At 62.3% G+C, this 57288-nt stretch carries 53 protein-coding genes (1 of these 53 only partly in view); 27 read left to right on the top strand and 26 right to left on the bottom strand.

Annotated elements, in window-relative coordinates:
• The 6 genes from ACZIRK_RS00265 to ACZIRK_RS00240 form a co-directional block, all read right to left on the bottom strand.
• A protein-coding gene (locus tag ACZIRK_RS00265) for a xanthine dehydrogenase family protein molybdopterin-binding subunit (protein WP_463326705.1) crosses the window boundary here: on the bottom strand, positions 1–1502 show its 5' portion. The gene continues 859 nt to the left of window position 1, outside the view; the window shows 1502 of its 2361 coding nt (coding positions 1–1502); its start codon is at positions 1500–1502; the stop codon falls past the left edge of the window.
• A 41-nt stretch (positions 1503–1543) separates the two neighbouring features.
• Positions 1544–2923: an amidase gene (locus ACZIRK_RS00260; RefSeq protein ID WP_463326704.1), complete on the bottom strand. Its 1380-nt coding sequence runs from the start codon at positions 2921–2923 to the stop codon at positions 1544–1546.
• A 95-nt stretch (positions 2924–3018) separates the two neighbouring features.
• Positions 3019–4434: a TRAP transporter large permease gene (locus tag ACZIRK_RS00255; RefSeq protein ID WP_463326703.1), complete on the bottom strand. Its 1416-nt coding sequence runs from the start codon at positions 4432–4434 to the stop codon at positions 3019–3021.
• A 43-nt stretch (positions 4435–4477) separates the two neighbouring features.
• On the bottom strand, positions 4478–5026 hold the full coding sequence (locus tag ACZIRK_RS00250; protein ID WP_463326702.1) for a TRAP transporter small permease subunit: 549 nt from the start codon (positions 5024–5026) through the stop codon (positions 4478–4480).
• A gap of 95 nt (positions 5027–5121) precedes the next feature.
• The gene (locus ACZIRK_RS00245; RefSeq protein WP_463326701.1) at positions 5122–6219 is read right to left on the bottom strand and encodes a TRAP transporter substrate-binding protein; all 1098 of its coding nucleotides are present in this window, start codon (positions 6217–6219) and stop codon (positions 5122–5124) included.
• A gap of 153 nt (positions 6220–6372) precedes the next feature.
• On the bottom strand, positions 6373–6570 hold the full coding sequence (locus tag ACZIRK_RS00240; protein WP_130222498.1) for a hypothetical protein: 198 nt from the start codon (positions 6568–6570) through the stop codon (positions 6373–6375).
• Positions 6571–6839: 269 nt separating this feature from the next.
• Between ACZIRK_RS00240 and ACZIRK_RS00235 the strand changes: the two genes are divergently transcribed.
• On the top strand, positions 6840–7289 hold the full coding sequence (locus tag ACZIRK_RS00235) for a MarR family winged helix-turn-helix transcriptional regulator (protein ID WP_035689809.1): 450 nt from the start codon (positions 6840–6842) through the stop codon (positions 7287–7289).
• Positions 7290–7346: 57 nt separating this feature from the next.
• Here ACZIRK_RS00235 and ACZIRK_RS00230 read toward each other — a convergent pair whose 3' ends face one another.
• Both ACZIRK_RS00230 and ACZIRK_RS00225 read right to left on the bottom strand, forming a co-directional pair.
• On the bottom strand, positions 7347–7880 hold the full coding sequence (locus tag ACZIRK_RS00230) for an aromatic-ring-hydroxylating dioxygenase subunit beta (RefSeq protein ID WP_130222500.1): 534 nt from the start codon (positions 7878–7880) through the stop codon (positions 7347–7349).
• Positions 7881–7883: 3 nt separating this feature from the next.
• Positions 7884–10751 (bottom strand): FAD-dependent oxidoreductase, encoded by a 2868-nt coding sequence (locus ACZIRK_RS00225; protein ID WP_130222502.1) that lies wholly within the window; start codon positions 10749–10751, stop codon positions 7884–7886.
• Positions 10752–10941: 190 nt separating this feature from the next.
• Here ACZIRK_RS00225 and ACZIRK_RS00220 point away from each other — a divergent pair, with 190 nt between their 5' ends.
• The 5 genes from ACZIRK_RS00220 (at position 10942) to ACZIRK_RS00200 (ending at position 14693) form a co-directional block, all read left to right on the top strand.
• Positions 10942–11313 (top strand): antibiotic biosynthesis monooxygenase family protein, encoded by a 372-nt coding sequence (locus ACZIRK_RS00220; protein WP_130222504.1) that lies wholly within the window; start codon positions 10942–10944, stop codon positions 11311–11313.
• A gap of 6 nt (positions 11314–11319) precedes the next feature.
• The gene (maiA, locus tag ACZIRK_RS00215; RefSeq protein WP_456643429.1) at positions 11320–11964 is read left to right on the top strand and encodes a maleylacetoacetate isomerase; all 645 of its coding nucleotides are present in this window, start codon (positions 11320–11322) and stop codon (positions 11962–11964) included.
• 150 nt (positions 11965–12114) lie between these two features.
• On the top strand, positions 12115–13134 hold the full coding sequence (locus ACZIRK_RS00210) for an ABC transporter substrate-binding protein (RefSeq protein ID WP_463326699.1): 1020 nt from the start codon (positions 12115–12117) through the stop codon (positions 13132–13134).
• A 22-nt stretch (positions 13135–13156) separates the two neighbouring features.
• Positions 13157–13918: an ABC transporter ATP-binding protein gene (locus ACZIRK_RS00205; RefSeq protein ID WP_463326698.1), complete on the top strand. Its 762-nt coding sequence runs from the start codon at positions 13157–13159 to the stop codon at positions 13916–13918.
• A 7-nt stretch (positions 13919–13925) separates the two neighbouring features.
• Positions 13926–14693 (top strand): ABC transporter permease, encoded by a 768-nt coding sequence (locus ACZIRK_RS00200; protein ID WP_207230902.1) that lies wholly within the window; start codon positions 13926–13928, stop codon positions 14691–14693.
• Positions 14694–14977: 284 nt separating this feature from the next.
• Here ACZIRK_RS00200 and ACZIRK_RS00195 read toward each other — a convergent pair whose 3' ends face one another.
• Entirely contained in the window at positions 14978–15355 is a 378-nt protein-coding gene (locus ACZIRK_RS00195) for an FCD domain-containing protein (protein WP_130222512.1), read from the bottom strand.
• A gap of 450 nt (positions 15356–15805) precedes the next feature.
• On the opposite strand from ACZIRK_RS00195, the gene ACZIRK_RS00190 reads away from it, so the two are divergent.
• The 12 genes from ACZIRK_RS00190 (at position 15806) to dhaK (ending at position 25919) form a co-directional block, all read left to right on the top strand.
• Complete coding sequence (locus tag ACZIRK_RS00190; protein WP_130222514.1) at positions 15806–17164, top strand: ABC transporter substrate-binding protein; 1359 nt, start codon at positions 15806–15808, stop codon at positions 17162–17164.
• A gap of 71 nt (positions 17165–17235) precedes the next feature.
• The gene (locus ACZIRK_RS00185) at positions 17236–18210 is read left to right on the top strand and encodes a carbohydrate ABC transporter permease (protein WP_130222546.1); all 975 of its coding nucleotides are present in this window, start codon (positions 17236–17238) and stop codon (positions 18208–18210) included.
• Positions 18207–19169 carry a carbohydrate ABC transporter permease gene (locus tag ACZIRK_RS00180; protein WP_130222516.1) on the top strand — a complete coding sequence of 321 codons (963 nt, stop codon included), beginning with the start codon at positions 18207–18209 and terminating at the stop codon, positions 19167–19169. Before ACZIRK_RS00185 ends, ACZIRK_RS00180 begins: the two co-directional genes overlap by 4 nt.
• Entirely contained in the window at positions 19166–19375 is a 210-nt protein-coding gene (locus ACZIRK_RS00175) for a hypothetical protein (protein ID WP_028163192.1), read from the top strand. Before ACZIRK_RS00180 ends, ACZIRK_RS00175 begins: the two co-directional genes overlap by 4 nt.
• 4 nt (positions 19376–19379) lie before the next feature.
• Positions 19380–20477, top strand: a complete 1098-nt coding sequence (locus ACZIRK_RS00170) for an ABC transporter ATP-binding protein (protein ID WP_130222518.1) — start codon at positions 19380–19382, stop codon at positions 20475–20477.
• The gene (locus ACZIRK_RS00165) at positions 20470–21495 is read left to right on the top strand and encodes an ABC transporter ATP-binding protein (protein ID WP_130222520.1); all 1026 of its coding nucleotides are present in this window, start codon (positions 20470–20472) and stop codon (positions 21493–21495) included. Before ACZIRK_RS00170 ends, ACZIRK_RS00165 begins: the two co-directional genes overlap by 8 nt.
• A gap of 21 nt (positions 21496–21516) precedes the next feature.
• Positions 21517–22140: a dihydroxyacetone kinase subunit DhaL gene (gene dhaL / locus ACZIRK_RS00160; protein ID WP_028163195.1), complete on the top strand. Its 624-nt coding sequence runs from the start codon at positions 21517–21519 to the stop codon at positions 22138–22140.
• The gene (gene dhaM, locus ACZIRK_RS00155; RefSeq protein ID WP_028163196.1) at positions 22137–22529 is read left to right on the top strand and encodes a dihydroxyacetone kinase phosphoryl donor subunit DhaM; all 393 of its coding nucleotides are present in this window, start codon (positions 22137–22139) and stop codon (positions 22527–22529) included. The genes dhaL and dhaM overlap by 4 nt, the downstream gene beginning before the upstream one ends.
• A 31-nt stretch (positions 22530–22560) precedes the next feature.
• Positions 22561–22863, top strand: coding sequence for an HPr family phosphocarrier protein (locus ACZIRK_RS00150; RefSeq protein ID WP_063623372.1), 303 nt, complete (start codon positions 22561–22563; stop codon positions 22861–22863).
• Entirely contained in the window at positions 22850–24484 is a 1635-nt protein-coding gene (gene ptsP, locus ACZIRK_RS00145) for a phosphoenolpyruvate--protein phosphotransferase (protein ID WP_245474478.1), read from the top strand. Before ACZIRK_RS00150 ends, ptsP begins: the two co-directional genes overlap by 14 nt.
• Positions 24477–24899 carry a hypothetical protein gene (locus ACZIRK_RS00140; RefSeq protein ID WP_130222522.1) on the top strand — a complete coding sequence of 141 codons (423 nt, stop codon included), beginning with the start codon at positions 24477–24479 and terminating at the stop codon, positions 24897–24899. The genes ptsP and ACZIRK_RS00140 overlap by 8 nt, the downstream gene beginning before the upstream one ends.
• 36 nt (positions 24900–24935) lie before the next feature.
• Positions 24936–25919 carry a dihydroxyacetone kinase subunit DhaK gene (gene dhaK / locus ACZIRK_RS00135; protein WP_130222524.1) on the top strand — a complete coding sequence of 328 codons (984 nt, stop codon included), beginning with the start codon at positions 24936–24938 and terminating at the stop codon, positions 25917–25919.
• A gap of 168 nt (positions 25920–26087) precedes the next feature.
• Here dhaK and ACZIRK_RS00130 read toward each other — a convergent pair whose 3' ends face one another.
• A complete protein-coding gene (locus ACZIRK_RS00130; protein WP_456643421.1) occupies positions 26088–27536 on the bottom strand; it encodes a helix-turn-helix domain-containing protein in 1449 nt (482 codons plus the stop codon).
• 267 nt (positions 27537–27803) lie between these two features.
• On the opposite strand from ACZIRK_RS00130, the gene ACZIRK_RS00125 reads away from it, so the two are divergent.
• From ACZIRK_RS00125 to dusA, 3 genes are all read left to right on the top strand, one after another.
• Positions 27804–29333, top strand: a complete 1530-nt coding sequence (locus tag ACZIRK_RS00125) for an acyl-CoA carboxylase subunit beta (protein ID WP_463326697.1) — start codon at positions 27804–27806, stop codon at positions 29331–29333.
• Between the two features lie 2 nt (positions 29334–29335).
• Positions 29336–31351, top strand: a complete 2016-nt coding sequence (locus ACZIRK_RS00120) for an acetyl-CoA carboxylase biotin carboxylase subunit (protein ID WP_463326696.1) — start codon at positions 29336–29338, stop codon at positions 31349–31351.
• Between the two features lie 548 nt (positions 31352–31899).
• Positions 31900–32859, top strand: a complete 960-nt coding sequence (gene dusA, locus ACZIRK_RS00115; RefSeq protein WP_245475094.1) for a tRNA dihydrouridine(20/20a) synthase DusA — start codon at positions 31900–31902, stop codon at positions 32857–32859.
• Here dusA and ACZIRK_RS00110 read toward each other — a convergent pair.
• The 7 genes from ACZIRK_RS00110 to ACZIRK_RS00080 form a co-directional block, all read right to left on the bottom strand.
• On the bottom strand, positions 32821–33375 hold the full coding sequence (locus tag ACZIRK_RS00110) for a TIGR02281 family clan AA aspartic protease (protein WP_130230241.1): 555 nt from the start codon (positions 33373–33375) through the stop codon (positions 32821–32823). The two genes, dusA and ACZIRK_RS00110, sit on opposite strands and share 39 nt — an antisense overlap.
• Positions 33376–33526: 151 nt before the next feature.
• The gene (locus ACZIRK_RS00105) at positions 33527–33730 is read right to left on the bottom strand and encodes a DUF1289 domain-containing protein (RefSeq protein ID WP_130230239.1); all 204 of its coding nucleotides are present in this window, start codon (positions 33728–33730) and stop codon (positions 33527–33529) included.
• A gap of 65 nt (positions 33731–33795) precedes the next feature.
• Positions 33796–35397, bottom strand: coding sequence for a sensor histidine kinase (locus ACZIRK_RS00100; RefSeq protein WP_130230237.1), 1602 nt, complete (start codon positions 35395–35397; stop codon positions 33796–33798).
• Between the two features lie 212 nt (positions 35398–35609).
• Entirely contained in the window at positions 35610–36344 is a 735-nt protein-coding gene (locus tag ACZIRK_RS00095) for a hypothetical protein (protein ID WP_130230235.1), read from the bottom strand.
• Positions 36345–36360: 16 nt separating this feature from the next.
• Positions 36361–36510: a hypothetical protein gene (locus ACZIRK_RS00090; RefSeq protein WP_165435587.1), complete on the bottom strand. Its 150-nt coding sequence runs from the start codon at positions 36508–36510 to the stop codon at positions 36361–36363.
• 17 nt (positions 36511–36527) lie between these two features.
• On the bottom strand, positions 36528–37190 hold the full coding sequence (locus ACZIRK_RS00085) for a hypothetical protein (protein WP_130230233.1): 663 nt from the start codon (positions 37188–37190) through the stop codon (positions 36528–36530).
• A 481-nt stretch (positions 37191–37671) separates the two neighbouring features.
• Positions 37672–38541 (bottom strand): NAD(P)-dependent oxidoreductase, encoded by an 870-nt coding sequence (locus ACZIRK_RS00080; protein ID WP_130230231.1) that lies wholly within the window; start codon positions 38539–38541, stop codon positions 37672–37674.
• A 292-nt stretch (positions 38542–38833) separates the two neighbouring features.
• Here ACZIRK_RS00080 and ACZIRK_RS00075 point away from each other — a divergent pair, with 292 nt between their 5' ends.
• The 3 genes from ACZIRK_RS00075 (at position 38834) to ACZIRK_RS00065 (ending at position 41823) form a co-directional block, all read left to right on the top strand.
• A complete protein-coding gene (locus tag ACZIRK_RS00075; protein WP_130230229.1) occupies positions 38834–39286 on the top strand; it encodes a VOC family protein in 453 nt (150 codons plus the stop codon).
• A gap of 118 nt (positions 39287–39404) precedes the next feature.
• Positions 39405–40538 carry an Mrp/NBP35 family ATP-binding protein gene (locus tag ACZIRK_RS00070; protein WP_463326695.1) on the top strand — a complete coding sequence of 378 codons (1134 nt, stop codon included), beginning with the start codon at positions 39405–39407 and terminating at the stop codon, positions 40536–40538.
• Between the two features lie 196 nt (positions 40539–40734).
• Positions 40735–41823 (top strand): TRAP transporter substrate-binding protein, encoded by a 1089-nt coding sequence (locus tag ACZIRK_RS00065; protein WP_028167047.1) that lies wholly within the window; start codon positions 40735–40737, stop codon positions 41821–41823.
• 81 nt (positions 41824–41904) lie between these two features.
• Here ACZIRK_RS00065 and ACZIRK_RS00060 read toward each other — a convergent pair whose 3' ends face one another.
• Positions 41905–43143 (bottom strand): glycosyltransferase, encoded by a 1239-nt coding sequence (locus ACZIRK_RS00060; protein WP_130228080.1) that lies wholly within the window; start codon positions 43141–43143, stop codon positions 41905–41907.
• Between the two features lie 272 nt (positions 43144–43415).
• Here ACZIRK_RS00060 and ACZIRK_RS00055 point away from each other — a divergent pair, with 272 nt between their 5' ends.
• Positions 43416–44504: a TRAP transporter substrate-binding protein gene (locus ACZIRK_RS00055; protein WP_130228079.1), complete on the top strand. Its 1089-nt coding sequence runs from the start codon at positions 43416–43418 to the stop codon at positions 44502–44504.
• Between the two features lie 96 nt (positions 44505–44600).
• Here ACZIRK_RS00055 and ACZIRK_RS00050 read toward each other — a convergent pair whose 3' ends face one another.
• Both ACZIRK_RS00050 and ACZIRK_RS00045 read right to left on the bottom strand, forming a co-directional pair.
• On the bottom strand, positions 44601–45854 hold the full coding sequence (locus ACZIRK_RS00050; RefSeq protein WP_463326912.1) for an MFS transporter: 1254 nt from the start codon (positions 45852–45854) through the stop codon (positions 44601–44603).
• 256 nt (positions 45855–46110) lie between these two features.
• The gene (locus tag ACZIRK_RS00045; RefSeq protein ID WP_245474900.1) at positions 46111–47073 is read right to left on the bottom strand and encodes a phosphotransferase family protein; all 963 of its coding nucleotides are present in this window, start codon (positions 47071–47073) and stop codon (positions 46111–46113) included.
• Between the two features lie 553 nt (positions 47074–47626).
• On the opposite strand from ACZIRK_RS00045, the gene ACZIRK_RS00040 reads away from it, so the two are divergent.
• Complete coding sequence (locus ACZIRK_RS00040; RefSeq protein ID WP_463326694.1) at positions 47627–48808, top strand: radical SAM protein; 1182 nt, start codon at positions 47627–47629, stop codon at positions 48806–48808.
• A 105-nt stretch (positions 48809–48913) separates the two neighbouring features.
• On the opposite strand, the gene ACZIRK_RS00035 is transcribed toward ACZIRK_RS00040, so the two are convergent.
• Complete coding sequence (locus ACZIRK_RS00035; RefSeq protein ID WP_130228076.1) at positions 48914–50089, bottom strand: YXWGXW repeat-containing protein; 1176 nt, start codon at positions 50087–50089, stop codon at positions 48914–48916.
• Between the two features lie 606 nt (positions 50090–50695).
• Between ACZIRK_RS00035 and ACZIRK_RS00030 the strand changes: the two genes are divergently transcribed.
• On the top strand, positions 50696–51556 hold the full coding sequence (locus tag ACZIRK_RS00030) for a L,D-transpeptidase (RefSeq protein WP_165435393.1): 861 nt from the start codon (positions 50696–50698) through the stop codon (positions 51554–51556).
• 265 nt (positions 51557–51821) lie between these two features.
• Here ACZIRK_RS00030 and nhaD read toward each other — a convergent pair whose 3' ends face one another.
• The 5 genes from nhaD to ACZIRK_RS00005 form a co-directional block, all read right to left on the bottom strand.
• Positions 51822–53102 carry a sodium:proton antiporter NhaD gene (gene nhaD, locus ACZIRK_RS00025; RefSeq protein ID WP_463326693.1) on the bottom strand — a complete coding sequence of 427 codons (1281 nt, stop codon included), beginning with the start codon at positions 53100–53102 and terminating at the stop codon, positions 51822–51824.
• 120 nt (positions 53103–53222) lie between these two features.
• Positions 53223–54824, bottom strand: a complete 1602-nt coding sequence (locus ACZIRK_RS00020; protein ID WP_130228072.1) for a TRAP transporter large permease — start codon at positions 54822–54824, stop codon at positions 53223–53225.
• Positions 54821–55360, bottom strand: coding sequence for a TRAP transporter small permease subunit (locus tag ACZIRK_RS00015; protein ID WP_028166533.1), 540 nt, complete (start codon positions 55358–55360; stop codon positions 54821–54823). Before ACZIRK_RS00015 ends, ACZIRK_RS00020 begins: the two co-directional genes overlap by 4 nt.
• Before the next feature lie 338 nt (positions 55361–55698).
• Complete coding sequence (gene moaA / locus ACZIRK_RS00010; RefSeq protein WP_028166532.1) at positions 55699–56733, bottom strand: GTP 3',8-cyclase MoaA; 1035 nt, start codon at positions 56731–56733, stop codon at positions 55699–55701.
• A 287-nt stretch (positions 56734–57020) separates the two neighbouring features.
• Positions 57021–57288 (bottom strand): transposase (locus ACZIRK_RS00005; RefSeq protein ID WP_463326692.1); only part of this gene is annotated, 268 nt, incomplete at its 5' end.

Raw genomic sequence — 57288 nt, 5'->3', positions numbered from 1 at the left:
AGCCCTTGTCCGATCGTGTGGATACCGGCTTTGACTTCGAGCGCTCCGTCGGGCGTGAGCTTGACATGGGCCTGATCGAAGCCCGGCACCAGCGGGAGCCCCCAGGCGGCAAACACCTTGGTGCCGTGCGCAGATTGTTCTGTATAGGTCGCAAAGCCGATCCCGAGATAACGGCCTTTGTCGTCGCGTGCAGGCAGCTTGCGCCGCGCGTCGAAATCGATCATGCGCTTTACTTCCAGAAGCGAAGCCGGGTAGTCGCCGCTGTCGTAATGCTTGTTGGTGATGTTGGTGTAGGGCATCGCCGCGGCCGCGACGAGATTTTCCATGCGCACTTCCCACGCCTCGCGTCCAACCGCCTTGGCGATGGCGTCGATGGTCAGTTCGATCGCGAAACAGACGCCCGGTCGCGCCACGCCTCGGTATGGAGCGAAAGGCGGCTTGTTGGTTGCGACCGAATAGGTTTTGCAGCGATAGGATTTGAGATCGTAAGGGCCCGGCAGGTTTCCGCCGGCCTGCGCGGCTTCGAGACAGGCCGAGAACGGCCATACCGAATAGGCGCCGCAATCGACCGACACTTCGGCGTCGAGACCGAGCAGCCGTCCGCGCGCGTCGGCATAGGCCCTCAATTTGTATTCGTGCTGGCGCGCATTTGCGCCGGCGGTCAGATGCTCGCGGCGGTCCTCGATCCAGCGGAATGGCTGCTTCTGCGTCAGCGCCAGCCAGGCCACCGCGATCTCCTCCGGCATCAGCATGCATTTGTAGCCGAAGCCGCCGCCGACATCGGGCGGCGCCACGCGCACGATCGCCTGCGGAATGCCGAGACATTCGGCCAGGCCGATGCGGATCAGATGCGGCACCTGCGTGGAGGTATGCACGACAAGCTGCCCGGCGCGATGGTCCCACCACGCAACAAGGCCCTTGCCTTCCATCGGATGCATGACTTGCCGGGCGGTCGACAGTTCCAGCTCGACGCTAATTGGCGCCGTTTGGGCGATCCCATCCATGCCGCGATCGAAGCTGGTTTCGAGGAAGAGATTATCGCCCCATTCGCGATGCAGCAGCGTCGCCTCGTGCTGGCGGCCGGCGGTGCTCGATGCAATCACAGGGATTGCATCGTAATCGACATCGACGAGCTCGCAGAGATCTTCCGCCGCCGCCCGGTTGTTGGCGACGCACATCGCCACGATCTCGCCGACAAAGCGTACGCGTCCGTTTGCCAGCGCGGGATAGTCGGAGACCTTGTAGCCGGGAATGGAGGAGCGGGTGGTGATCGGCGCGACACCGGCGAGATCGCTGTGAAAGAAGACGCAATCCTCAAAGCCTTGCGGCTTGCTCTGTCGCATGATGAGCGCGTGCGCCACGGGGCTGCGCAGGAACGCGACTTCGCGCATCCCCGGGATGCGAATGTCGGCGGTGAATTGACCGCGGCCGTGTAGATGCCGGGCGTCTTCTTTCCGGGGCGCCCGGGCGCCGATGCCTTCGCCGTCGTTGTCGTGTGCCATCTGCGTCATGCTCCCTGCGCTCGGTCCGACACCTTACCTCATCACTGCGCGTCGAGAAGTTGCCAGGGGTGGTGCTGCTCATGGAATGCGACGGCTCCGAGCAGTCTGGCCTCCTCATACCAAGGGGCGACGAGCTGGAACGCCAGCGGAACACCGCTGTCCGAGAGGCCGGCGGGCACGCTGATCGCGGGATGCCCGGTCAGATCGAACAGACTGAGATACGGCGTCCATTCGCGCCGCATGTCGCCGACCACCTCCCCGTCGATGCTGATCGGATCGAGCGGCTTGTGCAGCGCATCCAGCGGCTCCCGGCTCATTGCCGGCGTCAGCAGGAAGTCGAACCCTTCAAACAGCTTCTGCACATGCCGAAACAGCGCGGTACGCTTGTTGAGCGCACCCTGAAGGTCCTGTCCGGAATAGGAAAGACCGACGCGGACGCCCTCGGCCAGGCTCGTCTCGATCTTGTTCTCGACCTCGTCGATAATCTTGCCGAGCCGCGCCGCCCAGTTCGACTGCTGAAGGATGCGCCAGGTCGGTTCCGGATTGTCCATCGCCCATTCGATATCCGTAACGGAGGCGCCGTACCCCTCCAACGTCTTCGCAACACGCCGAATCGTCTCGGTCATCCCACGGCTAACGCGCGCGTTACCGACCTGCATGATGAGGCCGATGCGCTTGCCGGTGAGGTTTGCTGCCCGCGTGCTGATCTGTGATGCATCGAACCGCGGCAGGCCGAGCGAATGCGGATCGCTCGGCGCCGGGCCGGCCATGGTTTCGAGCGCGAGCGCCATATCCGCGACACTGGGCGTGATCATGCCGAGATGGATAAAGTTGGCAAACCCTTCCGGCACGAGATCGTGCGGGATACGGCCGAGCGTGGGTTTCAGTCCGAGCACGCCTGTGCAGGCGGCCGGCAGCCGCGTCGATGCGCCCGCGTCCGTGGTGAGCGCAAGGCGTACCAGGCCCGCGGCGACGGACACCCCGCCGCCGCAGCTCGATCCGCCGCACGTCGCCGCCGGATTCCAGGGATTGATGGTGAGTCCCGTCAGGGGCGAGGAGCCCATCATGGTATGGGCGAATTCGGTGGTCGTGCTCTTGCCGATGATGATTGCTCCGGCCTTGCGCAGCCGCGCGACCGCGATCGTATCCGCCGCGGCGGGAGCGGCGTCCTGCATCAGCCGCGAACCCCAGTTCGTCGGCAGGCCGCAGACATTCAGGATGTCCTTGACGCTGACCGGAACACCGGCGAGCGGTCCAGCGGCTGCCCCGCTCGCATCGACGGTGCGCGCTGCGGCAAGCGCGCCGTCGCGGTCGATCCGGACAAAGGCGTTGAGTGTCGGCTGGCTCTGCTGGCAGCGCTTGATCGTGTCGGAGATCGCGTCCTCGGTGCTGTGCTTTCCGGTGCGGAGATCGATCTGCATGTGCCGTTGAAATCAGTGGTCCTAAATAAGATGTATACTGACGATATAACCCATGCTGTCAAGCGGCCGCCATGCGGGAGAAGAGCGCAGCCACCCTATTTGAAGTTTACTATCGACATGTCGCCGTCACCGCTGTCGGTTTTCGGCAGCTCGATGCGGATCGCAGCCGGATCGACGTTCGATCGCTTGTCGATCCAATAGGTGACGCTCGCAGGCCAGAAGATCACGATCGCCACCAGTACGAGTTGCAATCCGACCCACGGCAGCGCTCCGAGGTAAATGTCACGGGACAGCACCTCCTTCGGAGCGATGCCGCGCAGGTAGAACAGTGCAAACCCGAAGGGAGGGTGCATGAAGCTCGTCTGCATGTTGACGCAGAGCAGTACCCCGAACCAGACGAGGTCGATGCCGAGCTTGTCTGCGACGGGCACCAGCAGCGGAATGATGATGAAAGCGATCTCGAAAAAGTCGAGGAAGAAGGCGAGGAAGAATACGAAGATGTTGACGAAAATCAGAAAGCCGACTTGTCCGCCCGGCACATGGCTCAGCAGGTGTTCAATCCAGCGGGAGCCGTCGACGCCCTGGAAGACCAAGCTGAACACCGTGGATCCAATCAGAATGAAGATCACCATGGATGTGATGCGCATGGTGTTCTGCATCGCCTGATTGACCAGCGGCCAGCTTAGTCGACGGTTCAAGGCGGCGAGGATGACCGCGCCGACGGCGCCCATGGCGCCGGCTTCCGTCGGCGTCGCGAGACCCATGAAAATAGTGCCAAGCACCACGAAGATCAGGACGATCGACGGCACCATGCCCCACAAGACGCGTCGCACCAGCACCCATCCACGCTGCGCGCGCGCCTCTTTGGGCAAGGGCGGGACGCGCTGCGGCGAAATGATCGAAACGGCGGCGATGAAGGCCAGGAAGAGCAGCACCTGAAGGATCGAAGGTCCGATCGCGCCGGCATACATGTCGCCAACGGATCGGCCGAGCTGGTCGGCGAGTACGATGAGTACGAGCGACGGCGGTATGACTTGCGTGATCGTTCCGGACGCTGCGATCACGCCGGTCGCGATGCGCATGTCGTAGCCGTAGCGGATCATGATCGGCAGCGAAATCATACCCATGGCGATCACCGAGGCGGCGACGGTTCCGGTGATTGCACCGAGGATGGCGCCGACGATGATGACCGCATAAGCGAGCCCGCCGGGCACGCCGCCGAACAACTGGCCGGTGCCCTCCAGAAGGTCTTCGGCAAGGCCGCTGCGTTCGAGAATCGCGCCCATCAGCGTGAAGAAGGGAATAGCCAGCAGCAGATCGTTGGACAGGATGCCGAAGATGCGCAGCGGCAGGTTTCCGAGATAGGCCTCGGAAAAAAAGCCCAATCCGACCGACAGGAAACCAAAAAACAGGCCAACGGCCGCAAGCGAGAAGGCGACCGGAAAGCCGATCAGCAGGAACAGAACAAGGCCGCCGAACATTAGCGGCGGCATATGGGCCACCGTCAGCATCGGGACAGTTCTTTCGAGGATCGGATGTGTGCGGCGAAAGCGGTCATTGTTCCATACGGTGATATTCGGTCATGACCTCGGCCTGGGGCGCCACGCCGCGCAACAGCGCGATGCGTTTGACCAGCTCGGACATGCCCTGAAGGGTGAGCAGTAGGAAGCCGACCGGAAGGATCAGCTTCACCGGCCAGCGCATCAGTCCGCCCGCGTTGGACGAGCCTTCCTCGGTCACCCAGCTCGTGACGAAGAACGGCCATGTCATCCATGTCAGCAGGATTGTCGCCGGAAGCAGGAAGAAGATGATGCCGAAAATGTCCACATATAGCCGGGTTCGCGGACCGAAATTGCCATAGAGCAGGTCGACGCGGACATGCTCGTTGCGAAACAGCGTGTGGCTCGCCCCGAGCATGACGATGCCTGCGAGCATGTACCACTGCGCTTCCAGCCATGCATTCGAGCTGTAGCTGAAGCCGTAGCGAATGATGGCATTCGCGGCGCTGATGGCACATGACAGGCCGACCATCCAGTCCGCGATGCGGCCGAATACCGCGCTGGCGGCGTCGATCTTCCGGCTAAAGGCGAGCAAGGCATGCATCGATCTCTCCCACACTGGCGCCGTGAGCGCGCCGACTTCCCGCGAACCTCAAAGGTCGTCGCCCGGCAGCGTCAGTGGCCACCGGGCGTGCAGCATCATTGCGATGCCGTCGGGATGTCGTGCGTGAAGCGGTAGGCGTCGAGGCTCTGCTCTGCGACTCGGAACCACGGATTGGAGCTTTCGAGAAAGCGCTTCCAGGGGTCGTAGATGGTCTTGAAGTCTGCGTCCTTGGCGGCAATCTCTTCGAACGTCTCGAAGCTCGCCTTGTAGCACGCGTCCAGAACCGCGCGCGGGAACAGCCGCAGTTGCGTGCCTTCCCCGATCATCCGCCGCAACGCATCCGGATTGCGGGCGTCATACTTTGCGATCATGAACATCATCTGCTCATTGCACGCGGCCTCGAACGCGACCTTGAACGGCTCGGGGAGGGCTTCCCAGGCGGGCAGGCTGACCGGCGCGGTGATGCCCGCGCTGCCTTCCCACCATCCGGGGGCGTAGTAGAACTTGGCGACCTTGTTCAGGCCGAGCTTGGCGTCGTCGTATGGACCGATCCATTCCGACGCGTCGATGGTGCCGCGCTCCAGGGCCGAATAGATATCGGACGGCGGCAGCTGCTGCGGTACGGCGCCGAGCTTGCGCAGGATGGTGCCGCCGAGTCCGCCGATGCGGATCTTCAGGCCCTGCAAATCCTGCACGGTGTTGATCTCTTTCCGGTAGAAGCCGCCCATCTGCGTGCCGACGTTGCCGACGGGGAAGGGGATGACGTTCGATTTCTTGTAGAAGGCGCGAACAAGCGGCAGGCCGCCGCCCTCGTACAGCCAGGCGGCCTGCTGCCGCGCATTCAGGCCGAACGGCAAACCGGCATCGAACGCGTAGGTCGGGCTCTTGCCGATGTAATTGGCGGACAAAATATGCCCGCATTCGATGGTGCCGTTCTGCACGGCGTCGAGCACCTGCAGCGCCGGAACGACTTCGCCGCCGGCGAAGCAGCGGATCTCGAAGCGGCCTTCGGTGAGCTGGCCGACTCGGCGGCAAAGGTCTTCGGCCGAGCCGTGAATCGTATCGAGGCTCTTCGGCCAGCCGGTGGCCATACGCCAGCGGACCGCCGGTTGAGTTTGGGCGATGGCCGGTGCAGCGAGTGCGGTGCCGGCGGTCCCGCCCGCCAGGCCCAAGAGCAGTTTGCGGCGATTCATAGTCCCCATCCTTTCTTCGCGTGAGAAATGCCGTCGCTTGCGAGTGCGGGGCGGCCGCGGATATCGCGCCGGTGGATTACATCCCGTTCGCCAAGAACCATGTCGGTTACGCCATCTATGGCCATGCGTGGAGCATATTAGTCAGCATATATCCTATTTTTGAAGATGCAAAAGCTGCACCAACTGAAGGACCGTGGTGGTTGAGGGTATGGAATGCCCGGTTTGCGTCATGACGGCCGGACGCATAATGCCGTCGAAATACTTGGTTTCGATAAGATCAGGGACGTTTCCCGAGCGCCGCATCTGCAAACTAAAGCCGAAGGGCGAAAGTATCATTCGATTGCGGATCACCGCGGCCTCCCTATATTAGACAGCGTACTGCTTATTTTCCTTGCGGCCGATGCTTAAGCCCCAGGCCGCGGTGAGGCGGCATGTCATGAATAACCGGGACGAAGGAGATGCGAGTGGACGCTGGGGGTGGTAGAGAACAGCCGGAAGCCGTCGCAGGGAGATTGTTGAAATTGGCAAAGCCCAAAAGAGTCGGGAAATCCAAGCCGGCCCGAAAACCGAAAAGCCAGCCCGCCGGAAAGAAGGCGGAGCACACCTCGCTTTATGCCAGCATGCCGTTGTGGGCGCGCCCCGGCTTTCTGATCCGGCGGCTGCACCAGATCAACTACGCCCTGTTCTTCGAGGAATGCGCAGGCTTCGACATCACGCCGGTGCAATATGCGCTGCTGACCACGCTCAGCCTCAATCCCGACACCGATCAGCATACGCTCGGGCGGGAGGTCGGCATCGACCGCACCAATGTCGCCGACGTGCTGCGTCGTCTGGAGCAGCGCGGCTTGCTGACCCGCCGCAAGGGTGAGAAGGATCGGCGCGCGGTGCTCGCGCGCCTGACGCCGGCCGGGGAGAAAGTGACCCGAGAGATGTTCAAGGCGATGCAGCGCGCCCAGGCGCGCCTGCTCGAGCCTTTGCCTCCCAAGGAGCGCGCGGCCCTGATGGCGGCGCTGCTGCGGCTGGTTGATGCGAACAACCATCTCGGCCGCACGGTCTTTCAACCAAGCTGAGATCGCTCGCCGGCCGCGCGCCTTATCTGCCGGTTCGTCGCGGCAGGTCATATGCGGTCACACCGGCAGACAAAGCGCATTCGGCACCAGCAGGTTGTCATAGACACAGCGCCTGCTGGCCAATTTGAGCACGCCGTTCTCGCGGCGGAATACGTCGAAATACACGCCAACCTGATGCAACGTAGCGTCTGGCCGATCGAACAGCACCTGCAGCACGACGTAGTTGGCGCGTGCCTTGATCGTGCCGTCGCGCTCTTCGCCCAGCACGTCGAGATTACCGATGATGTGCCGCAGATAGCGCGGCGCGAACATCGCGGTCTCGCTGAGAGCGAAGGCGCGGTCGCGGATCATGCCTTTGCCTTCGCAATAGATCAGCCCAACCGGCATGTTGCGGTCATGGTTCTCGCGCGACAGGACGACGTAGGTCGCGTCCTCCGCGAACATCTCGGTCCAGTCGGCGAGACGCTGCTCGTCGAGCGCGTTCGCATAGCGCACGTTGAAGGTCTCGATCTCGTGCCGCAGCAGGAGTGCCTCGAGGCGCGGATCCATGAGCGTGTCGGATGAGAGGTTGCGCTTAAGGGCCATATCCATGACTCACAGTCCCATCTCGGCGCGCCAGTGCTTGTACATGGCGCGGATTGCCGCTTCAGAGATCAGGTTGTCGGCGGTGCCGGCTTCGACTGCCGGATCGAGTTTCACCAGATGCTCGCCGTTCGGCACGCGCTGCATGCCGTCCTGCACGAACTTGATCGCCTCGTTGTCTTCAAGCCCGAGGAAGCCGGCCGGCCCCATCAGATTGCCTTGCCGGAGGCGATGCCGTGTCATCTCATCGCTGTCGCCCTCAAAACCGAACATAGTCCACTTCATGATGAATTCATGCGGTCCCGTCGGCACGATCTGGCGTACGCCCAGTGTGTTCATCTCGCGCTGCACGATCAGGTTTGGCCAGATCGTCGCCATTGTCACCGACCAGGGGCTGTCGAACTCGTCCACGAAATCCATGAAGCGCGGCTCGGCCAGCGTCATGCCCTCCTTGTAAGCGCGCATTTCCTTCTTCGCGTCGCTTGACACGGCCTTGCCGTCGGACTTTGCCGAAGCCATCACGCCATGACGCCCGCTCGGATCGGCGAGCATCAGCGACTTGTTGCCCGCGACCAGAAGGCCGAACGTGACCAGGAAAGTGTGCAGCAGGGTGGCGTGATAGGGGTCTTTCAAATTCTCATGATAGAGCTTCCAATTACCGGGCAGTGAGTGGCGGTAATAGCCGAGCACCTTGAGCTTGCGGCCATCGAAGGTCGCCTCGAATTCGCGCATGATCTCCGGCGTGAAATATTCGGCCAGCGGCTCCATGTCGTCGCAATAGGAGGCGAACACCACGCCGCGATGCGTCGTCACTTTCAGGCGGCGCAAGCCATGATCCGCATTCCTGAAATCTGGAGGCATGCCACCCTTGCCGCCGACGCCGCGACGAAAGGGAACGCCGGCCAGATTTCCTTTCAGATCGTACGACCATTGATGATAGGGACAGACGAATTCCTTTGCGTTGCCGGAAAGCTCTCGGCAGAACTCGGCGGCGCGATGCGCGCAGCGGTTCTCGAACACATGGATCGAGCCGTCTTCCGCGCGAGAGACGACGACCGGTGTCGGTCCGACATGCGAGCGGATGAAGTCGCCGGAATTGGGGATTTCGGATTCGAGCGCGACATAATTCCAGGTGCGGCCGTGGAAGATCTTCTCGACCTCGCGCTCGTAGATCGCCTGATCGGTATAGACCCAATCCGGAATGCGGGTGAGGCCATCGGCCGGCCAGATATAGCGTTTGGTGAGCGACAGTCCCGGGTTGGCGTTCATGAGGCTGGCCTCCATGGCATCGGCGCCTTCTTGTCCATCGGATGAGATGATGGCGCCATGAATATCGGGATCGAAAGGCGGGGCGGAATCGAGTTCGGCGCGCGCGGCGCGGATCGCCTGCGGGTGCGAGAACGCGACGACGCCGGTGAGCCGTCCGGTCGCTTTGTCGAACATGCGATAGACCGCGCCCGGGGCCGCTTCGTTCGCGGCTACGAGCGCGACATGATCGTCAGCGCCGACAATTCCGAGCATCTGCACATTGCAGCCGAACTGGTCGGTCCAGAACCAGGGGCGCTTTTGCGCCACTGGTGCGCTGTTTCCGGCGATCGAGCGGCCGGCCGCGCCGCCTTGCTCTTCGGCGTTCTGCCAACTTTCGAGCGAGGGGCGCCGCCCTGCGATCGGCTCATGGTACAACGCGCAATCGCCGGCCGCCCAGATGCCCGGCACGGAGGTGCGTCCTTGCGCGTCCACTTCGATGCCGGCGGGCGTGGTGGCGCAGCCGGCCTGCAGCGCAAGGCCGAGCACCGGTTGCATGCCGATACCGACCAGAGCCGCGTCGACTTCGATCGTGTCTTCGCTGGTCACGACGCCGAGGCGTTCGCCGCGCCTGGTGATTTCGATAACCCCGGCGTTGCGGCGAATATCGACGCCATGCCGCTCCGCCATGATCCGGAAGGCACGGCCGACGGCGGCCGGCATGATCCGCGCCATGATCTCGCGTTCGCGTTCGAGCAGGGTCACTGCAACGCCGCGCGAAATTGCGGTCGATGCAAGTTCTAGACCGATGAACCCACCGCCGACCACAGCGACATGCTGGGCGCGGTCAAGGGCTGCGCCGATGGCGGCGGAATCCTCGATCGTGCGCAGATAGTGAACGCCCGGGAAATCCGCACCGGGAATGCTCAGCCGTCGTGGCGTTCCGCCGGTGGCAAGCAGGAGCGAATCGTAAGCCAGAACCTCGCCGTTCGCGAGAGTGATCCGGCGCTGCGTGGCATCGATCGTCGTCGCGGCAACGCCAAGATGCAGGCGCACGCCGAGCTGAACCGCGTCTGCCTCGCTCAAACGAACGCTGGATGAAAATTCGGCCGTACCCAGCAGGAATTCCTTGGACAGCGGCGGTCGCTCATAGGGAAGATGAGGTTCTGCGCCTACCAGATCGATGCTGCCATCGAAGCCGCCGGTGCGCATGGCCCGGATTGCAGCCGCGGCCGCCTGACCTGCGCCGACGATCACGACACCCGTCGTATCTTTCGCGGGCGCAGCGGCAGCGAGCTTGCTCTCGAAGGCGGATTCGGTAGCCGGCTGGTCGGGATCGATGAGAATGTCATCGCCTTCGACGCGAACAGCATAGGTCCGCAAATCCTCGGTCACCGGCGCGCAAAGGGCCTTTCCGCTGCGGATGTCGAACTGCCCCTGGTGCAGCGGACATTCCACCTTGCCGTCTTCGATCCAGCCTTCGGCCAGCAGCGCGAGCGCGTGCGTGCAGATGCCATGCGTTGCGTAGATTTTGCCGTCGAGATTGTAGAGCGCGATATGAATGCCGCCGACTTCGACGCCGAGGGCCTTGCCCTCGGGCACGTCGTTCAGCGAAGCCGCTCTCGTCCATGCCATTTGTGGCGTCTCTCGCGCTGGAATTTATAATCAGTATAACATCATTTCTAAAGCTCGCAACTCCGTGAAGAGCGCTGCTGCGGACGAAAAGAAGAGCGCTGCTGCGCACAAAAGCGGCGCGATATCGCGCCTGTTGCGAAACCAAGATAGTCAGTGTACCATCATATATGTTCAGGAACGGGAGACTTTCATGGCGCAAGAGCCGCTCGCCACCAAGGGCAATTATCTGCATATCTACGACTTCCGCGTCATGGCGGGGCATGAGGAAGAGTTCATCAAGCTGTTCGAGGAATTTGACTATTCGGAAGGCAATCCGATGCACAAATCATCGGCGCAGGTGAAGGATGGCGTGCTGTGCCGCGATAGCGAGGACCCGCAGCGATTCTTCCTGATCGCCGAATGGAGCGATATCGAGGAGCATGCCAGGATCCGCAAGATCCTCGCCAATGAAATCAAACCGGCCTTCATCAAGTATATCGAGGGCGGCAAGTTCATCCCGAAATATGTCGAGGTCGTATCCTCCACGCCGGATGACATCCTGCAGAAGGCCGCCGCAGAGTGATCTGACGTGTCGCGGCAACTCTACACATTCTTTCGGTCTTCGACCTCGTTCCGTCTCCGGATCGCGCTGGCCCACAAGCGGCTCGACTACGAGCCGCGCTATATCAGTCTGCCGAAGATGGAGCATCGGACCCCGTCCTATTGCGATATCAATCCGCAAGGGCTGGTGCCGCTTCTGGTGGAAGGCGGCCGATGCCTCATCCAGTCGATGGCCGTGATCGAGTATCTGGATGAAGTCTATCCCGATCCTCCGCTGATGCCGAAGGATCCGCTCGGGCGGATCTACGTCAGGGCGGTGTCGCAGATCATCGGTTGCGAAATTCATCCGCTGAACAATGTGCGCGTGCTGAAGCATCTCAAGGCGCAGTTCAAGGCGGACGAGGCGGCCACCAATGCCTGGTATCGGCACTGGATCGCGGAAGGGCTGTCCGGACTCGAAGACTATCTGCGGCGCGAGCGCCTGTTTGGCCGGTTTTGCTACGGCGATTCCGTAACGATGGCCGACATATGTCTCGTCCCTCAGATCTTCAACGCGCGGCGCTTCAATTGTCCGCTTGACGCGTATCCGATCCTGCTGGCGATCACCGATCGCTGCATGGCACTTGACGCCTTCCGCACTGCCGAACCGAGCACGCAGGCTGACGCGTTCTGAACTGTCGTTGCCTGCGCCGCGCGCCCCCGAGCCTCATTGTTGGGCAATCGGCAAATTAATCAGTACATAATCATATCTTGCGCGGGCAAGGCGCCGTGTTAGTCTTTTGAAGGAATGCGGTACCGCCGGGCAGATATGGGAGGTGTGCACATGATGGGATTTCGAGAGTTAACTGCGGTTACGGCGTTTATTGCATGTGTACTGATTAATTGTAGCGCATCGGCGGCCGACCGCCTGACGGTACGACTCGATTGGACGCCTTGGGGGTCGCAGGCGCCGTTCCATCTGGCGGCGCAGAAGGGATTGTTCGCGAAATACAATCTCGATGTCGTGCTGGATGACGGAACCGGGTCCGTCGCCACCGTGCAGATCGTCGGTAATGGTGAATACGATGTCGGCTACGCGTCGTTGGCCCCGATGGTGATCGCGCGCTCCAAGGGGTTGCCGGTGAAAGCGATTGCCGGCTTCATCAAGCAGAACGACATCGGTCTGTTGGTTCCGAAGGACAGCGGCATCGCTAGCCCCGCCGATTTGAAAGGCAAGAAGATCGCCTTCACCGCCGGTTCGCTCGAGGCGCCGTTCATCGACCAGTTTCTCGCCGCCGGAAAGCTGACTCGCAGTGACGTCGACCTCGTCAGCGTCGACGCGGCAGGTAAAGCCGGCCTCTACATGGCTGGCCGGTCCGACGCGGCATTCTCGTCCGGACCATTCTTTCTGGCGGTAGTCGCAAGCCAGCGTCCCTCGAACGCCATCCGCTTCGCCGATCAGGGGCTGGAATTTCCAAGCTTCGGATTGCTGGCGACCGAGAAGTCGATCGCCTCGAAGCGCGAGGCGCTGAAGCGTTTTGCGAGCGTGGTCGCGGGATGTTGGGCCTATATCTTTGCCGGCAATCAGGACGAAGCGGTGAGGGCGATCATTGCGGCGCGGCCGCAGGCCAAACTCAATCCGGCCGTCTTGCGGCAGCAGATCGATACGTTGAAGGATTATGCGTACACCGATGCAACCCGGAACCTGCCGTTCGGCACGATGGCTGCGGCGGACTGGAAGCGGGCGGTTGCGGTGCTGGCCGAAGGCGGGCTCATCGAGAAGGGTCTCGATGCGGATGCAGTCTTCACCAATGAACTGATCGACGAGCGCGTCGTTGCGGACGTGGCCAGCGGCAAGAACTGACCCTCGCGATCCCGTTGAATCCATGATCGCAGCGTCCGATGTCGTGAAAAGATACGGTGACGCCGACGGCGTCACCGCGTTGCAAGGCGTTTCGCTTGATATCGCAGAGGGCGAATTCATCAGCCTGGTGGGGCCGAGCGGCTGCGGCAAGAGCACGTTCTTGCGCTGTCTTGCCGGACTTGAGGCGCCGACCGGCGGACGCCTGCAACTGGATGGCGCGCCCATCGACGGTCCTCCGGAGCGTCTCGGCATGGCGTTCCAGCGGGATGCCTTGCTGGAATGGTTCGACGTTCTGGAGAACGTCCTGTTGCCGGCAGATTTCGGCGGTTACGGCAAGAAGAAATACGAGGAGCGCGCACGGCAATTGCTGCAGATGGTGGGGCTCGACGGATTCGCACGCGCCTATCCTCGGGCATTGTCCGGCGGCATGCGGCAGCGCGTCGCGATCTGCCGCTCGCTGCTGCTCGACCCGCGTTTGCTGCTGATGGACGAGCCGTTCGGGGCGCTCGATGCGCTGACGCGCGATCAGATCAATGTCGACCTGCATCGGCTCTGGACCAAGCATCGGATGACCGTCGTCTTCGTGACTCACAGCATCACCGAGGCGGTGTTCCTGTCGACCCGCGTGGTGGTCTTTACGCCGCGGCCGGGGCGCGTGGTCGCGGACATCGCCATCGACCTGCCGGCCGAGCGGAAACTGGCGATGCGCGAGACGCCGGAATTCGGTGCCTATACAAGCCGTATCCGGGCTCTGTTCGAGCAAATGGGCCTGATCCATGACTAGGAGCTTGATGAAAGCCGCGCGTCGAGCCGCCGTGCCGCTACTGGGGGTTGCGATCTTCCTTTCGGTGTGGGAGATCGGCGTGCGCGCGCTTGGCGTGCGGTCCATTCTGCTGCCGGCGCCGTCGCTGATCATCGAGGAACTTGCAGCCTCTCCGGGCTGGTTCGCCGTGCAGACGGCCTATACCCTGGGCATCACGCTCGCCGGTTTTGCCGTCGCCGTCGTGTTCGGCGTCTCGTTTGCGGTTGCGATCGTGGAGTGGAAGATCCTGGATCGTCTGCTGTTCCCGCTCTTCGTCGCGCTCAATAGCGTGCCGAAGGTGGCGCTGGCGCCGCTCTTTCTGATCTGGTTCGGGACAGGCGCGGAGCCCAAGATCGCCATTGCCTTTCTGATCGCAGTCTTTGCCGTGGTGATCGACACCGCGCTTGGTCTGCAATCGGTGTCGCCGGATACGATCGACCTGGCGAAGACCTTGCGTGGGTCGCGTCTGAAGGTGCTGCTGCGCATCAAGCTCTATTGCGCGCTGCCGCATCTGTTTGCCGGACTGAAGGTGGCGATGTCGCTGGCTCTGGTTGGCGCCATTGTCGGCGAATTCGTCTCGTCCCAGCGCGGCCTCGGCTATGTCATTCTGACCGCGCAGGGTACGTTCGACACGCCGCGTGTCTTTGCTGCGATTGTCATTCTTGCGGTGCTCGGCGTCGCATTGATTGCGGTGATTGAAGCGATTGAGCGGGTTGCCTTGCCGTGGCATCACACGAATTCGCAACGCTTGAAGTAATCGAGCCGCAGTACATCAAGGACGCCTTTGAGCAAGTAGCAACAGCCCCTCAACGGACATCAGCGTCGGTCCAAGCGGGGCGGCCTGTCGGTGCGACAACGCTTAGCCCGAGGCAGGCACGGGGCAGAGTAACTCACATACACTTCCAGACATTTCTTCTCCGAATTGCTGACACTCGAGTTTGTGCTGCGAACCATGAACGCTGACTGAACGTCAATTGGCCGCGAGGCGCGAAGAAGGGATCAAGCGTGCTCCGCGATGCGTCAAAGTAGCTCGGTTAAACATCAGCGCGCGATGGGCCTGGCCCCAGCAGTCGAGACGGTCTCGCACAGGCGGCGGTTGCCGGCGAGTTCAACGATCTTCAGGTGAAAGCGTTCGTCTTCCAGCGCCCAGCCGGTGATGTCAGATACCTTCAGCGGAGCGTCCATCCCGTCAAAAATTGCATCGAGCTCGTTGAAACAAGGGTGAGCAGTTCCAGCCTTATGCGAACCTGCAATCAGACCGTTATGAGCCGCAGAACATCGGTCAGCTTCGTTGATTTTTCTGCGCCGGCGCTTGAGTTCGATCGCGTTCGTTGCGCTTTGGCGAGGTCGTTGCTGGCGCGAAACTGGTGCGGTCCGCGGCAATGGCAGATTTCGGCCGATGAGGCTGCTCGCTGTCAATCGCTTTGTCGAACGTTCAGTAAATTAGCTTACTAAACATGCCGGTTATGGCTAACCTTCCGGCTCTCCTGCTGTCGGGATGGGCCGTATTGTGTCCGCCGGACCAGATCGGTAATCGTGGGCCGCCAAACTAGCTACAGGAGTCGGACATTTTGCTGCGCCGCGAACATCCCCGCTCGTGCGTGCGAGCGTCGCAAATATTTCGCCAAGAGCGCGAGAACCGGCTTGACGGCCTCAAAAATTTAGTACTACGTTTAGTAATACAAAAAAGCTAAACATCGTGCATCGAGCCGATGTGTAGGAGGAGCCCAAGCCATTCCGGAGCCGTCTCCGGCAGCGGTCCGTCTCGTCCTTCACTCATCGCTCCTCAAACTCGGTTTCAAGGTCTCGGCGTCGCTCCGGCGGGGCGCGTTGAGCGGGTTGGATGCTTCAACGAGAGAGGAAACGGATATGCGGACATTCAATCGGCTGAAAAGCTCAGTGGCCACCACGGTTCTCGGGGCGGCGCTGCTGGGGATATTTGGCGGAGGCGAAGCTGCGGCTCAGGGCAAGCAGCTCACGCTGTGCTGGGCGGCATGGGATCCGGCCAACGCGCTGGTCGAGCTGGGCAAGGATTTCACCAAGCAATCCGGCATCGAGATGAAATACGAGTTCGTCCCCTGGACGAGCTATGCGGATCGCTTCCTCAACGAGCTCAATTCCCACGGCAAACTCTGCGACCTGATCATCGGCGATAGCCAGTGGATCGGCGGAGCCGCCGAGAACAAGTGGTACGTCAAGCTCAACGAGTTCTTCGACAAAGAGCACATCTCGATGGACGATTTCGTCCCGGCGACGGTCGTGGGTTATTCGCGGTGGCCGAAGAATTCGGCGAACTACTGGGCGCTGCCGGCGATGGCTGATGCCGTGGGCTGGACCTACCGCAAGGACTGGTTCTCGCGACCGGACATCCAGTCGGCGTTCAAGGCCAAGTACGGCCGCGATCTGGCGCCGCCGAAAACCTATGACGAGTTGAAGCAGATCGCGGAGTTCTTCCAGGGCCGCGAGATCGACGGCAAGAAGGTCTATGGCGCGTACATCTTCACCGAGCGCGGTTCCGAAGGCATCACGATGGGCGTGACCAACGTGCTCTACAACTACGGCTTCAGCTACGACAATCCGAAGAAGCCGTACCAGATGCAGGGCATCGTCAATTCGGCCGATGCCGCCAAGGGGCTCGAATTCTACAAGGAGCTCTACAAGTGCTGCACCGCGCCCGGCATGACGAACGCCTACATGCAGGAAGGGCTCGATGCCTTCAAGTCGGGCCAGGTGGCGATGCAGATGAACTGGTTCGCCTTCTTCCCCGGCCTCTACAAGGATCCGAATGTCGGCGGCGACAAGATCGGCTTCTTCGTCAATCCGGCTGGCCCGAAGGGGCACTTCACCCAACTCGGCGGACAGGGCATCTCGGTGGTTGCGACTTCCGACCGCAAGGACGACGCGCTCGCCTATATCAAGTGGTTCGCGCAGCCCGCCGTGCAGCAGAAATGGTGGCAGATCGGCGGCTACTCGGCGCTCAAGGCGGTGGTCGATGCGCCGGACTTCCCGAAGAGCGCGGCGTTCGCGCCGCAATTCCTGGAGTCGATGGGCATCGTCAAGGACTTCTGGGCCGAGCCGTCCTACGCCCAACTGCTGCTCGACATGCAGAAGCGGGTGCACGACTACGTCGTCGCCGACAAGGGCACGGCGCAGCAGGCGCTCGATCTCCTGGTCAAGGACTGGACCAAGGTGTTCAAGGAGCAGGGCAAGGAAGTCGCCTCGCGATAGCCTGAACTCCGCGATCCAACTGAACTGGCTTCCCCGAGGTCAGCCTCGTGGAAGCCGAACCAGCCCAGCCGATGGACAAGATGACGACGATCCTGCAACCCGATCATGCTACGATCGCGGGCGTGAGCGAGTCCGCCAAATCCCGCGCCGCGCGCCGCGCACACGGTCTGTCCGACCGGACCATTGCGTGGCTGTTCGTCGCGCCGACGATTGCGCTGCTGCTCGCGATCAACATCTTCCCGCTGGTCTGGATGATCCGGCTCTCCTTCACCAGCCTCAACCTCAGCATGTCCTATCTGCCGCTGCGGTTTGTTGGGCTCGACAATTTCAGCGACATCCTCAACGACGAGGACGTCTGGTTCCGGCTCCAGACCACGGCGCAATTCGTGATCTGCTCGGTTGCCCTGCAGGTGGTGGTCGGCTTTGGGCTCGCGCTCCTGATCAACCGCCAATTCCGCGGCCACAGCTTCTGGACCACGATCATCCTGCTGCCGATGATGCTGTCCCCGGCAGTTGTCGGCAATTTCTGGACGCTGCTGCTGCAGCCGCAGATCGGACCGTTCAACTATCTGATCAGCTTGTTCACTGGCGTGCCGCCGAGCTCGTTCAGCATGACAGGGCAGGTCGCGCTGGCGCCATGGACCATCGTGCTCGTCGACACCTGGATGTGGGCGCCCTATGTGATGTTGATCTGTCTCGCCGGGCTACGCTCGATCCCCGATTATATCTATGAGGCGGCTGAGGTCGATCGTGCCTCGGCCTGGCGGCAGTTCTGGTCGATCACGTTGCCGATGACGGTGCCGTTCCTGATGCTGGCGGTGCTGTTTCGCGCGATCGAGAACTTCAAGATGTTCGACATGGTCAATCTCCTGACGTCGGGAGGACCGGGGTCGACCACCGAGCTCGTGTCCATCACGCTGAAGCGCGCGGCGTTCGAGAAGTGGCGCACCGGCTATTCCTCGGCGCTTGCCATTATCCTGTTCGTGACCGTGTTCGGTGCCGCCAACATCTACGTCAAAGCGCTCAACAAGGTGAAGCAACGATGACCGCTGCCGTCGCCAGATCCACCGCACACTCGATCGTCGAGGCCTCGCCGCGCATCAAGGCATTCGCCGGTGCTCTCGTCATCCTCTATGCGTTGATCACGATCCTGCCGCTGCTCTGGATCGTCGCCACCGCCTTTAAGTCGCAAAGCGATGCCATCGCCTATCCGCCCAAGGTGATCTTCGAGCCGACGCTCGAAGGCTATGTCAACCTGTTCACGGTGCGCACCCGCCAGACACCGGATTTCATCGCCAAGTTGCCGCCGCCGGAGACCTGGTATGACAAGCTCGTCCGCAAGCATGACATGGTGATTGCCGGACCGTCCAAGGTCGTGCCGCGCTTCGTCAACTCGCTGATCATCGGCTTCGGTTCGACCTTCCTCGCCGTCTTCCTCGGCACGCTCGCGGCCTACGCTTTTTCGCGCTTCCGCATTCCGCTGGCCGACGATCTGCTGTTCTTCATCCTGTCGACGCGGATGATGCCGCCGGTCGCGGTTGCGATACCGATCTATTTGATGTACCGGCAGCTCAATCTGACCGACACCAGGCTCGGCATGATCCTGCTCTACACCGCGGTGAACGTCTCGCTTGCGGTCTGGCTGCTCAAGGGCTTCATCGACGAGATTCCGCGCGAGTATGAGGAGGCGGCCCTCGTCGACGGCTACACGCGACTGCAGGCGCTGCGCAAGGTGGTGTTGCCGCAGGCCGTCACCGGAATTGCGGCAACCGCGATCTTCTGCCTGATCTTCTCCTGGAACGAATACGCCTTCGCAGTCCTGCTGACCAGCGGCGAGGCGCAGACCATGCCGCCCTTCATTCCCTTCATCATCGGGGAGGGCGGGCAGGACTGGCCGGCGGTTGCCGCCGCGACCACGCTGTTCGTCGTCCCGATCGTCATGTTCACCGTGCTGTTGCGCAAGCATCTGTTGCGCGGCATCACCTTCGGAGCGATGCGCAAATGAGCGATTCTGCCGTTGCCAAGGGCGCCAAGGGGACATTGCATCGCTTCTTCGGCCGCGGGCGCTGGGAGGCCGTTGCGATGACCCTGATCGGGGGCGGCATCTTCATGCTGGTGCAACCCTTCTCGATAGATCTGTACAGCTATTCATTCGTGACGATCCTCGCCGGCACTGTCGGCTTCGTCATCGTCAGCCACTTTCCGGAATGAGGCCATGGCTCAGATCCGCATCGAATATCTTCGCAAGTCGTTCGATCAGTTCACGGCGGTGGAAGGCTCGACATTCACCATCGACGACGGCACCTTCTTCGCGTTGCTCGGTCCCTCCGGCTGCGGCAAGACCACCACGTTGCGCATGATTGCCGGCCTCGAGCTGCCGACCGAGGGCAAGATTCTGCTCGACGGGGAGGACGTCACGTTCCACCGTGCCGCCGCCCGCGACATCGCGTTCGTGTTCCAGCTGTTTGCGCTCTATCCGCACATGAATGTCGGGCAGAACATCGGCTTCCCGCTAAAGTGCCAGGGCATGGCGCGGCACGAGATTCGCGAGCGGGTGCAGGAGACCGCGCGGATGCTGCGGATCGAGCATCTGCTGTCGAGCAAGACGTCAAAGCTCTCGGGCGGCGACCGCCAGCGCGTCGCGCTCGGGCGAGCCATGGTGCGGCGCCCGAAGGCCTTCCTGATGGACGAGCCGCTGGGCGCGCTCGACGCCGAGTTTCGTCATCTGATGTGCGGCGAGCTGCGCGACCTGCACGATCGCATCAAGGCGACCACGGTCTATGTCACTCACGACCAGCTAGAGGCGATGTCGATGGCCGACCAGATCGCGATCATGAACAAGGGGCGCGTGGAACAGATCGGCACGCCGCAGGAGGTCTATGACCGACCCGCCTGCATGTTCGTCGCGGACTTCATCGGCTCGCCGTCGATGAACTTCCTGCACTTCGAGGGCGGGCTGCGATCCGGTGACCGGGCGATCAATTTTCACGACACCAGGCTCGCGGTGCCCGAGATCCGCGAGGACCGCGCAAGCGCGGCGCTGGCGCTCGGGGTTCGTCCGGAGCATATCCGCTTCGCCGACGCCGGATCCGTTCGTGGCGAGGTGTTCGGCGCGGAATATCTCGGCACGACGCAGATCGTCACGATCGACACGGCGTATGGGCGGGTCGCGGCGCGGCTACCTTCGAGCGCCTCGGTGCGGATCGGCGAGACCGTCGGCCTCGAATTCAACTCCGATCGGCTCTCGCTGTTCGATGCCGGCAGCGGCCTTGCAATCAGGACCGCCAGGGAGGAGGGCATGCGCCATGGTTGACGTCAGCTTGCGCAATATCAGCAAGCGCTTCGGCGCGGTGGACGCGGTGCGCGACCTCTCGCTGACGGTGAACGACGGCGAATTCCTCGTCCTGCTCGGGCCGAGCGGCGCCGGCAAGACCACGACGCTGCGGTTGATCACCGGCCTCGAGAGCCCCGACGCCGGTTCGGTCATGATCGACGGGCGCGACGTGACGCATGATCCGCCGGGTGCACGGGACATCGCATTCGTGTTCCAGCAATATTCGCTGTATCCGCATTTGTCGGTCTACGACAATTTGGCGTTCCCGCTGCGCTCTCCGGCGCGGCGCGTGCCGGAGCCGCTGATCCGCGAGCGTGTCGAGCAGACGGCGGAACTGCTGCATATCGCCAGCAAGCTGAACAATCGCGCCACCCGCCTGTCGGGAGGTGAGATGCAGCGGGTCGCCATCGGCCGCGCGCTTGTGCGCGATCCCTCGATCTATCTGATGGACGAGCCGCTGTCGTCGCTGGATGCAAAGCTTCGCGCCGAACTTCGGCTCGAGCTGAAGCGGATCCAGCTCGAGCTCGGCGCGACCATCCTGTATGTGACCCACGACCAGGTCGAAGCCATGACGATGGCATCAAGGATCGGCGTGATCAAGGACGGCCGGCTGCTTCAGCTCGGCACGCCGAGGGAGATCTATGAAAATCCATCCAGCAGCTACGTCGCTTCGCGGCTCGGGACGCCACAGATCAATTTCCTGCCCGCGCGGCTGCTGTCCGATGTGGCGATGCCGCCGGAAACGGAGACGGTCGGCATCCGTACCGAACACCTCCAGATCGCCACGCGCAACGACGGACGGATGATCGGCCGGGTGCATCGCGTCGAGCACCTCGGCGAGCAGAATCACGTTCACCTGGACTATAAGGGCGAAACGCTGGTGACGCTGGCGGATCCGCATCAACCGCTGCGGGCCGGCCAGGAGGTTGAATTGCAACTGGTGCGTCCGCTGTGTTTCGACGGTGCGGGACAGCGCATCGGCCCGATGGTTCATTAGAGGAGCGAAAGGTTCAGATCAATGTCGGTGCAACCCGAGACATTCAAGTCGCTGCTCAAGGCGGCCGCCGAGCAGGTCATCGATAGCGCGCCGGAGCTCACGAGTCTGGACCAGGCGATCGGCGACGGCGACCACGGAACCAACATGAAGCGCGGCTTCGAAGCGGTGCTCGGCAAGCTCGATGCCATCTCGGCGCAACCGCTCGACGAGGCGTTCAAGACGATCGGCAAGACCCTAGTCATGACGGTCGGCGGCGCTTCCGGCCCGCTCTATGGCAGCTTCTTTCTCGCCGCGGGCGAGGCGCTGTCGCACGACAAGCACCTGCCTGACGATCTCGCCGACGTGTTCGGCAGTGGCGTGAACGCGGTGAGCGCGCGCGGCCGCTCGCAGGCCGGCGAGAAGACGATGCTCGATGTGCTCATTCCGGTGCTGGAGACACTGAAAGCGGGCGCCGGCCAGCCCGATCTGATCGCGCGGGTGCGCACCACCGCGGCTGAAGCGGTCGAGCGCACGGTGCCGATGCAAGCAACGAAGGGTCGGGCGTCGTTCCTCGGCGCGCGCAGCGTCGGTCATGTCGATCCCGGGGCGCGATCGAGCTGCGTTCTGCTGCACGCGGTGTGCGCTGGCCTGGAGGCGCGGCAATGACCGACACCGTGGGCATCGTGATCGTATCGCATTCCCGGGACATCGCGAAGGGAACCGCAGACATGGTGCGGCAGATGGTCGGCAGCGAGGTCAAGGTCGCCTTCTGCGGCGGCAATCCCGACGGTGGTCTCGGCACCAGCGTGCCGCTGATCATCGACGCCATCAACGACGCCTGGTCGTCGAAAGGCGTTGCTGTGCTTGTCGACCTCGGCGGCGCCGAGACCAACAGCGAAATGGCAGTCGAGATGCTGGAGCCGGCGCGGCGTGATCTCGTTGTCGTCTGCAACGCGCCGATCGTCGAGGGCGCCGTCATGGCGGCGACGGAAGCTGCGGGCGGCAGCTCGCTGGCCCAGGTCAGGGCCGTGGCCGAGGAACTCTCTGCCGACTGAGGCGTCGGCGAAGCGATGATGGATGACGAGCATGCTTGATAAAGCGGACGAACAGATCTTCACCGGCAATGTGCGGCTGGTGCATGCGGTTGGCATGCATGCGCGCCCCGCGGTCAAGCTGACCAAGCTCGCCAAGAAGTTCGAGGCCCAGATCTCCGTGCGGGTCGCGGGCGCACCCGAATGGATCAATGCCAAGAGCGTGGCCAAGATCATGGCAATGCGCGCGGCACACGGCAGCACGATCGAGATCAAGGCTTCCGGCAGCGATGCCGAGGCCGCGGTCGCGGCGCTGGTTGATCTGATCGCAAGCGATTTCCCGGATGGAGCACCATAGCATGCAGGGCGGCGCTGCAGGGCTGGCGTATCGCGGCAGGACTGCCTCGATCGGCTTTGCCCATGGCCCGTTCGTCCGCGTCGACGCGGGAGCTGGCGGCGAGCGGGTGGCCGGTACGCTGGTCGAGGAGGCGCTGGCCTTGCGCAATGCGATCGACGTCGCGAGCGTGCAGATCGCCGATCTTGCCGCCAGCGCCGGCGGCGAGGCCGCGCAGATTCTCGAATTCCAGGTCGCGCTGCTCGAGGATGAGGAATTGATCGAGGCGATCTTCGCGTCGATCGGCGAGGGACGTCCCGCCGATATCGCATGGCGTTCCACGCTCGACGCCCATATTGCCGAGTACAACTCCGCACCGGACGACTATCTGAAGGCGCGCTCCTCCGATCTTGCCGATTTGCGCGACCGCGTGATCCACATTCTGCGTGGCGACCAGGACCAGCCGCTGAAAATCCCGCGCGGAGGCGTGGTTTGCGCCGACGATCTGCCGCCATCGCGATTCCTTGAGATTAACTGGTCCGGCGGCGGTGGCTTGGCGCTGTTGCGCGGCAGCCCGACCAGCCATGTCGCGATGCTGGCGCGAGCGCGCGGCATCCCGATGGTGGTACAGCTCGGGGCCATTCCTGACACGGGCACCACAGCGCTGCTTGACGGCGAAGGCGCCACGCTGGAGCTGGATCCCAGTGCCGAGCAGGTCCGAATTTTCGAGAAGCGGCGCGACAGCCATCACAAGAGCAGGGCATCCGCGCGCGCGATCCTGCGGCGGCCGACAGCCTCCTGGCGCGGCGAGCGGATCAAGCTCTTCATCAACATCCAGCGCGTCGAGGATCTCGAGCATGCCGACGCGCAATATGCCGACGGCATCGGCCTGATGCGCACTGAGTTCCTGTTGACGGAGCGCGGTGGCCTGCCCGACGAGGAGACACAGTTTCAGGCTTACGATGCGGTGTTGCGATGGGCCGGCCAGCGCCCCGTCACCATCCGCACCTTCGATGCCGGCGGTGACAAGCCGGTGGCTGGCTTCACGCTGGACGGCGAAGCCAATCCGTTCCTCGGGGTGCGCGGCCTGCGCCTGTGCCTTGCCCGGCCTGAGATCTTTGCGGTTCAGCTCCGCGCGCTGGCGCGGGCCGCGGTGCGCGGCAATCTCAAGGTCATGTTCCCGATGGTCACGTCGGCGGACGAGCTCGAGGCGGGGCGGAAGCTGTTCGCAGATGTCGTGCAGCACTTGCAGGCGGATGGCATTGCCGCGATGCTGCCCGAGCTCGGTATCATGGTCGAGGTGCCGGCGGCGGCCCTGGCAATCGCGAGCTTCAAGACGTCCTTCTTCTCGATCGGCTCGAACGATCTCGCGCAATATGTCCTGGCCTGCGACCGTTCCAACGGAGCTCTCGTCCCCCTGATGGATCCGCTGCATCCGGCAGTGCTCGAACTGATCGCGCGGACCGCGGAGCATGGGCGGCGCGCCGCCATCAGCGTCAGCCTGTGCGGCGACATGGCGGGTGATCCGCGTTGTCTGCCCGCCCTGCTGAGTTGCGGCCTGCGCGAGCTCTCCGTCAATGCATCGGCGCTGGCGCAGATCAAGCAGACCATCGACCGGCTGAGCAGCGGAGGCGGCCTTGGCTGATACGGCGGCCGACGACGCGCCCGAAGCCGGCGCGGTTGCGGTCTACAAGCGCATCTTCAAGGAGGTGCTGGAGAGCCGTCCGTCGGGCATGCGGCTTCGGCTGGCCCATGCCATGGGGAAGAACCGCAGCTTCGTCAGCCAGATCAGCAATCCGGCCTATCCGGTGCCGATACCGGTGCAGCATCTCAATACGATCTTCGATGTGTGCCATTTCCCGCCGCAGGCGAAGACGGCCTTCCTTCGCGCCTATGCGCGCGCTCATCCGCGCCGCGTCGGCCGGTTGAGCGAAGGCTCGCACGAGCGGACACTGACGCTGCATCTGCCGGATCTCGGCAGCGCCAAGCGCAACGCCGAGCTTGACACGCTGCTCCAGGAGTTCACGCGGCGACTGATTGCCATCATGCGGGAAAAATAGGCGAGGAACGCCGGGCGGACGAAGCGGGAGGACACAATGAAGAAGTTCATCAATTCGGTCGACAATATGCTCGCAGAGAGCCTCGACGGCTTTGCCGCCGCGCATGCCGACCTCGTCATGCTCGGCGCTGAGCGGAAATTCGTCCGTCGCCGCGAGCTGAATCCGAGGAAAGTTGCGCTGGTGTCGGGGGGCGGCAGCGGGCATGAGCCGCTGCATGCCGGCTTCGTCGGCTACGGCATGCTCGACGCCGCCTGTCCCGGGCAGGTGTTCACATCGCCGACGCCGGACCAGATCGTCGAGGCCGCCCAGGCGATCACGGGCGACGCTGGCGTCCTCTTCATCGTCAAGAACTATGCCGGCGACCGCATGAACTTCGAGATGGCGGCGGAGATCGCCGAGGGCCGCACCGCCACCATCGTGACCGACGACGACGTCGCGGTCGAGAAGTCGACTTACAGTATCGGACGGCGCGGCGTCGCCGGCACGCTGATCGTCGAGAAGATCGTCGGCGCGGCGGCCGAGAAGGGCGCCGATCTTGCAACTTGTGTCGCGCTTGGCGAGCGCGTCAACGCACAGACGCGTTCAATGGGCGTTGCGCTGACCAGCTGCACCGTTCCGGCGGCGGGCACGCCGACCTTTGCACTTCGTGACGACGAGATAGAGATGGGGGTCGGCATTCACGGCGAGCCGGGACGCCGCCGCGTCAAGCTCGCGCAGGCCGATGCGATCGCCGCCGAGATGACCACCGCCATCGCCGATGATCTTGGCACGCGGGCCGGTACCGAGGCGCTGCTGCTCGTCAACGGCTTCGGCGGCACGCCGACGATCGAGCTCTATCTGATGTACAACGCGGTGCGCAGGATGCTCGAGGAGCGGGGCCTGCGCATCGCCCGTTCACTGGTTGGCAGCTACGTCACATCGCTCGAAATGGCCGGGTGCTCGCTCACCGTGAGCCTGCTCGATGGCGAAACCACTGCGCTCTGGGATCATCCCGTGCGTACGGCCGCATTGAAATGGTGACCGCTGCGGTGTGAGCGGCCGCTGATTTTCAGGATGATGGTGGACCATGATTGCCCCAGAAGGATCGTGTGGCCGATTGTCGTTGCGAGTTCGGTCACAGCCGGCCGCGCCATGGCAAGAAAATGAAGAGTTGCTCGATCGCCGCCAGGTCGAGCGGACTTTGCGAAATCATTTGAGGCTGCTGGTGCGAGAAGTCTTGGCATCGATCTGATACGGAACGACGCCTCTTTCGACGGTACCCACGTCAAGTGGGTGGCCGATCGGCGGTAGTGCTCGGTGACGGCAATCGCTTCGCTCGCAGGCTCTGCATCCCGGGCCGATGAAGTCGACCGCATCGAGATCGTCCAGGTTCAGTCCCTTTGCGTAAACCGTCTCGCCCGCATAGGTCACCTCACACCCGAGTCCGACGGCGACCGCGCGCGGTCGGTTCAGATATGAGCCCGCCGAAAGGCTGACGGTCCGAGCTACGCAAAGATACCTCGTTCCATCAGGCGTAGCAGCTAATTGGGCCAGGATGCGGCCAGGATGCGAAAACGACTGGTGTACGTTCCATACGGGGCAGGGACCTCCGAAGCGCGCGAACTGAAAGCGGGTGGCGCTGCTGCGCTTCAAGACGTTGCCGGCGATGTCGATTTTCAGGAAATAGAACGGAATTCCCGGCGAGTTTCTCCGTTGCAGCGTGCTCAAACGATGGCAGACCTGCTCGAAGCTCGTGCCAAAGCGTCGCTGGAGGCGTTCGATGTCATAGCGAACGTCGCGCGCTGTGGCGAGAAATGCTCCATATGGCATAACCAGGGCGCCGGCAAAGTAATTGGCGAGTGCGACGCGCGCGAGCGATGCAGCTTCCTCGTTGCTGAGACGTGCCTGTCTGATCTGACGTTCGATGCTGTCTCGCTGTTCGAGCAGGCCGATGACGTGAGCGATCCAGAACAGCCGGCTTTCCACCGGCGCATCTTTGGACATGAAAAGCGTTTTGGCGTTGCTATCCAGCCGCCAGATCATTCCCTTGCCAAGATCCACCGGGCCTTGGCCGATCCGAACCCCGTAGGCATCACGCAAATATCTGATGAAGTCCTCGCCGCGGTTCTCGGGCTGAAAGTCTCTTGCCTCCGAAAGCCGTTCCGCGGCGCGATCAAGCGCATCAAAATGGTTACGTTTTGATTGCACCCAATCGCGTACCTCGTCATAGGGAAAGCGGCTGGCCGCACCCACGTCGGTTTGGGCCACACGCGTTTGCAAGGAGCGATGTTCCTCTTCGAGCGCAAGATAACCGCGATAGAGATGCAAAAAGCGCTGCGCGATATCGGGGGCGACCCGGACGGCCGCGCTGGCCTCGTCAGGCAAAATGGGCGACCCGAACAGAGGGTCACTGGCGCTTTCACGAAGTTCGCTGGCGAGCCGCAAATCGTCGTCAGACGAAAAATAATTCGTCTCAATACCAAATTGCCGGCTGAGCCGCATGAGCAGCTCTCGCGTGATCGGCCGCTGATCACTCTCCATTTGACTCAAATAGCCCGCGGAAATGCTGAGAGCGTCTGCGAGCTCTGCTTGTGTCATGCTGCGTTGTTCGCGCAACCGCCGTAGCCGGTCGCCGGCAAAGATCTTGTGCTGTCTCACTTGGCAAACTTTACAACTGGTTCAGCGCTATCGGCAAAAATAAGCACTTTCTTCGGTCCCTTGCGGCGATCTCCTTGCTAATCTTGCATACATTGACTGGGATGCAAAGCGCCGGGGGGCCGGTTTGGCAATCCATCCGCGCTTGCCGGAGCAGCCAGGTGGTACCGGGGGACTATGTGCGAATGCTCGCGCGCCCTGCATCGGCTCCGTAAGGGATTCCTGTCCCGGCGCGACCAGGTCGGACCGGATTGTGAGGATGTGGCTATCATGACGATGTTGGCTGAACTGGAGGAAAGGCGTGCCGGCGCAAAGCTGGGCGGCGGGGAGAAGCGCATCGAGGCGCAGCATGCCCGCGGCAAGCTGACCGCGCGGGAGCGCATCGAGCTGCTGCTCGACAAGGGATCGTTCGAGGAATTCGACATGTTCGTCGAGCACCGCTCGATCGAGTTCGGCATGGAGAAGACCAGGGTTCCCGGCGACGGCGTCGTCACCGGCTGGGGCACCGTCAACGGCCGCAGGACCTTCGTCTTCGCCAAGGACTTCACCGTGTTCGGCGGCTCGCTGTCGGAGACGCATGCGCTGAAGATCACGAAACTCCAGGACATGGCGATGAAGGCGAGGGCGCCGATAATCGGCCTCTATGACGCCGGCGGCGCGCGCATCCAGGAGGGCGTCGCCGCGCTGGCCGGCTATTCCTACGTGTTCCGCCGCAACGTCATTGCCTCCGGCGTGATTCCGCAGATCTCCGTCATCATGGGTCCGTGCGCCGGCGGCGACGTCTATTCGCCGGCGATGACCGATTTCATCTTCATGGTGAAGAACACGAGCTACATGTTCGTCACCGGCCCCGACGTGGTGAAGACCGTGACCAACGAGGTGGTGACGGCGGAGGAACTCGGCGGCGCCTCGGTGCACGCGACGCGCTCCTCGATCGCCGACGGCGCGTTCGAGAACGACGTCGACGCGCTATTGCAGATGCGCCGGCTGATCGACTTCCTGCCGTCGAACAACACCGACGGCGTGCCGGAATGGCCAAGCTTCGACGATATCGGCCGCGTCGACCTGTCCCTGGACACCCTGATCCCCGACAATCCGAACAAGCCCTATGACATCAAGGAATTGATCCTGAAGGTCGTGGACGAGGGGGACTTCTTCGAGATCTCCGAGACCTTCGCCAAGAACATCGTCACCGGCTTCGGCCGCATCGCCGGCCGCACCGTGGGCTTTGTCGCCAACCAGCCGATGGTGCTCGCCGGCGTGCTCGACAGCGACGCCTCGCGCAAGGCCGCGCGCTTCGTCCGCTTCTGCGATGCCTTCAACATCCCGATCGTCACCTTCGTCGACGTGCCCGGCTTCCTGCCCGGCACCGCGCAGGAATATGGCGGCCTGATCAAGCACGGCGCAAAACTGCTGTTCGCCTATTCGCAATGCACGGTGCCGCTCGTCACCATCATCACCCGCAAGGCCTATGGCGGCGCCTTCGACGTCATGGCCTCGAAGGAGATCGGCGCCGACATGAACTATGCCTGGCCGACCGCGCAGATCGCGGTGATGGGGGCCAAGGGCGCGGTCGAGATCATCTTCCGCTCCGACATCGGCGACCCCGACAAGATCGCCGCGCGCACCAAGGAATACGAGGACCGCTTCCTCTCCCCCTTCATCGCCGCCGAGCGCGGCTACATCGACGACGTCATCATGCCGCATTCGACAAGACGGCGGATCGCGCGGGCACTCGCGATGCTCAAGGACAAGAAGGTCGAAGCGCCGGCGAAGAAGCACGACAATTTGCCGTTGTAATCATGTTCAAACGCATTCTGATCGCCAATCGCGGCGAAATCGCCTGCCGGGTCATCAAGACCGCGCGCCGCATGGGGATTGAGACGGTCGCGGTCTACTCCGAGGCCGACCGCGATGCGCTGCATGTCGAGATGGCCGACGAGGCCGTGTTGATCGGCCCGCCGGCGGCGGCCGAGAGCTACCTGGTGATCGAGAAGATCGTCGAGGCCTGCCGCAAGACCGGCGCCGAGGCCGTCCATCCCGGCTACGGCTTCCTGTCCGAGCGCGAGGCGTTTCCGCGCGCGCTGAAGGAGGCCGGCATCGTCTTTATCGGCCCCAATCCTGGTGCCATCGCCGCGATGGGCGACAAGATCGAGTCCAAGAAGGCGGCCGCGAAGGCAAAGGTCTCCACCGTGCCGGGCCACCTTGGCGTCATCGAGGACGACAAGCATGCGGTGAGGATCGCCGACGAGATCGGCTATCCCGTGATGATCAAGGCTTCCGCCGGCGGCGGCGGCAAGGGCATGCGCATCGCGCATTCGAAGGCCGAGGTCGAGGAGGGCTTCAATCTCGCCAAGGCCGAAGCGAAATCCTCTTTCGGTGACGACCGCGTCTTCGTCGAAAAATTCATCGTCGATCCCCGCCACATCGAGATCCAGGTGCTCGGCGACAAGCACGGCAATGTGATCTATCTCGGCGAACGCGAGTGCTCGATCCAGCGCCGCAACCAGAAGGTCATCGAGGAGGCGCCGTCCCCGCTGCTCGACGAGACCACGCGCCGCAAGATGGGCGAGCAGGCGGTCGCGCTGGCGAAGGCGGTGAGCTACGACTCGGCCGGCACGGTCGAGTTCGTCGCGGGGCAGGACAAGAGCTTCTACTTCCTTGAGATGAACACGCGCCTGCAGGTCGAGCATCCCGTCACCGAGCTCGTCACCGGCATTGATCTGGTCGAGCAGATGATCCGGGTTGCCGCCGGCGAACAGCTCAGCCTTACGCAGAAGGACGTGACGCTGACGGGATGGGCGGTGGAATCGCGCGTCTATGCCGAAGACCCGTTCCGCAACTTCCTGCCCTCGATCGGGCGCCTGGTGAAATACCGTCCCCCGGTGGAAGCCAGCCAGGACGGCATCACCATTCGCAACGACACCGGCGTGCAGGAAGGCGGCGAGATCTCGATCCACTACGATCCGATGATCGCCAAGCTGATCACGCATGCGCCCTCGCGCGCGGCGGCGATCGAGGCGCAGTCGACCGCACTCGACTCGTTCTATGTCGATGGTATCAGGCACAACATCCCGTTCCTGTCGGCGCTGATGCATCATCCGCGGTGGCGCGAAGGCCGGCTCTCGACTGGCTTCATTGCCGAGGAATTCCCCAAGGGCTTTGCGGTGCGCGTGCCGGAAGGCGAGGTCGCACGGCGCATCGCCGCCGTTGGCGCCGCCATCGATCACGTGCTCGGCGAGCGCAAGCGGCAGATCTCGGGACAAATGGGCGGCCGCGTCGTGCAGCGCGAGCGCCGCCGCGCGGTGTGGCTCGATCGCCAGGAGATTTTGCTCGAGGTCGGCCGCGAAGGCGACGCGATCGCGATCCGCTTCATCGATGCCGAAGGCAACGCCGGCAATGCGCATCTGCTGCAATCGCCGTGGAAGCCGGGCGATCCGGTCTGGCAGGGGACCATCGACGGCCATTTCGTCGCGGTCCAGGCGCGCCCGGTTCCCAACGGCATTCGTCTGGCGCATCAGGGCGTCGAGGTGCCGGTCTATGTCTGGACCGAAGCGGAAGCAACTTCCGCCCGGCTGATGCCGGTGACGACGGCCTCCGACAGCGGCAAGAAGCTGCTCTGTCCGATGCCTGGCCTCATCGTCTCGATCGCGGTGAGCGAAGGGCAGGAGATCAAGGCCGGTGAGACGCTCGCGGTCGTCGAAGCCATGAAGATGCAGAACGTGCTCCGAGCCGAGCAGGACGGCACCGTGAAGAAGATCCACGCCAGTGCCGGCGCAACGCTCGCGGTGGATGCACTGATTTTGGAATTTGCGTGAAATAAGCGTCGAATGTCCAGACGGTCGCGGCTGCCACTGAGCAATTGTCGAACTCGATCGCCGAGATCAATCGACAGATGGGAGGGCGGCCGAAGCGACCGGTTCGACAGCAGCAAACGTGCGAGGGTTGGCGGACGAGCCCGGCGCGCAAGCAGAAGCGCTGCGCGCGAAGGTCGACGGTTTCGTCAACAGGATACGCTGAGCCAGACCGGGAACGACCAGTTCAAGGCTCCAAGTCGACTGATATAGACCGGGCGAATAAGAAGTATCAGCACTTTTCATTTTCCGTGAATATGCGAGGCCTCTGACACGTAACGGTTCTTGCGGCGCACCTGGACGCGCCAGTTTCCGGACGGCAATTGAGTGAGGCTGGCCATGGCCGTGTGCACTCCCCAATTCGTGTACGCTACGTGTGCACTGAGAGGTCAAAACAGGTACAAACGTGTGCAATTTCGACTAGTTTGGAGTGCACATGTTCCGGGTTCATCCCATTGAGAACATAGGATAAAGTATTGAAATCGCAAGACTATCGCTTTTCTGTGGCTCCGATGATGGATTGGACCGACCGGCAGTGTCGCGTCTTCCATCGCCAGCTTTCGCGGCGGGCGCGGCTTTATACGGAGATGCTGACCACCGGCGCCGTCATTCATGGTGATCGCGCGCGGCTGCTCGGGTTTGATGCGAGCGAGCATCCGGTGGCGTTACAGCTTGGTGGGTCCGATCCGCGTGAACTCGCCGCTGCAGCCAAGATCGGCGAGGATTTCGGCTATGACGAGATCAACCTCAATGTCGGCTGCCCGTCCGATCGGGTCAAGGATGGCCGGTTCGGCGCCTGCCTGATGGCGGAGCCGGTGCTCGTTGCCGAGGGTGTCGCGGCGATGAAGCGCGCGGTGAAGGTTCCGGTGACGGTGAAGTGCCGTATCGGGATCGACGACCAGGATCCGGAACTGGCGCTCGATACGCTCGCGCGCGGCGTGATCGAAGCGGGCGCGGATGCGCTGATCGTGCACGCGCGAAAAGCCTGGCTAAACGGCCTGTCGCCGAAGGAGAACCGCGACATCCCGCCGCTCGACTATGATCGCGTCTATCGGCTGAAAGCCGCCATGCCCCACGTTCCCATCATCATCAATGGCGGCATCGCGAGTCTCGACGAGGCGAAGCGGCACCTGGCGCATGTCGATGGCGTGATGCTGGGCCGCGCGGCCTATCAGGAGCCGTGGCGGTTGTTGTCGGTCGACCCCGACCTGTTCGGCGAGGCGGCGCCGTACGCCACGATGCAGGACGCGTTTGAGGCGATGATCCCCTATATCGAAGGCGAACTCGCGCGCGGCGCGCGGCTGCATGCGATCACGCGGCATTTCGTCGGCGCGTTCTTCGGCGTGCCGGGAGCGCGCGCCTTCCGCCGCCATCTCGCCGAGCATGGCACGAGGCCGGGTGCGGGGGTGAATGTACTACGCGAGGCGATCGCGCTAGTTGGAAGCCGTGCGGCCGCGTCGATGGCGGCCTAGCACGTCGGGATAGCCGGTCAGCATCAGCTTGTCGGCGCGCACGCCCCAGCTTTCCAGCCGATCCAGGAAGCTCATGCCGAGCAGATTCGTCTTCATCTGCCCGCGCGGCACCACCAGCGCCGGGATAGACTTTTCGACCAGGTGACCGACGGCGAGGCGATCGAGCGTCAGCCGTGCTGCCTTGGTGTGGCCGCCGGCGGTTTCGAGATCGACATTGTATTCGAGCATTTCGATCGGCAGCCCGATTGCCTTCGCGGTCTCCCAGGTCAACACCACCGAGGTCGCGCCGGTGTCGATCACCATCGGCGCGCTGACGCCGTTGATCTTGGCGCGCAGCGCGAACTCGCCGCCCTGTCCGCGCGGGATCTGCACGGCGGGGCCGGGGGTCACAACGTTCCCGCGCAGCATGTGCGAGACTTGGTGGCTGGCGCGCGCGATCTGCTCGGGATCGCCATAGGCGACGACCGCGCCGGCGGTCGCAACCAGCAATAGGAGCACGAGGAGGATGCGGCTCATGACACCGCCTCCCGCGTCCAATGCACCAGAGCATGATCCGGAAAAGTGGGCACCGGTTTTCCCTCGCGACAAACGCGAAGCGTTTGCGCGGAGATCATGCTCAAACAAAGAGCTAGAGCGGGATGACGATTCGAAGAAGAGTCATCACGCTCTAGGCGCGCTTCGGGCGCGGCTCTATCCGCTCGAGGCCCGCTTCCGCCATGCGCGCGGGCAATAGCGTCATTACGGCGAGGCGCTCGGCGCTGTCCATCTTGTGCCAGCGCGCGATCTCCGGCAGCGTCCGCCCACAGCCGAAGCAGAGCTTGGTCCTGGGGTCGATCATACAGACTGCGATACACGGCGTTTCTGTGCTCATCCATCGATAGTGAAACGATTTCGATCGCGGGTGCAAGCGCGTAGCGGGATGACTCTTCGTAGTGTCTATAGCCCGGTGCCTGCACTCATGATCGGCTTGTGGCGCCCCCTTTGCTTGTCGTCGGTCATAGGAATCGAGGGTTGCGGCTGCAACGGCGGCGCTTCCTCGGCCATCGGCGCCAACGCCGACATCACGCGCTCCGGCGGGAAGGTCACGATCACCTCGGTGCCGATGCGCAGCTTCGACTTCAGCGTGAAGGTGCCGCCATGCAGGTCGATCAGGCTCTTGGCGATCGGCAAGCCAAGGCCCGCGCCCTGTTCCGCGGATTTAATCGAGTTGGAGCCCTGGCCGAACGATGCCAGCACGATCGGGATCTCGTCCTCGGCAATGCCGGAGCCGGTGTCCTTCACGCTGAGATACTGGCCGCCGGAGGCGGTCCAGCCGACCTTCAGCCAGATCTCGCCGCCTTGCGGGGTGAACTTGATCGAGTTGGACAACAGATTGAGCACGATCTGCCGGGTGGCGCGCTCGTCGACCCAGATCCGCGGCATGCCCTGCTCAAATACTTCGTGGATGGTGATGCCGCGGCTGGTCGCGCGCAGTTTCAAGAGATGGTGGCAGTCGGCGACGACATGCAGCAGCGAGACCGCTTCCTCGTTGAGCTCGTAGCGGCCGGCCTCGATCCGCGACAGATCGAGGATCTCGTTGATGAGATTGAGCAGGTGGACGCCGGAATTGTGGATGTCGGCAGAATATTCCTTGTACACCGGCACCGCATGCGCGCCGAAGATCTCGCTCTTCATCACCTCGGAGAAGCCGAGGATGGCGTTCAGCGGCGTGCGCAGTTCGTGGCTCATCTGCGCCAGGAAGCGCGATTTGGCGACGTTGGCGGCTTCGGCGCGATGCCGTGCCTCGTCGGAGATCGCCTTGGACTGTTCGAGCTCGGCGATCAGCACGTCCTTCTCGGCGCGCGCCTGCAGCGTGGCGAGCGTCGTCGAATGCAGCCGGTGGGCAAGCAGCGCGAAATAGCCCTCGGCGCCGAGCGCGAGCAGCGCGAACACGTAATTGTCGAAGGAACCGCTCAGCACGAAACTGACGGCGATCGCGATCGTCACCGGCGCGGTGGCCGCCAGTGCCGCCATCGGAAGGCTCGCCGCGAGCATGCTGGAGACCGCGATCACCAGCAGCATCAGGAACATCATCATTGCATTGGAGGCGGCATCCGTGCCCGCGGGATGGGCCAGGATCACCGTCCAGAACAAGCCGTAGAGCAGGTCGAGCAGCACGAAGCGCGCCCGCCATTTGCGCGTCGCGGCAGGCGAGGGGGATTCCTTCAGGAACTTGGTGCAGCTCTTCACGGTCGCGGCATGGATGCCGAGCACGCCGATGGTCCAGGCCGCCGCCACGAGCGGCTCTCGCCACAGGCCGAACAGCACGCCGGTGGCGATCACCAGCAGCATCACGACGTAGGATGCCGAGATCCTGGTCTGGGCATATTGGCGGAGCAGTTCGGTGTCGAATGCGGGGCGCGTCCCGCTGGTTGACGTTAACCGATCCCGCGCCTCCCGCACCCGCTGCGCTGCGGCGCGGCGACTGTTGACCGGCGCGGCAGCCTGGGGCTCGGCCGGCAGCTGGACAACTTCAGGCTTTTCCGCGGGATCACTCATTAACAACACAAAATCCTGCCCGCAAACCGCACGGGCTTTTGCATTGTCTATCTCTCGCGCCAAATCATTAAGCGATGACTTAGAAAGCTAAAGAATCTCGTTAACGAGAGGTTAAATTAACCATTTGGCGTTTGGGCGAGAGCGCCTCGTCCGGCCGTCAACGATGATCGGGTCATCGAAGGTGCGTAGCCAGCCCAGTTTCGTCACGAAGCTCAAGCGCTTTCAGTCAAGCCAGCGTGCACAAGAATAGAATATCCAATCGTCCATGCCTTTCCGCCCCGGTGAAAGATGGTGGAGGTTTCAAAGTATTCGGAGGTTTTCGGAGCAACACTCTGGACGTAAGAACTCGCTAGCTGAGTAGCCTGCTGCATCTCGAATATGTCAAATGTCTCAGGTTGCCCGCGCAACCGCTCCAGCGAGGTCAAGACGTGTTCATGCGCGCGGCGACGCCTCCATCCCAGCATCGATACCATCTTTCGTGTTGCGTCTATCCAAGACTGTTGCGTGATTTCTGCGATGCCCCAACGAACGGCATTCCTTCGTTGGGCGATCAACGTCGGTTCTGTGGGGATTGATCGGTCGCTCTCTTCTTCAAGCCGTTCCAGCGTCGTCCAGACCGCTGCAAGGGCCTCTGCGATCCGATCCAAATCATCGGCAAGCACGCTCTCGACCTCGGTTCGGTCCGCGACGGCCCTGCGCTCGTCAGCAGAGATTTGAAGCTGAACTGCGGTCCACGCCATCCAACCGGCGAACACGGCGGCGCACGCCGCAAGCAATCCTCCTGACAGGTTTTCATAAGAGCCGAGAGCGCACCCGATGATTTTGAGAGACCAGTGATGTTCTTCGCAATGATGAGGTCCCCATGCGACGGCATTCGCCAGCGTTACCGCAGAGACGATTGCCGAGCCGATCACGATGTAGATGCCTTGAACCCATCGACTGTTCATGTCGCAGCCTTATCCTCTAGTTCGCTTCATCGGGCGGCACCAACTCGATCCGATCCACGATGCGGCCCACCAGGCGGTGGATTTCATTGACGCTAAGGCACTGTTCTTGCGCAAATGCAGCCGTCGCAAACAGCAACGGGATCGTAGCAAATAGAGTTTTCGGCAAGGAAGGTGCCCCTCTTGTTAGAGCGCGGTGTGCGCGCCAGATAGCGCGGGTCGGCGGATACTGCGAAAAATTCGGTAGACGATAAACGCCCACCAAATTCCAAGCGTCGCGTACATAATGGGAGAGATGACCCTCTGGTCCTCAGCCTGTAGTTGTTGCCAGACCAGAAACCCATCACGCAGCGAAAGGTTGAACGTGCGGTGTTCAAATGGCGCGCACGCCGCCGCCGTTGATGATGGCTTCGGCTGGCGCTGACCAGTGATGCGCTGGGTCGAACGCGAAATCGTGTAGGTGTAGGACACGCACACCGGGTCGCGGGAAACATAGACGATCGACTGGTTGTCCCACGATGTGATCGGAAAGCGCTCAGCCTGCACGGTTAGCATATCCGACACAATTTCGGCTTGCGCCGAGAGGCACTCCTTCTCGTCTCGATAGCATTTGATTTCCGTCGTCTGACGCGGAAACGCCTGCTTGGTCTCGTCCTCGAACACCCACGTGCCAACCGCCCGCACGTAGCCACGATCCCAAGAGTCGGTGTAAACCTGCCCGCCCGACTGAATTCGCGGATACCCGCGAAGATCGATGATGCTATTGGTGACCATCAGAATGGCCAAGCTGCCGGCAAAGCCGCACAACAGCCAAAGAACCGCGCGCCCAACCGCCCGAACCATCGACATGATTTCGGAAATTCCCACTCCGCCCAAGGCAAGCCTACTGTGGCTGGTACCCTGAGAGCAAAACCCAGCCCGTTTAATATTGTGAATTGCGAGATCAAGCGGTGCACCGCTCGCAATCAAGGCCCCGGCATAACGACACGCGGCTGCTATGTCATCTTCCGCTGCGTCGGGACAGTAATAGGCATCGCGTACCGGGAGCGGCAAGCGACGGGCAGGCGTCAGGGACGAGGCGCAGGAAGGCCCTGCAGCGCGCCGGAGCGACGGGGCTACAGAACGCCGCGAGCCGTGCCAGCGCACAGGCGGCCACGCTCGGGCGGGGGCTACCGGGCGCGCAGGCCAAGACCCTCCCCAAATCTCGCCGGGACACAGCCGGGAACGCGCCGGAACCGTAATCCACAATATATTCAGAACGCAGCGCTTTTTCCGTCCAAGGGGGCTTAAGTGTTTACCCTTTCAGGGGGAAGGAGTGCGGCAGGCGCCGTCAGCGCTCCAGCCGCGCGAGCAGGCTCGAGGTGTCCCAGCGCTTGCCGCCCATCTTCTCGACTTCGGCGTAGAACTGATCGACCAGCGCGCTCACCGGCAGGTTGGCGCCGTTGCGTCGCGCTTCCGCGATGCAGATCGAGAGATCCTTGCGCATCCATTCGACCGCGAAGCCGAAATCGTACTTGCCGTCGTTCATGGTCTTGTAGCGGTTCTCCATCTGCCAGGATTGCGCCGCGCCCTTCGAGATCACCTCGATCACGCTAGCCACGTCGAGCCCCGACTTCTTGGCGAAATGGATGCCTTCGGAAAGGCCCTGTACCAGGCCGGCGATGCAGATCTGGTTGACCATCTTGGTGAGCTGGCCGGAGCCTGCCGGTCCGAGCAGCTTGCACATCCGCGCATAGGCCGCGATGACCGGCTCGGCGCCGGCATAGGCGTCTTCCTTGCCGCCGCACATCACCGTCAGCACGCCGTTCTCGGCGCCGGCCTGTCCGCCGGAGACCGGAGCATCGACGAATTTGAATCCTGCCTTCTCGGCGGCGGCATTGAGCTCGCGCGCGACTTCGGCGGAAGCGGTGGTGTGGTCGACGAAGGTCGCGCCCTTCTTCATGCCGGCGAATGCGCCGTCCGGGCCGATCGTGACCGCGCGCAGGTCGTTGTCATTGCCGACGCAGCACATCACGAATTCCTGGCCTTCGGCCGCGGCTTTCGGCGTCGGCGCCGCGCGGCCGCCGAATTTCTCGACCCAGGCCTGCGCCTTCGCCGGCGTCCGATTGTACACCGTCACCTCGTGGCCCCCCTTTTTCACGAGATGTCCTGCCATGGGGAAACCCATCACGCCGAGACCGAGAAAAGCGACTTTAGCCATGTCTGCTACCTTGTTTCTTCTAGTGACCTTGGGATTTGCCGGCGACATTGCACGGGCCGGACGGTGTTTTTCAGGCGGGAGGGCCGCACCATAAACGCTGCGCCGCAGAGGGCAACGGCTCGTTTGGCCGGCATTAGAGCATGATCCGGAAAAGTGGAAACCGGTTTTCCGAAAAGATCATGCTCCAACAAAGAGATGAGATCATGATCCGATTCTGTCCAATCGGATCATGATCTAGCGGTTTTGTGCTATGATAACCCACCAACGAACCTCACAAAAATGGGAGTGAGACATGAATGGAAGAGAGGCGGGCGCAAGCGTAGGCGTGCTCGATCATTTCAACATCCGCACCCGGAAACTCGCCGAAACCGTCACGTTCTATGAGGAGGTTTTGGGCCTGGAGAAGGGCGCCCGGCCGAATTTCGCCTTTCCCGGCGCCTGGATGTACAGCGAGGGCAAACCGGTGGTTCACCTCGTGGACATTTCCGCGACCGACGAGCCGCAAAAGCCCGACTCCGGCGTGGTCCATCATGTCGCCTTTGTCAGCCGCGGTTTCACGGCGATGCAGCAGCGTCTGCAGTCCAAGGGCATGAAATTCGATTCCCGGCAGGTTCCGGGCGGCGACCTCTGGCAGATCTTTGTGCACGATCCTAACGGCGTGATGATCGAGCTGAATTACGAGGTCGCCAAGGAACAGGGCGCCGCAGCGCCGGCCGAGCGCGCCGACGACGTCGGCGGCAGGTAGGAACCGTTCGGACGCGCCGTGTGAACCGCGGAATCTATTGTGCTGGCGCAACTACCCTTTCTTGCCGATCCGTCATATCTGTGACTTCACCATGTGGATATTCGGCAGGAGAGCGGCTGTGAGCGTGACGCAGCAACAGGTTCTGGAGAAATTGGCCGGGGTGACATCGCCGCGCGGCGTCGCCCTGACCAATGCCAACGTGCTGTCGCCGATCACGGTCAGCGACGGCAAGGTGTTCTTTTCGATCAATGTCGATGCCGCAGAGGCGCGCGCCTGGGAAAGCGTGCGCGCGCAGGCCGAGAGCGCCGTGCGCGCCATCCCCGGCGTCACCGCCGCCATGATCGCGCTGACCGCCGAGCGCAAGCCTGGCACGGCGGCTCCGCCGCAGCCGCACCGCCATGGCGGCGGCGGCATCGCGCCGGCCTCGACGCATCGGCCGCCGCAAGGCGCGCCGTCGCCGATGTCGCGGCAGGCCGAAATCCCCGGGATCGCCGCCGTCATCGCAGTGGCCTCGGGCAAGGGCGGTGTCGGCAAGTCGACCACCGCGCTCAACCTCGCGCTCGGCCTGCGCGATCTCGGTTTGCGCGTCGGCCTGCTCGATGCCGATATCTATGGCCCCTCGGTGCCGCGGCTGACCGGGATCCGCGAGAAGCCCGCGCTCAACGACGACAAGAAGATGATCCCGATCTCCCGCTTCGGGCTCTCGATCATGTCGATCGGATTCCTGGTCGAGGAAGACACCGCGATGATCTGGCGCGGGCCGATGGTGATGTCGGCGATCACGCAGATGCTGCGCGATGTCGCCTGGGGCACGCTGGATGTGCTGGTGGTCGATATGCCGCCCGGCACCGGTGACGCGCAGCTCACGCTGGCGCAGAATGTGCCCCTCAAAGGCGCCATCATCATCTCGACCCCGCAGGACCTGTCCCTGATCGATGCGCGGCGCGGGCTCGCCATGTTCAAAAAGGTTAACGTGCCCGTGCTCGGCATTGTCGAGAACATGAGCTATTTCCAGTGCCCGCATTGCGGCACGCGGTCGGACATTTTCGGCCATGGCGGCGCCCGGCATGAGGCCGAACGGCTGGGGGTACCGTTCCTGGGCGAAATTCCCCTCCATATGGCGATCCGCACCACCTCGGATTCCGGCAATCCGGTGGTGGATAGCGAGCCGGACGGGCCGCACGCGGCGATTTACCGCGCAATCGGGACCAAGGTCCGCGACCAGCTCCGGGGCGTGATCGCCGCGGCTTGACAGTCCTTTCCGCCCGATATTTCGCCTGGCGTCTTGCGACTTTCGTCCAGTCCCGTCATGCCAATGTCGCGTTTCCGCGGGCGGCCATCCGTGTTAAACGGCCCCGCCAGAGCGCCCCCGGAGCCTGAGGATTCGCCCGCCCGGAGGAGATGTTTTGGGGACAAAAGGGAAACGCCCCGCAAGGAGATGACTTAAGATGAAGCGTCGTGACTTTTTGAAAGTTTCTGCGGCCGGTGCGGCCGCGACTGCGGTTGCCGCGCCGGCGATTGCGCAGTCTTCTCCCGAAATCAAGTGGCGCTTGACCTCGAGCTTCCCGAAGTCGCTGGACACGATCTATGGCGGCGCTGAGCAGTTGTCGAAATACGTCGCCGAGATGACCGACAACAAATTCCAGATCCAGGTGTTCGCGGCGGGCGAGATCGCGCCGGGCCTGCAGGCGCTGGACTCGACGTCAACAGGTACCGTCGAGATGTCGCATACGGTGGCCTATTATTATGTCGGCAAGGACCCGACGTTCGCGATCTACGCCTCGGTCCCGTTCGGCCTCAATGCGCGGCAGCAGAACTCCTGGTGGTACCAGGGCGGCGGCGAGCAGCTCGGCAATGAGTTCTTCAAGAAGTTCAACGTGATCGGTTTGCCCTGCGGCAACACCGGCACTCAGATGGGCGGCTGGTTCCGCAAGGAGATCAAGACGGTCGCCGACCTCTCCGGCCTCAAATTCCGCATCGGCGGCATCGCCGGCCAGGTCCTGCAGAAGGTCGGTGTGGTGCCGCAGCAGCTCGCCGGCGGCGACATCTATCCGGCGTTGGAGAAGGGCACCATCGACGCCGCCGAATGGGTCGGCCCCTATGACGACGAGAAGCTCGGCTTCCAGAAGGTCGCAAAGTACTACTACTATCCGGGCTTCTGGGAAGGCGGCCCGACCGTCCACGCATTCGTCAACCTCGAGAAGTGGAATGCGCTGCCGAAGAACTATCAGGCAATCCTCACCAACGGGGCCGCGAATGCCAATAGCTGGATGGCCGCGCGGTATGACCTGCAAAACCCGACGGCGCTGAAGCGGCTGGTTGCCGGCGGCACGCAGCTTCGTCCGTTCACCAACGAGGTGCTGGAAGCCTGCCTGAAGGCGACCAACGAGCTGTGGAGCGAAATCTCCGCCAAGAACCCCGACTTCAAGAAGTCGATCGACGCAATGCAGGCCTACCGCTCCGACGAATATCTGTGGTGGCAGGTCGCCGAATACACCTACGACAGCTTCATGATCCGCTCGCGCACCCGCGGTTGATCGGGCTTTAAATAGTAGATGCACGGCCCGGTCCCCTCGTGGGGCCGGGCTTTTTTGCACTGAGAATGCGGATGCCCGGATTCAGGCGTTCGCTGCAGCTCGAACGATTTCTTCCAGTTCTCCAACAAGCGGAGCTGCGCTGACTTCGGCAGCAATGATGTCCTTGAACCGTCGGGCAGCGATCAGGAATTGCGGCTCCCGGATCAGGCGCGTCATGGCGGCGGCAATTTCTGCTTCCGTAGCGGTCGGCGGCAAGACCAACCCCACGCCGCAGGCTTCCACACGCGCGGCAATGTCGCCCTGATCGCGGCCGAACGGCATGACCAGCAGCGGCAGGCCATGCGCGAGTGCACGGCTCGTCGTGCCGTGGCCACCGTGGCTCACGACTAGCGAGGCTTCCTTCATGGCCGCATCATGCGGGGCGCTCGGCAGCAGCGTGACATTGTCCGGCGCCTGCAGGGTGACGTCTTCCAGGGCAGGTCCGAGCGTTGCAACCGCATCCACATCGACGCGTCCTGCCGCGTTGATCGTGCGTTGCAGCGCCTCGGTCTGATCCTGATTGGTCGTGCTGAAAGAGATCAGCACGCGCGGACGATCCCCTTGGGACCAGGGAGAGATCCATGGCTTCGACCAATTCGAGGAATCCAGGAGCGGCCCGATGTACCTGACATTGCTGGGGAGGAAGTCGGGGGCAAAGTCAAACGCCGCGCTTACCGCTATCAGGAGCCGCGCCGGTCGGTCGAACAACTCCATCACATCAGCCCAAGGAGCAAGCTGCAGGCTCGCCCGCGCCTCGTTCAGCATCGGCAGCCATTCGTTCATGAGAGCAGCGAACCGGTTGCTTGCCGCCTCGACGGCGACGCGCTCTTCCGGCGTGCGAGGCGCCGACAGACCGCTGCCGATCGGCGGCTGCCCCGGGAGAGGTCGTAGGCTGATGGTGGGCGAGAGCAGGGCACAGGGAATATGTTCGGCCTCCGCGGCGAGCACCGCGCCGAACAGAGGCATATCGGTCAACACAGCGTCAGTGGTGGCGCGCCGGATTTCGTCGCGGACATCCGCACCTTGCGCGGCGGCTGGCCCAAACAGCAGGTGATCGCAGGCGTACTGAAGGGGGTCGGTGGCCTGCCCAATAGGCGAAACGTGGGGCGTCCGTTGCCAGGTCGCGAAGCCGAAGCCCGCCGTCTCGACGGACGCGCGCGCGTCCGCACGCGCGATGAAACGAACGACATGACCCCTTGCACGCAATTGCTGCGCCGCTGTCAGGGTCGGTCCGAGATGGCCGTGGTCTCCCCAGGTGGCCACCAGGAAATTGTAGGACATGGCTTGTTTCCCATCGATCGGAAGCGGCGATGGCGAGCCTGTCGACGGCAGGCCGCCGATCGTGTCGGACGGGAGAGATTTGGGTACCCGCGCTACCAGACGATTGCAGCAGATCGGATCTTTGTTGCATCGGTAATCTGCACGCTGCCTGACCGCGGCTTTTTGCGCGCTGCGGCGAACGTTGGCGATGGCAATCGGGAAGGGGATGTTCCATGCTGCCCTCAGGCCTCGGTACGAAGGCCGATGACACATATTCAAAGGGAGGAAACAACATGAAACGACGGGATTTCATCAAAGTCGCCGGCATTGGTGCCGCCGGTGCCGCCACGCTCGCCGCGCCGGCCATCGCGCAGTCGATGCCGGAGCTGAAATGGCGGATGACGACGAGCTGGCCGAAATCGCTCGATACGCTGCATGGCGCAGCCGAGATCATGGCCAAGGTCGTCGGCGAGGCCACCGACAACAAATTCCAGATCCAGACCTTTGCCGCCGGCGAGATCGTGCCGGGCCTGCAGGTGCTGGATGCCGTGCAGAGCGGCACGGTCGAGATGGGCCACACCGCCTCCTACTACTATTTCGGCAAGGATCCGACCTTCACCTTCGGCTCATCGGTGCCGTTCGGGCCGAACGCGAGGCTCAATCAGGCCTGGTACATGATGGGCGGCGGCAAGGAGCTCCTGAACGAGTTCTATAAGAGCTACAACGTCACCTCGCTGCTTGCCGGCAACACGACCTGCCAGATGGGCGGCTGGTTCCGCAAGGAGATCAACACCGTCGATGATCTCAAAGGATTGAAATTCCGCATCGGCGGTTTCGCCGGCCGCGTCATGGAGAAGCTCGGTTGCGTGCCGCAGCAGATCGCCGGCGGCGACATCTACCCGGCGCTTGAGAAAGGCACGATCGACGCCGCCGAATGGGTCGGCCCTTACGATGACGAGAAGCTCGGCCTGCAGAAGGTCGCGCCGCATTACTACTATCCGGGATGGTGGGAAGGCGGCCCGATGCTGCTGGTCTTCGTCAATCTCGAGAAGTGGAATGCGTTGCCGAAATACTACCAGGCCATCCTCGAGCAGGCCGGCCATCAAGCCAACAACTGGATGATGGCGAAGTACGACACCGTGAACCCGACCGCGCTGAAGAAGCTGCTCGCGGGCGGCGCCAAGCTGCATGCCTTCTCGCCGCAGATCATGCAAGCAAGCTTCAAGGCGGCAAAGGAGCTGCACGCCGAAGTCGCGGCCAGCAACGCCAATTTCAAGAAGGTCTATGAATCGCTGACAGCCTATACCAGCAACGGCTATCAATGGTTCCAGGTCGCCGAAGTCGGCTACGACAACTTCATGGCGCGCCACTCGCAGAGCTGATCCGTCGATCAATCAAAGGGGTGGCCTGCTCCGTAGCCCGGGTGAAGCGCAGCGCAACCCGGGACCGCGCGTAGTCGCGGATGCCGACGTCCCGGGTTACGCATTCGCTCCACCCGGGCTACGGGCTGGTGCACCAGCCTGCACTTTCACCGGTGCCGTCTCGGGCATCAGGCTCATCGCGATCAGTCCGACGACGGCCGCAAGCAACAGGTACCAGGCGGGCGCCAGCGGATCTCCTGAAATATGCAGCAGCCACGTGACCACGAGCTGCGCGGTGCCGCCGAAGCTTGCGATTGCAACCGCGTAGACGGTGGCGAACACGCCGCCGCGGATCTGTTGGGGCAGCGCCTCGGTGAAGGTGGCATAGAAAGCCGTGAACGGCAGCGATCCGATCAGCGATAGCGCGCCGAAGCCGAACAACAGCGACCACGCGCCGGGTGCACCGGCGATCCACAGGAAGATCGGATAGGTCAGCGCGAGCGTGACGATCTGCGGATAGATCATGACCGGCTTGCGACCCAGCAAGTCGGCCAGCCAGCCTCCCAGCAACGCGCCCGCGATCCCAAGACCATTGCTGACAAGCGACGTCGCAAAGGCCAGAGACGGCGCCACATGGAGCGTGTTCTGCGCATAAGTCGTCATGTATTGCGTCACATAGGTCGAAATCGTGCCGCTCGCCAGGATCATCAGCGCCAGTGCAATCAGGCGAATGTGCCGGCGCGCCAGCGCGAGATGGCTCGAGCTCTCGATGCGCCGGGCGCCGCTTTCGCCTTGCGGGATCGTCTCCGGCAGCGTCCGGCGCATCCAGAGCCCGAACGGCAGGCAGATGGCGCCGATCAGGAACGCCACGCGCCAGCCGTAGGAATCCAGCGCCTCTGGCGTCATCGTCCTGCTCAAGAGGAAGCCGACCAGCGCGCCGGTGGTGGCGGCGATCTGCTGGCTTGTCGGCTGCCACGAGACCACCAGCGCCCGACGTTCCGGCGGGGCGATCTCCAGGAGATAGGCCGTGGTCGGCCCGACCTCGCCGCCGAGCGCAAATCCCTGCATCAAGCGCGCCACGATCACAATGATCGGCGCCGCAAGGCCGATGGCGTTGTAGGATGGGGTGATCGAGATCGCCAGGATCGCGCTCCCCATCAACGCAAAGCTGAGCAGCATTGCCGGCCGCCGGCCGACACGGTCGGAATAGATGCCAAGCACGATCCCGCCGATCGGGCGCGTGATGAAACCCGCGCCGAAGGTCGCAAGCGACAGCATCAGGCTGCCATACTCGCCTTGCACAGGGAAGAAGGTGTGGCCGATCTGTATCGCGAAGAAGCTGTAGGTGATGAAATCATAGAATTCGAGCATGTTGCCGATCGTGGCGGCAAATGCTGCGCGCTTCACGCCGAACTGTTTGGTCTCCTCAACGACAAGCGACAATCGTACCTTCCCTGAAGCGATTCAATGATGAGCATTATTCGTGCTGGCGCGACTACTTACAACGTTATGGCGGCGCCCTTCTGCCATGCGTGCATCGCAGTTGGGATAGAACATGTCACTCTTCCGTGTCCGGAACTGCGCAACCGCTATCCGCGGTTTGATGTTTGCGCTGACCTTCGGCCGATCACGTGGCGCTATAGCGCTCCAGGTCCAAAGCCAGCTGGTCGAGCGGCTGCCTGTTTCCAATTTGGGCCATCCAGCACCAAAGTTCGAGAACGAAGTATAGGTGGTAGAGGTCGAGCGTCAAAAGCCAGTGCTTTCGGTCCATGACGCCGTATCCGTCAAGGAGCGCGCTCCTTGCCTCTGCGTCGAGATAATAGAGTGCTTTGGCGACATCCATCAGCGGATCTCCGGCCAGCGCGCCTTCAAAATCCAAAACACCAGTGAGCCGTAGGCGGCCATTTGAGACGGTGGCAAGCAGGTTGCCCGCGTGCAGATCATTGTGACATAGCACCGCTTGCGTGCAGTCGCTGAGCAGTTCGGCGCGGTCGGCGAGATGCTTGGCAACCCGCTTGGCAAGGTCTGCATTTCCGCCGCGTTCGGCAAATTCCTTGAGCTTTCGTTGGAATTGATGCGTCAGGTACTGGTGGTTTGTCGAATGCGCCGTCCAGATTCCGTTCGCACCGATGTAGCCGAATGCGTCCATGGCGATGCAATGAAACTCGCGGAGCAGCCGGCCGATTTGTGCGTAAGCGGATAGCCGTTGCGCCGCGTCCAGAGTCGCTTCCAGTCGGCCCAGTATCGAACCCTCGAGCTTGGTCATCAATGTCAAGTTTAGACCGAGCAATCTCTTTGAGTCGTCCGCAAGCAGAATGCGTGGAGTAGACACGCTAAGGCGATCTCGGACTAGGCCAATGACGGTCAACTCCTTTTGCATCTTCCAATGCAATTCGTCGGGATAAACCTTCAATACGAGCGGTGGATGCGCGTGATCCGCGAAAGCGATCTCGTAAACTGCTGAGATCTCGCCGCCATGAAGCCTGGAAATCGTCGCAACAGCTCGCTTCGAAACGGTCTGATCAACGATCGCCTGCGCCGTCGCGACGGACAGTTCTAGATCGGGCTTGAGGCTCATCGTGCTGTCCATTCGAAACTTGGCTCCCTCGGACGTCGGCGTATCCGCGGCGCCTGGTGTAAAAGTGGCGACACCTCGGCATCACCACATTTACGCTGCAATAGGAAAGGTATACTATCGGCTGCTCGTTCGGTTGAGATAAACATCCGGCCTTTCGCTCGTTCGTTGAACTGCATCGCGAAGAGGAGCACGACCATGGCGATTACCACGCTGAAGGTTTTGGCGAGCCTCCTGCAATTGCACGGGCCAGGTGCAACAATTCAGAGCGACCATCCCGGCATCGACGCGCTGCTTAACGAACTGCGCGAGCAGAGTTCGACAGAAGGACTTAGCTCCGACCAACCCGCGGTTATTCCTGACCAACCCGTTGTAAATCAAGTTTATTTCAGGCGAGGCTTTGGCCGAGGGCCGCATGCGGGCGTCTTTCGCAGGGCCGGATACGCTCCAGGGGCAGGTGCCTTCCGCAGAGGCGCGTACGCTCCGGGAGCGGGCGCGTTCCGCAGAGGGGGCTTTGTTCGGGGATACTAGCTAATCGCAATTTTTTCAGGCGCGTACCGGCATCGGCATGTTGTTTGACGATTCAAATCCTGTCGCTTTCCATGACCAGCCGATCACGCAGTTGCTGGTCAAGGTGGCAGCGCGATGCAACATCGACTGCTCCTATTGCTACTGGTTTCGCGACGCGGCCGTCTACGACAAGCCCAAGCTGATGAGCACCGGCGTGCTACATCAATTGTTGCAGCGCATCGAAGAACACGTCGCACGATACTCCCTCGTCGATTTTCCCATCGTTCTGCACGGTGGCGAGCCCTTGCTCTGGGGTGTCGAGAATTTCCACCGTTTTGCCGAGGGCTGCGAGCGCATTTCATCGCGAACCGGCTGCGACATTCCCATCGCGGTCACGACCAATGGCGTGTTGATCGATGATCAATGGCTGGACTGCTTCGAGACACGCAACATTTCGGTTGCGATCAGTCTCGATGGACCGGCACATATTCACGACCTTCACCGTCGGACATTTCAGGGGACGGGCACCCACGCTGCGGTGGAGCGCGCCGCCCGCATGCTGGTCTCGCGCGACATTTGCGTAAGCGCCCTGGCTGTCTGCAATCCCGCGTACCCGCCGGAGCAGTATGTCGCGTTTTTCACCGCGTGCGGAATTGCGAACTACGACATCATGATCCCCGATGCGACGGTGGACGAGAAGCCGGCGTCCATTGCGTCGTTCTACAACGGACTGTTCGACTTGTGGCTGACGGCAAATCGCACGGCGCCGACCGCCAATATCCGCATCGTTTCCGACATGATCACTGCCCTGCTGGGCAACAATTCGCCGACCGAAGGCGTCGGCCACAAGCCGATCGAGCTTTGCACCGTGATGACCGATGGCACCGTGGAGGCCCACGATGTGCTCCGCATCGCGGGCGACGGCTTCACGCGGACCAGGTTCAACATCTTCGATCATGCGATCGACGAGGTCAGGAACGAACCGCGCTGGAAAGCGGCGCGCGACGCCTCAATCAATCTTTGCGAGAAATGCCGGCAGTGCAAGTTCATGAATGCTTGCGGAGGGGGGTATCTTCCGCATCGTTTTTCCAAGGCGAATGGTTACGACAATCCGTCGGTATATTGCGACGATCTCTATTCGATGTTCGAGAACATGCAATCCGTCCTGGAGAGCCATCTTTATGTCAGCAAGCCAGGCGGGGAACGTGTCAACGTGCGCGAAGCGTTGACACGCGCTTAGCGGCTGGATGGCGAAAGGCGACCGGGAGTTCGAGTCTCGAGCGCTGGATCATGCTCAAACAAAGAGATGAGAACATGATCCGAATCCGCCTAATCGGGTCATGGTCTAATGCGCCTCGTTATGCGGCGAGACATTCCGCTTTGCAGCCGGCGGGTGGGGCGCGGGGCGCGACGCTGGATGCGACGCGGCGGCAACTCGATGTGGCGCTGGAGCAGCGGATGGATGCTGGGGCGGCTTCGGGGCCGCGGCAACGGCGCCGGGTTTTGGCGCCGGTGGGGCGGCGACCGGTTTCGCTGCGACATTTGCCGGCTTCGCTGCGGCATTCAGAGGCTTTGCTTCCGGTCTGACCGCCGCATTCGGCGGCTTGGGCAGCGCTCCGTTGGTCGGCGCAGCATGCTCCGAGCCAACAGATGCCTTGTTTTCAAGTGACTTGTTCGCGGCGGGAGGATCGTTCGCAACAGGCTTATTGCCGGGTGGGGTGGCCGCAAGAGGCTTGCTCTCGAGCGGCTTGTTGGCGACCGCATTGTTCGCAGGTGCCTTGGGAGCGACCGGCTGCGGCAGCGGCGCGGGTCCCGGCTTGGCTTCCCGTGCGGCGACAATACCCTTGCCGGTGAACTCGCCGGGCTTGGCTGTCGCTGCGATTGCCGGGCGACCGTGGTTCTCGGAGGCGAGCAGCGCTCTGTTCGTGCTCGCCAGGTGCTGCTGCTGGATCTGCGCGGGCGCAGGAGCAACGTGGTGATCCTGCGCAGCCACTTGCTCTTGCGCCGTCGGCTGAGACGTGATGCCACCACTGCCGCCGTTGAAACTGACACGCGTGATGTTGTTGTTGATCACGGTCTTACTATAGACGTTGGTGACGTTGACACTGCCGAAATTATTGATGGTGCGGTTGTAGGCCAACACGCCATTGTCCCAGTGGCCGCCTTCATAGCCGACGCCGCCATAGCCGAAACCATAGTTGACGCCACCGTAGAAGCCGACACGCGGCCCCCAATAACCGGTGTTCCACGCGTAAACACCGTCACGCCACGCCCAGTAACCGGGCGTCCACAACAGGCCGACGGCCGGCGGCTCCACCCAGGTGCCCGGAACCCAGTAATAACCGTCCGTGCCGTAAGCCCAATAGCCGGGCGTCCAAATGTACCCAGGGGCTGGAAGCGGCGGTTGCTCATAGACCGGAAGCTCCGGTGGGGCGATCGTAATGCTTATGATTTGGGCTTGGGTGACGGGGGAAATGATCAGCGCGGCAAGAAGCCCGATGATGAATAGAAAGCGTCGCATGCTTGTTCCTTTCACATGAGCAGCTCCCCGCGAGTCGGAACGATGTTGAGCGAATGACGCAATATTATGGCGCACTGGTCTAGTGCAGCAGGCGCTACTGGATGATGTAGGCGGCGGCGCTGAGCAATCCCAGCGCAATGACGATGATATCCTGGCGCCCGATCTCGCAGGTCCGCTCTCACGTCCGGAAACTCGCTCGCGCGAGTTTCTACCGCCGCTTGTGACCCATAGCGATCAAAGGAAGTCGGCGATAAAGATGTTTGCGTGAAACTAGAGCGTCGAAGTGAGGCCTATGGTTTTCTGGACAGGCTAAGTAGACTGACCCATACGGATTGGGGGAGGTCGCGCTTTGACCCGAAGCCGCTGTTAACCAAAGAGCGGAGCGTGTCCGCTCGGCCGGGCAATTCAGACTTCGACTCGTTCCGCAATGTGACATGCGTCGTCCACGTCGCCAAACTGATATCGAGCGTCACTCCCAATTTTTATGTTGCCGAACAAGAGTTCGGCGTTAACCACCGCTAACGGTTGCAGCCTGAGCGAAATCGCTTCGAAGTTTCTTAAATTTTGCTGGGTACCTCTTCCGGGCATGGTGACTGGGGGAAAGATATGAGTAAGCGGGCCAAACGTGGAAAGGCAGAAGCGCTCGCACTACCAATGGCCGCGAGAGTTGCAGTTGGCGCCGTGGCCGTGGCCGCATTGGGATACAGCTTGCTGTCTCGCCCGACGAGCGTGCAACCGATACGGAAGCCGTCCGCTCCCCAAGCCCTGGCATCGTCAACTCCGGTTCACGTGTCAACTCCAGTTCATGCATCAGCGCCAGCTCCGGCTCCGATTTCGGTCCCGGCGCCTCTGGTCGAACCACCAAAAGCTGCTGACGGTCCCGGAGCATTTGTTCGGCAGGTAGTTGACTACGCGAGCCACCAGACGCCGGGCACCGTGATCATCGATACCAAGAACACATTCCTGTATTTCGTTCTGAGCGACACGCAAGCGTTGCGCTACGGCATCGGTGTTGGCCGCGAAGGCTTCACATGGTCAGGCGAGCAGACTGTGGCCCGTAAGACGGAATGGCCGGATTGGCGTCCGCCGGCAGAGATGCTTGTGCGTCAGCCTTATCTGCCGCGGTTTATGGCAGGCGGTCCCGGCAACCCGCTCGGCGCTCGGGCGATGTATCTGGGCGAGACCGAATATAGAATTCACGGCACCAACAAGCCCGATACGATCGGGAAGCGGGTTTCGTCCGGCTGTATCCGGCTGACCAATGAGGACGTCGTGGACCTTTATGAGCGGGTGAAAGTCGGAGCGAAAGTGATCGTGCTTCCGGCAACCGCTGCCCGTCGACCATCCCAGGGAGCGCCGCCCGACGCCGCTTTCCGATCGCCGGACCCGGCATCGCCGTCGAACCGGCCCTCGGTAACCAACGCGCAGATGCTGTCATCTGAACCGAAGATCGCCGAGGTCCAGTAACTCAGTCCTCCGTCCTCGGTCGCTATGGGCGGTTGAACGGACGTAAACCAAGCCAAGCGACTTATGAATCCAAGTGTCGTAGCCCGGGTGAAGCGTTAGCGTAACCCGGGACCGGCCGGAGATGTTGATGCAGATGTCCCGGGTCGCGCTTCGCGGCACCCGGGCTAGGGGTTAGAGCGTTTTCGAGCGAAGTGGAAATCGGTTCGCACGCGTCAAAACAAGAATCTAGAGCTTCGGTTCTGATTCAATCAGGACCGAAAATGCTCTAGTGCAGCAGGCGGTACTGGATGATGTAGGCGGCGGCGCCGGCGAAATAGCCGAGCAAGGCAAGGCCGCTGATGCGGCGGACGTACCAGAAGAAGTGGATATTCTCCAAGCCCGTCGCGGCGACGCCTGCCGCCGAGCCGATGATCAGGATCGATCCGCCGGTGCCGGCGCAGTAAGCGATGAACTCCCACAGGAAACTGTCCGAAGGATACTGAGTCAGGCTGTACATGCCCATCGTCGCCGCCACCAGCGGCACGTTGTCGATGACGGCGCTGAGAAGCCCGAGCGCGATGACGATGATGTCCTGGCGCCCGATGGTCGCATCCAGCCACCTGGCCAGTATTTCCAGAACATGGGTGTGCTCGAGCGCTGCGACCGACAGCAAGATCCCGACGAAGAAGACGATCGAGCCCATGTCGATCCGCGTCAGCGCGTGGAGGAGGGTGAGATGCTCCTTTTCGTCTTGCTCCTTGTGTCGATGGATCAGTTCGCCAACCGTCCAGAGGATGCCCAGTCCAAAAAGGATTCCCATGAACGGCGGCAGGTGCGTCACGGCCTTGAAGGCGGGCACCGCGATCAGGATGCCGAGGCCGAGATAGAACATCACGTTGCGCTCGAAGACGCTGGTCTCGGGCGTCTCACGCTCCACCTCTGCGAGCGCTGGAATTTCCTTGCCCCGCAAGAAATAGCAGACGACGAGGAGAGGGACGATCAAGTTGATCAGCGAAGCGAGGAAGACCCCCTTGATGATCGCGAGCGGCGTGATCTGTCCGCCGATCCACAGCATCGTGGTCGTCACGTCGCCGATCGGCGACCATGCGCCGCCTGCGTTGGCCGCGATCACGATCATGGAGGCGAAGAACAGGCGATCGTCTGCATCGTCGAGCAGCTTCCGCATCAGCGATATCATCACGATCGTGGTCGTCAGATTGTCCAGGATCGCACTCAGGAAAAAGGTTACGAAGCCGACCAGCCACATCAGGGTGACTTGCTTCCTGGTGCGGATCAGCGAGGTGATGACTTCAAAGCCGTTATGGGCATCGATCACCTCGACGATCGTCATGGCGCCGAGCAGGAAGAAGACGATCTGCGCGGTCGTGGAGACGGATTCGTTGAGCTGCTTGTCGATCAGGGCCGCGTCGCCGCTCGCCACGGCGTACACCGTCCAGAGCAGTCCGGCGCCCAGCAATGCGGAGGCTGACTTGTTGATCCCGATCGGGTGTTCCAGCGCGATCGCGGCGTAGGCGACGACAAAGATCGCGACGATTGCGGCCAACAAGACCTGATCCCCCCAAGCCCGTCCATACCGATCCCGATCGGCAGCCGTCCAGCAGCTTCGCCGCGGCTATTTGCCCGCGCACCCTCCGGAGGAAGGGCACGGCCAGATCAGTTCGCCAGTTCAATTCTTGGGCTGACCAAAATCGAGCGGCGGCAGGTCGATCTGCGGCACCTCGATTTTCACCTTGGTCAGGTCGACGTCGAGCGGCTTGTCGAGCAGGGCCGTCACCGTGATCGGGAAGGCGATCACCAGCGCGACCATGATCGCCTGCAGTCCGATCCACGGCATCGCGCCCCAATAGATGTCGGAGCTCTTCACTTCCTTCGGCGCCACGCCGCGCAGATAGAACAGCGCGAAGCCGAACGGCGGATGCAGGAACGACGTCTGCATGTTGACGCAGAGCATGACGCCGAACCAGATCAGGGCGGCATCGGGGCCGACGACCGGCGCCAGGATCTTCTGCGCGATCGGCGCGATCATCGGCAGGATGATGAAGGCGATCTCGAAGAAGTCGAGGAAGAAGGCCAGGAAGAAGATGAAGAGATTGATGAAGATCAGGAAGCCCCACACGCCGCCGGGCAGCGATGTCAGATGGTGCTCGAGCCAGACGCCTCCGGAGACGCCGAGGAACACGACCGAGAAACAGGTCGAGCCGATCAGGATGAAGGTGACCATGCAGGTGATCCGCATGGTCGTCTCATAGCCCTGCTTGATCAGGTCGCGCAGGTCGGGAATGCGCACCGCCTCGAGGCAGATCCAGACCACCGCAAGATAGGTGATGGCGAACATGATCTTGAAGATCAGGTTCTCGCTGTAGAGGATCGCGACGATGGTGCCGATGCCTGCGGCGATGACGCCGGCGATCATTACCTTGTGGCCGGTCGAGCTGAAATCCTTGTGGTGGATCGCGGCGAGCACGATGGCGCCGACCGCGCCCATGGCGCCGGCTTCGGTCGGGGTCGCAAGGCCCATCATCATGGTGCCGAGCACGACGAAGATCAGCACCGCGGATGGAATGATGCCGAGCAGGCATTTCTTCCATAGCGCCCAGCCGGTCAGCGTGCGCGCTTCCTTTGGCACCGCCGGCACGTGGCTCGGCTTGATGATGCCCAGCACGAAGGTGTAGCCGGCAAACAGGAGGATCTGGAAGATCGATGGTCCCCAGGCGCCGAGATACATGTCGCCGACCGATTTGCCGAGCTGGTCGGCGAGCACGATCAGGACCAGCGACGGCGGCACCAGTTGGGTGATGGTGCCGGAGGCCGCCAGCACGCCGGTGATGTAGCGTATGTTGTAGCCATAGCGGATCATCACCGGCATCGAGATCAGCGCCATCGCGATCACCTGCGCCGCCACCGTGCCGGTGATCGCGCCCAGGATGAAGCCGACGATGATGACGGAATAGCCGAGGCCGCCGCGGATCGGGCCGAACAACTGGCCCATCGAATCCAGCATGTCCTCCGCAAGCCCGCACCGTTCCAGGATCGCGCCCATGAAGGTGAAGAAGGGGATTGCGAGCAGCAGCTCATTGGACAGCACGCTGCCGAAGATGCGGCCGGGGATCGCCTGCAGGAAGTTGAGGTCGAAGAAGCCGAGATAGATCGAGAGGAATCCGAACGAAAGCCCGACTGCGGCCAGCGTGAATGCCACGGGGTAGCCGATCAGCATGGCTATGATCATGCCACCGAACATCAGTGGCGGCATCATCTCCAGCGTAATCATTGGGTCGGCCTCTCGTACTTCGCGTCGATCGTCACATAGCCCTGCAGCGCCGCGATGCGCTTGATCACCTCCGAGACGCCTTGCAACGCCAGCATCACGAAACCCGCCGGAATGACGAACTTGATTGGCCAGCGGACCAGGCCGCCGGCATTGCTTGAGATCTCGCCGACCGCATAGGACTGGTAGAAGAACGGCCAGGACAGATAAGCGAGCAGCAGGCAGGCCGGGATCAGGAAGAACAGCGTGCCGATCAGGTCGAGCCAGAGCTGGCCGCGCTCGGACAGCATGAGATAGAAGATCTCGACCCGGACATGCTCGTTGCGCTTGAAGGTGTAGGACGCGCCGAACATCACGAGGACGGCGAACATGTACCACTGCGCTTCGAGCCAGCCGTTCGAGCTATAGGAAAAGGCGTAGCGGATCATCGCATTGCCCGCGCTGACGAGACAGGCAATCAGCACCAGGAGGTTGCAGATATAGCCGATCTTCTCATTGAGCCGGTCGATGGCTGTACTCAATCCCATCAAAGGGCGCATTATGGTCTCCGCGGCTGCGCCAAACGCGCGCCGTTTGTGTCAACGAGCATCGCTACGCCACTGCGCCAACGCGCGCGGTGCCAAAGCTCACCTCTACGAGCGATTGCAATGCCAGTCCTCCCCATCGGTGTGCTTCTGCCGTCTTGGCTGCACCGGGTAGGGCAGCGGCCTGTCCGGCCGAGCTGGCGTGAAAGCTGCCGCACCATTTCAGCGTGGGGTGATAAGGTCAATTGGAAAATGGGCAAATTGACGCGGCCCCAAGCCGCTGCATGGGCTTGGTGAATCCCGGTCCGATCGGCCGTTTTCGAGAGGGCTGGCTGGGCCGAGGCGGGCGGCCCTCAGCCGCCGGTGACGCTCATGTGCCGGCTGACGCTGGGGCGGTTGTGCCGGCGGTCGATGATGAAATCATGCCCCTTCGGCTTCAACCCGATGGCACGGTCGATCGTGGCGGACAAGAGCTCGTTGTCTGCCGACGCGCGCAGCGGTTTGCGCAAATCGGAGGCATCCTCGTGGCCCAGGCAGGTGTGCAGCGTGCCGGTGCAGGTGATGCGCACGCGGTTGCAGGATTCGCAGAAATTGTGGGTCATCGGCGTGATGAAGCCGAGCTTGCCGCCGGTCTCGCTGACACGGACATAGCGGGCAGGGCCGCCGGTGCTTTCTTCGAGATCGGTCAGCGTGAACTGCTTTTCCAGCCGGGCGCGGAGAAGCGACAGCGGCACATACTGATCGATACGGCCGGCGCCGATGTCGCCCATCGGCATCACCTCGATCAGGGTCAGCGCCATACCCTTGCCGTGCGCCCACTCCATCAGCGAGGGGATCTCGTCCTCGTTCATGTTCTTGAGCGCCACCGCGTTGATCTTGACCGCAAGCCCCGCGGCCCGTGCCGCCTCGATCCCGGCCAGGACCTTGTCGATGTCGCCCCAGCGCGTGATCGCGCGGAACTTGTCGGCATCAAGCGTGTCGAGCGAGACGTTGATGCGGCGCACGCCGCAATCGGCGAGTTCGCCGGCGAAGCGCGCGAGCTGTGAGCCGTTGGTGGTCAGCGTCAATTCATCGAGCGCGCCGCTGGCAAGATGCCGCGACAGCGAGCGCACCAGCGTCATCACGTTGCGCCGCACCAGGGGCTCCCCGCCGGTAAGGCGGAGCTTGCGCACGCCCTTGGCGATGAAGGCGGAGCACAGCCGGTCGAGCTCTTCCAGCGTCAGGAGATCGGCTTTCGGAAGAAAGGTCATGTCTTCCGACATGCAGTAGAAGCAGCGCAGGTCACAGCGGTCGGTGACGGAGACGCGCAGGTAGCGGATCGTCCGGCCGAACGGATCGGTCATCGGACGGAACAGGGATTCGGAGGGGGGAAGCGAAATCGCGCTCATTCACACGCCTTGCCAACGCCTTGCTCGACGGAGCCGGACGAAAGGGAAGTGGCTCCGCGAGCACAATCTAGGCAGCTTGTTACCGTCCGACAATGCGCGCCGTCAAATAGTGCAGTGCGAACGTGTAATTTAGAGCGTTTTCGAGCGAAGTGGACGCCGGTTCGCATAGCAATCAAGTTTACGCAGATTGCGTAGACTTATCTGCGCAGAAAACGCGTCAAAACAAGAATCTGGAGCTTCGGTTCTGATTCAATCAGAACCGAATATGCTCTAGGTCGCGTGGACAGTTATCTTAGCCAGAGCAGAGTTGCGGCGATAGCGACGACAGCGAAGTAATTTCGTGCGGTTTTTTCGTAGCGCGTAGCAACGCGCCTGAAACGCTTCAGTTTCGAGAAGCAGCATTCGATTAGATGACGCTCGGCATAGAAGGGTTTGTTGAGCGGATATTTGATTGCCCGTGAGGGGTTGTTCGGAATGACGGCTTGAGCGCCTTTTGCGGCGATCGCGGATCGCAAGGCATCGGAATCGTAGGCGGCATCGCCCATCACGACCTCC

This window comes from Bradyrhizobium sp. Leo114, assembly GCF_055229415.2.
This window is presented reverse-complemented; position numbering and strand designations above follow the sequence as displayed.

Bases quoted from the DNA above. Each gene is read 5' to 3' on its own strand.
- ACZIRK_RS00055 (WP_130228079.1), top strand. From the start codon at position 43,416: ATGAAACGACGGGATTTCATCAAAGTCGCCGGCATTGGTGCCGCCGGT.
- ACZIRK_RS00035 (WP_130228076.1), bottom strand. From the start codon at position 50,089: ATGCGACGCTTTCTATTCATCATCGGGCTTCTTGCCGCGCTGATCATT.
- ACZIRK_RS00200 (WP_207230902.1), top strand. From the start codon at position 13,926: ATGAAAGCCGCGCGTCGAGCCGCCGTGCCGCTACTGGGGGTTGCGATC.
- dusA (WP_245475094.1), top strand. From the start codon at position 31,900: ATGATGGATTGGACCGACCGGCAGTGTCGCGTCTTCCATCGCCAGCTT.
- ACZIRK_RS00190 (WP_130222514.1), top strand. From the start codon at position 15,806: ATGCGGACATTCAATCGGCTGAAAAGCTCAGTGGCCACCACGGTTCTC.
- ACZIRK_RS00185 (WP_130222546.1), top strand. From the start codon at position 17,236: ATGGACAAGATGACGACGATCCTGCAACCCGATCATGCTACGATCGCG.
- ACZIRK_RS00045 (WP_245474900.1), bottom strand. From the start codon at position 47,073: ATGGACAGCACGATGAGCCTCAAGCCCGATCTAGAACTGTCCGTCGCG.
- ACZIRK_RS00100 (WP_130230237.1), bottom strand. From the start codon at position 35,397: ATGAGTGATCCCGCGGAAAAGCCTGAAGTTGTCCAGCTGCCGGCCGAG.
- ACZIRK_RS00020 (WP_130228072.1), bottom strand. From the start codon at position 54,824: ATGATTACGCTGGAGATGATGCCGCCACTGATGTTCGGTGGCATGATC.
- ACZIRK_RS00050 (WP_463326912.1), bottom strand. From the start codon at position 45,854: ATGCTCGAATTCTATGATTTCATCACCTACAGCTTCTTCGCGATACAG.
- ACZIRK_RS00040 (WP_463326694.1), top strand. From the start codon at position 47,627: ATGTTGTTTGACGATTCAAATCCTGTCGCTTTCCATGACCAGCCGATC.
- ACZIRK_RS00060 (WP_130228080.1), bottom strand. From the start codon at position 43,143: ATGTCCTACAATTTCCTGGTGGCCACCTGGGGAGACCACGGCCATCTC.
- ACZIRK_RS00120 (WP_463326696.1), top strand. From the start codon at position 29,336: ATGTTCAAACGCATTCTGATCGCCAATCGCGGCGAAATCGCCTGCCGG.
- ACZIRK_RS00220 (WP_130222504.1), top strand. From the start codon at position 10,942: ATGGCGCAAGAGCCGCTCGCCACCAAGGGCAATTATCTGCATATCTAC.
- ACZIRK_RS00170 (WP_130222518.1), top strand. From the start codon at position 19,380: ATGGCTCAGATCCGCATCGAATATCTTCGCAAGTCGTTCGATCAGTTC.
- ACZIRK_RS00260 (WP_463326704.1), bottom strand. From the start codon at position 2,923: ATGCAGATCGATCTCCGCACCGGAAAGCACAGCACCGAGGACGCGATC.
- ACZIRK_RS00125 (WP_463326697.1), top strand. From the start codon at position 27,804: ATGACGATGTTGGCTGAACTGGAGGAAAGGCGTGCCGGCGCAAAGCTG.
- ACZIRK_RS00085 (WP_130230233.1), bottom strand. From the start codon at position 37,190: ATGTCGATGGTTCGGGCGGTTGGGCGCGCGGTTCTTTGGCTGTTGTGC.
- ACZIRK_RS00250 (WP_463326702.1), bottom strand. From the start codon at position 5,026: ATGCATGCCTTGCTCGCCTTTAGCCGGAAGATCGACGCCGCCAGCGCG.
- ACZIRK_RS00235 (WP_035689809.1), top strand. From the start codon at position 6,840: ATGCCGTTGTGGGCGCGCCCCGGCTTTCTGATCCGGCGGCTGCACCAG.
- ACZIRK_RS00175 (WP_028163192.1), top strand. From the start codon at position 19,166: ATGAGCGATTCTGCCGTTGCCAAGGGCGCCAAGGGGACATTGCATCGC.
- dhaK (WP_130222524.1), top strand. From the start codon at position 24,936: ATGAAGAAGTTCATCAATTCGGTCGACAATATGCTCGCAGAGAGCCTC.
- ACZIRK_RS00255 (WP_463326703.1), bottom strand. From the start codon at position 4,434: ATGCTGACGGTGGCCCATATGCCGCCGCTAATGTTCGGCGGCCTTGTT.
- ACZIRK_RS00015 (WP_028166533.1), bottom strand. From the start codon at position 55,360: ATGCGCCCTTTGATGGGATTGAGTACAGCCATCGACCGGCTCAATGAG.
- ACZIRK_RS00065 (WP_028167047.1), top strand. From the start codon at position 40,735: ATGAAGCGTCGTGACTTTTTGAAAGTTTCTGCGGCCGGTGCGGCCGCG.
- ACZIRK_RS00030 (WP_165435393.1), top strand. From the start codon at position 50,696: ATGAGTAAGCGGGCCAAACGTGGAAAGGCAGAAGCGCTCGCACTACCA.
- dhaL (WP_028163195.1), top strand. From the start codon at position 21,517: ATGTCGGTGCAACCCGAGACATTCAAGTCGCTGCTCAAGGCGGCCGCC.
- ACZIRK_RS00075 (WP_130230229.1), top strand. From the start codon at position 38,834: ATGAATGGAAGAGAGGCGGGCGCAAGCGTAGGCGTGCTCGATCATTTC.
- ACZIRK_RS00210 (WP_463326699.1), top strand. From the start codon at position 12,115: ATGATGGGATTTCGAGAGTTAACTGCGGTTACGGCGTTTATTGCATGT.
- ACZIRK_RS00165 (WP_130222520.1), top strand. From the start codon at position 20,470: ATGGTTGACGTCAGCTTGCGCAATATCAGCAAGCGCTTCGGCGCGGTG.
- ACZIRK_RS00080 (WP_130230231.1), bottom strand. From the start codon at position 38,541: ATGGCTAAAGTCGCTTTTCTCGGTCTCGGCGTGATGGGTTTCCCCATG.
- ACZIRK_RS00245 (WP_463326701.1), bottom strand. From the start codon at position 6,219: ATGAATCGCCGCAAACTGCTCTTGGGCCTGGCGGGCGGGACCGCCGGC.
- ACZIRK_RS00095 (WP_130230235.1), bottom strand. From the start codon at position 36,344: ATGAACAGTCGATGGGTTCAAGGCATCTACATCGTGATCGGCTCGGCA.
- ACZIRK_RS00205 (WP_463326698.1), top strand. From the start codon at position 13,157: ATGATCGCAGCGTCCGATGTCGTGAAAAGATACGGTGACGCCGACGGC.
- ACZIRK_RS00110 (WP_130230241.1), bottom strand. From the start codon at position 33,375: ATGAGCCGCATCCTCCTCGTGCTCCTATTGCTGGTTGCGACCGCCGGC.
- ACZIRK_RS00105 (WP_130230239.1), bottom strand. From the start codon at position 33,730: ATGAGCACAGAAACGCCGTGTATCGCAGTCTGTATGATCGACCCCAGG.
- ACZIRK_RS00150 (WP_063623372.1), top strand. From the start codon at position 22,561: ATGCTTGATAAAGCGGACGAACAGATCTTCACCGGCAATGTGCGGCTG.
- dhaM (WP_028163196.1), top strand. From the start codon at position 22,137: ATGACCGACACCGTGGGCATCGTGATCGTATCGCATTCCCGGGACATC.
- ACZIRK_RS00230 (WP_130222500.1), bottom strand. From the start codon at position 7,880: ATGGATATGGCCCTTAAGCGCAACCTCTCATCCGACACGCTCATGGAT.
- ACZIRK_RS00180 (WP_130222516.1), top strand. From the start codon at position 18,207: ATGACCGCTGCCGTCGCCAGATCCACCGCACACTCGATCGTCGAGGCC.
- moaA (WP_028166532.1), bottom strand. From the start codon at position 56,733: ATGAGCGCGATTTCGCTTCCCCCCTCCGAATCCCTGTTCCGTCCGATG.
- ptsP (WP_245474478.1), top strand. From the start codon at position 22,850: ATGGAGCACCATAGCATGCAGGGCGGCGCTGCAGGGCTGGCGTATCGC.
- ACZIRK_RS00225 (WP_130222502.1), bottom strand. From the start codon at position 10,751: ATGGCATGGACGAGAGCGGCTTCGCTGAACGACGTGCCCGAGGGCAAG.